This is a genomic window from Candidatus Protochlamydia sp. W-9 (genome assembly GCF_001950615.1).
GTDB lineage: Bacteria > Chlamydiota > Chlamydiia > Chlamydiales > Parachlamydiaceae > Protochlamydia > Protochlamydia amoebophila.
Genome location: NZ_BCPZ01000389.1, coordinates 1 through 48,215 on the forward strand (window position 1 = coordinate 1; position 48,215 = coordinate 48,215).

Consider the following 48,215-nt stretch of genomic DNA (forward strand, 5'->3'; position numbering starts at 1 on the left):
GATGAAAGCCACTTTTTTTTCTACTTTTAATTTAACAGTTCCACCTGCTGCAAAGCCAGGTAATTGGTAGGTGTCATGCTTACATCGATCTTCACATAATGTGGCTTTGTTACGTCTGACTTCTTTTAGAATTTGATGCTTTTTTTTATAAATTTTCTTCCAATTTGAATTTAAGGTAGGGCGAGTCGAGGCTGTCAGATTTTTCCATTGGCGACAAAACTGGGCTTTCCATAGGGAAGGATCCTCTGCTAGCTGTTGCCAGGCTTTACTGACTAAAGAAGCCATCGCAAGGTCTTTTGGGCTCTTAAGATGATTAAAAATGGCAACCTTCGTTTCTTCAGGTAAAGCTTCCATAGGGGATTTTAAAGAAATCTGCATAAGGCCTCTATCTTTATTAAGAGAAGATGATTAGTTAAATAATAGCGATTATATTTAATAAGATTATTTTGTTCTAGGATAAATTGATTCAAAATGGCAACTAAATATTTTATTAAATAGAATAAATAAAATGGTTTATAAAATAAAAAACCGTTTTCTTAAGCAGTTCATGCTTGTTTGTCGGTTGTAACTGTAAATAAAGTATGTATCATTCCAATTAATTTCCTGGCATATTGCGAAGTTCTTTCTTGAATGCAATATTAGTCTGTATAGCTTTTTAACTCCTTAAACTAAATTTCTTTTGAGGATCGAAGGGACTTGTTGAAATTTCAACAAGAATGCCTTGCAAGCACATCTTTTTTAATCTCGAGCTTGTTGTTCTTGAACTAACATTCCAAATTGTTTGGACTTTCTTAGGTAGTATTTCTTTATGGAGTTTTAAATACTCAATAATTTGTCTTTGCCAATGTTCAACTTTGGTAAAGTTACTAACACTGTGGTATAAAGTTGTGCGAAAAAAATTTCCTAACTCTTCAAATTTGGGAACAGGTATTCCTTGTTTTTCACAAATATTAATCATTCTTCCTAGCCCAGAACCCCCTTGTTCGATTAAATTTAACTTTCTAAAAACACGGCCAATCACACAATTGCGTAATTGAAAAATTCCTGATAGGGCTGCCCCAAAGCTTAATCCAAATGGTAAACAACTCGGATTTGTGATCTCAATGCGATCACCAAAAATCGCTATTTGAATTGATGACCCTTTAATTGAATAATCTGTATGTAATAAAGCGTTTACCACAGCTTCTCTAATTACAGCAGGGAGATATTGCGGAATGTCTTTACGTCTCGTCGCGCCAATTTCTGCAGCCGTAGAAGTGTGTCTACGAATAAATGCAATAATAGGTTTTAAAGCAATTGAGATAGGGACCGCAAGGACTTGTTGGTCCATAATTTGTGATTTATCTTTTCCTAAAAAATGGCCTAGACGAATGATTGCATCTGGGAAAAAAACTTTATAATGGTCAGCAAATAATAATATTACTCCATTTGAGGGTTGATCTTTAGCATGATATTAAACAATAAGTTCCAACGATTTAGGGGTGCGATCAGTAAATTTTTTTTATTAGCAAATAAATCTTTGCTAAAGAAAAATTAATTTCGCTTAGTGGACAAGCAAAATTGGCTGCTCATCGAAATATTTATGCTCCTTTAGCCTTTTTATTTCTAAAATGGTTGTAGCATCTGCTAAACGATTAGTTGAACCAAATCTAATATATGTTTCTTCTTCTATTCCTTTTGAACTGATATAATATAGGCCGAAGCTATGCGGGACTGAAATAAGAAGCACGTCTCTTCCTCTCCAGGTATGAAGTTGTAAGGAGGGAATTAACAAAGGAGCGACTGAATCTGCATTTGCATTGGCAATACGCTCTTCTTCTTCGTGCACATTGGTTAACCCAATAATCTCTTTTGTCTTATCTTTAATTCCAATGACTAAATATCCTCCTGCTGTATTTGCAAAAGCTATAATAGTTTGAATAATTTTTTACAAAGACTTAGTATTTTCTTTAAACTCAAGTGTTTTTCCCTCTTCTTTAATCAGTAATTCCTCAATCATGATCAACTTTTTATTTTAAAACCCAGAAAATAACCCAGCAAGTCTAAGAAGTCAAATTTTCTGGGTTGCTTTCTAGCCTAAGATTGTAGATTGTAAAGCTTTTTTTGAAAGCAGATGGATATGACCAATCAAATTGTTTTAAATCTATTTTAAGATCAGTGGCAAAGGATTTCAAATGCGTCAATCCAATATCAGTGAGATTATTGCAATTATTCAGACTATTTTCTATGAAAATTAAGAAAGTAGAAGAATTGTTACTATTAACCTAAATTTTGGGTTTTTAGTCAGTCATGAACAACATTGACTATTGCTAATGTCTGTGTAAAAATTAAAAATTTAGGTTACTCATTTTTATTTATCTATTCTTTTTTCAGTTTTAGCTTATGAAATTTTAAGAAGGGTTTTCATAAAAAAAAGAGATCGGATCAGTAATGCGAAGCAGAAAATTTTGCTTCTTTCTTTGTCATTGTCATTTTACCTAGGTCTTTTTTAAAAATTTGATTTTTATTCATTCAATTGTTTTCACTTGGAAAATGAGAGAGCATCATTTTTTGCTTATTTTTGTCGTAAAAAGTATCGTAAAAAAACTAAGTAACAAGATAGCAGTGAATTTTTGATGACATAACAAGCATTCTGTAGCTGGAATATCACAAATAAGAGCTTCTTGTAGGCCATGTGCTCCTTCATTTGGGACAGCCCCAAAAATAATTAATAACCATACACAATAAATGATAAATTTTAGACTCGTTCCTCTAATAATAGCGATTCGAATTGCCTTCACATTTCTACAGGTCATAAATTCCCTTAAGATATACTAAGAAATCTTCTGCCTCTGTTACTTTTATAAAAAATCAAAAATTATAAAATTTTTAGAATATTTATTTTTTAATAATTCAAAAAAATCGTTAAAATTTAAGAAGACAACTTACACCCCATTATCTAACACCCCATTATCTAATTTTAGTTTGATAGATTCTTCTTATTTAAATAGCTTAAATGTCGTTAAGAATTAAAAATTTATTTTGTCTTATTTATACAAAGAGGAGGTCTCATGTATACAGGCAACTTAATATCCCCTTCTGCCATCATCAATACAACGTCTAATTCTTCAATTGATGAAGCAAAACAAATACAGGCGGATATCTTTGGTCAAAAAACAAAAATAGAAGCCATTAAGAATTATGCTTTAAATTTTTTAGGGCATGGATATAGCCGTTTGGCTAAAAATAGTGGGAGCAAGCTATTACAAAGAACCTTAGTAAAATTTCCAACCGACTTAGTCAATGTTCAATCTGCTAATTCTTGCGATGAATATACAATAGGGGCAACAAATGAGGAAGCTTCCGAAAAAATTAAAAACAAATATGGTGGGAAATTTAATTTGTCTTGTCCCATAGCAACTATCGGTACTGGAGTTGACTATAAAAGCTCTAAAAATGCGGGAGAAAGAGTAGATAAAATTGTCTTTGCCGCTTGTCATATTGATTACAGTAAATGCACACTTAACAAATTTCCCGAGCTAAGAAAAAAGCTTCTTACAGTTGGTTGTGAAGTTAAAGGTGATTCCTTTGTCAGCTCCGTTTGGGTCTATACAGGATATAAAATTTTTTTTGAAATTGATATTCAGTCGCAAAAAGAGGAATCTCAAAAAAACTTTCAAATAGAAGGAGGTGTTAAAAAAGGCTCTGTTGGTTTGAAAGCTCATGCGGATGGATTAAATAAATCGCTAGCAAACAGGGAAATTAAGGGCATTACGATGCATGCTAAAGGCTTTGGCGGCTATTCTATTCCTACGAATCAATTTTCTCTACCTCAGAATGGGGAAGAAATTAACCAGGTTATTCAAACTATTAACAATGACTATCTGGCAAAGGTTAATCAATTAATGACTCGAAAATGTTTCATTAATGAAAAATGTCTGACCTCATATAATTCTGTGCCCATCCCTTGCTTCCCTAAAACTTATCCTAAACATCTTCCTGTGGTTGAAACTCCTCATGAACCAATTACTGTAGATTTTTTTAAACTTGCCGAACAAATTGACACATATAATAGTCACAAGCTCAAGTTTGAGTTAGGAACAATTAAATTAAATGAACTCTTTACATCCATGGTAACAATTTTTTCAGACATTGAAACCAAGTTTAGAGGGTGTTCATCAGAAGATTATACACTGGTTATAGGCAGAAGTGGCGCCGGTAAGAGCACACTTATTGGTTATCTACAGGGAGCGAAAATTATTTATGATAAAATTCCAATAACGGATTCGCCAGGAAATTTTTCAGCTATTGATAAATCTAAAATAGAGGAAAATCTCTATGTCCCAAAAAAGTTAGTAGCTGTTTATAAAAATAAACAAGGTACTCTTTACCCAGAAATGGGGCATGACATTGCAAAGACAAAAGCGTTTGCAGTTTATGAAAACTATATTGATACAGCGGGAATTTTTGATACTGGTGGCCCTGCAAATGACATCTGCAATGCGGAAGCCATACGTATGGCAACAAAAGCCTACTCTCCAAGAAAAATGATTGTTTTAATAAATTCGGCATCTTTTGAAGACAGAGCTTATGTTTTTTTAGAAATGATTGATCGATTGAAACGAGTTGTAAGAAATCCAACAGATAAAAGCGTCATGTCTTCTATACTATTTGTGGTTAATGACAAACTAAGTAAAGCACGACATGAAAGAAAAAGTAAGAAGGGAGTTACTAAAGATATTTTAAGGGCTATCCGTAATTTAGAATTGGAAAGAAATCGATTATTACCGCAGGAGCAAACCTGGTGGAATTGGTTTTGGGGGCAAAAATCCAAAGATCAAAAACTCGCAATTAAAGAACATATTAACGATCCTCGAATAGTTGATTACCAAGAAAAAATAAAAATATTAAAAAAACTATTGAAATTAGATAATATTATCGTTGCGGACATTTTTGCTAAAGATACAAGGCAAAAAATTAAAGCTTGGAAGGACAAAAAGATTTCCCTTGAATTATCTTCTAACCCCTTATCTTTCACGATGGAAAACTTTGTTGAAGGAGGGCACAATAAATTTAAATCCACTTTGCGGGAAACGACTGGCTATTTTCTTTATCTCCTTTCAAAAATAAAACAACGTAACCGAAAACTTAATGATTTCAAAATTGAAATTGCCGAAATCGAGTCTCAAATAAGTTCTTTAAATTATTCGGAAAAAACTGATATTGAGACAAAAATTAGTAAGAAAAGGGAAGCTATTGAAACAAATACAAAAATAATTGCTGATTCAAAAACTGAATTAAAAGAGATTAAAGAAAAAATAGCCGAAAAAGAGCTGCGAAAAAATAAATTGCAAACGGATAGAAGGATATTTTGGAAGAAGATGAGCCCAGACAGACCCATCAATCCTCGCTCTTTCTTCGCAGCCGGATTTCTAGCAACCAAATATGTATTTAGTATCGATGATAAAAATACACCTATCAATCATGTAGAATTAATTTCCGGCAAAAGGCAAGAAGAAACAACAGGGTCTTTTTGCAATGAGGATCGATCAAAACTTAACGAAGGAAAATATATAGTTTCTTATAAACCTGGTTGGTATGGATACCAAGAAGACTGCAAAGCAGAAGTAAAACTTTATGTTAAAACAAAAGATCATCCCTCTTCAAAAACAGAACTCATCCAAATTGATCAAGATTTAGCCGGTTTAACAGCTCGACAAATAAGGCTAACAACTCGAATCAGCGGATTCGAGGGATTTAACTCAGTCCTCTCTGTTGAGATAGAACAACTTAAAAGTCAAGGCGAATTAATAGAAAGCAACAAACAACAAAGTATTCGTGACTATTCTGATAAGCTAAATCGCTTGAAACTCTCCCAAGCAGCAATCGATCGTAAACTACAACCGCTTAAATCAATGCTGGATGCGTACAAAGATTTTTGTCAACTAATCGGCAAAATCATAAAGAATTTAAAGCTTGATGAATCAGAAAATAGTTCCGATCGAAACATTTTTAATCAATTTCTTGATGAATATTGTAGAGAAAATGGTACTGAAGGGGATGTCGAAACCTTGCTTTGATAAATATAAAAAATTCGATGCGATCGTCTCATCGAGGGCTTGTGCTTACAAGCCCTCAGCAGCCTACTACATATCGTTTTTCCTAATCGTATGAAATTCAATTCTAGCTTGCTTGCTTTCTGATTATGCGTGACCTTTTTATTAAAAAGAGGAAAATTCTAGTTTCATTACATCATGGAAAATTTTGTCTTATAAATGGTATGAAGTCTATGACTATTGTAGAGTTTTCTCTGTATTTCTAACTTAGAAGATGAGTTATAATGTTCCGCTATTTACCAGGTTCATAGGATATAGAGATTTGGATTCCATTCAATTGCTCTTTAATTCTTCTTTCGACCTCCAGCTTACAACAAAACAACACATGAAAAATTTGGTAAATCTCCTATTATGTATGCAAAAGAAATCGATCCTAAGATAGTGCAAATGATTTACAGACTAACTTTGAATAAATCAAATAGGAATGGAAATTATTCGAATTAGGAAATTGCCATAGCTTGTTGATTTAAACTCATCCATCTCAAATGTCATCGACACGCTATAAGAGAGCTTTTTTGGGTCTTCCTTTTGAACTCTTTCTCGAATCAAAAACGACTGTATTGATCGCCTTGAAAGAAATTTTTTTTAGCAATTTTCAGGAAAAATTAAGACTTAGCAATCACTTTACAAGCATTCCTTTTAAATTTTTTCGCGAAACGTGGATATCGCTCAAAGAGGTTTTAGATACGGTGCGCTTTATCAAATGAAAATTTATCAACACCGTTTAAAAAAACCATAAATCTTTATTATTAAATTTTGTCTTAAAAAGTTTTCAAACGATGGAAATAAACCAACGATTTAAAATCGAAAGATTAAGAAAATACAAAAATTATTTATTTTTAATAAAATGCATTTTTACCTTTGAAGCGCTGGAGAGGAATAGCGACCCGTTATGTAAAGAACACAGCCCCATTCTTGGTTGCAGTTCATATTAGATGTATTGCTATATGGGCAGAAGTCTCGTGACTACATTATCTAGGCTCCTAGAATATTTTTGAGAATTTCTTACGTTAAACTAAGAGTGGTATTGGGAGCAAGAGCCTGAACAATTGCTTTTGCCCCCTTATCGCTTATTCTATTTTTAAGTTTCTGTTAGGCCAAATTTCTGAAAACAAGAGCCTGAGCAATATCTTTTGCCAAGTTATCGCTTATTTGGTTATTGTTAAGCCATAGAATCTTAAGGGTTGTATTAGAAGCAAGAACCTTAGCAAATGCTTTTGCTCCTCTATCGCTTATTTGGTTATTGTTAAGCCATAGAATCTTAAGGGTTGTATTAGAAGCAAGAACCTTAGCAAATGCTTTTGCTCCCCTATCACTTATTTGATTACGACTAAGGTTGAGCTCTTTAAGAGTAGTATTAAATGCAAGAGCCTGAGCAAAAAATTCTACTCCCTGATCGCTTATATTGTTATTTGAAAGGTCAAGTCCGATAAGAGCAGTATTGGAAGCAAGAGCCCGAGCAAGCGCTTCTGCTCCCTTATCATTTATTAGGTTAATGTAAAAACTGATATGCTCAACCGTAGTATTGGAAACAAGTCCATTAGCGATAACTTCCGCTTCCCTATCGCTTATTCCGCTGCCAGAAAGGTTAAGTGAGATGAGGTTTGAATCGTTCGCATAAAGTTGAAATAATTGTATACGGTGAATTTCTGAAATTTTTATTCCTCTTAAATCTTTATTTAGTACTTTCTTTTTGATTGTCTCTAAATCTAACGCTGGGCATTCTATGAAACTTCCTTTGACATAGAGAGCCATTGTTTTGAAAAAAAGCATTTTTAAATGGGAATTTTTATCGGCTTTTAGGATACGTAAAAGAGGGGCGTCTAAGTGAATTGAGGTAAGTGCTGCACATCTCTTAAGTTGCAATTCTTCTAATTTAGCAAACTGCAAATAGGTTGGTGTGAGGGGAAAGCGTGATTTTTCAAATGCACGCAGCTGGGCACAACGGTTTAAATAAAGCTGTTTAAGGTTAGGAGAGCATTTTTCCATTTCTTGAATGGCTTCTTCTTTGATAAGCGGGCAGCCGCTTACATTTAAATAGTCAAGTTCAACATGCAAAAAAGGTTTTAATGTAATATGATCTAAAACAGCGCAATTCATCAGCGTCACTTTGCGTGGTTGAAGACCTTTATTTTTCATTAAAAAGTTTAAGGCATGTAAAACGAGGCGTTGCCGCTCCCGATCAGGTGTGTTTCCTTTGACCATCTTCCCAAAATCTGCTTCAACCCATTCTCCCTCTTTGTTTGTTCCGAATGCAACATGCGAAGTACATCGACTTAAAGCAAATGCAAAAAGTTCACTTTGGGCTTTTTCAGGAGAATACTCTTCACGCTGTTGAATTTCTTCAAACGTCGGAGGTTTGCCAAAACTGGCTGCGTCGGCTTGGGCAGAAGTGAGAGAAATTTCTATCTGGCGGTTGATCGCTTTTTGTAGTCTTTGTTTGGGATCTAAGCTGCTCGCGGCAGCTTGTTTGTACTTAGCGTACACCCAGCGGTCCAAGGGTTGCATTTGACTGTCGTGCAAATTGACGAGATAAGGTAAAAGATCAAGAGGGGTAAGATTCTTTTTTTCTTTTAAGGTTTGTTGCAAGCAGTCTTGCAAATGGTAAAATTGCACGAGTACATTTGTCACCGTCCCGCTGCGCAAGAGAAGCGTTCCTTTAAAGCGATCTTCTGGGTTTTCTTCATATAACTGTTTTTCCTCTTTAGAAGTAAAAAGGCAAAGAGTGCGGTAAATTTCATCTTTTTGGATTAAGTCGTCGAGCCAACTATTGAGGATAAGGTTAGACTCTAAACGGAGGAAAGCTTGCAATACTTCAGAATCTAGATGGTATTTAGCATCTAGGCAAAAAAGAGCAGAGGAAAAATGCACTCTATGTCCGACGACATAGTGAATCACAGGTTCAACAAAAGAAATATCGTTATCCACGCAGAAAATCCGTTGCGTCTCTTCTTCGACAACATAGTTGGGGAACCGCCCATCTCCTGGACGTGTCAATAAGGCACATAGGCAAGCCCAGGTCAGTTGCTTGGCGTCTAGCTTTTCTGCGTTTTCTAACGTTTGCCCTTGTATTGTTTTGGAAATTAAAACGGGATAGATCCATGTTTTTCCTTTGATGTCGACTTCAAAGCGGGCTAGTTCAGTTGGAGGGCTCAGATGACCTGCAATGCGTGCCGTCAGCGCATGGATGGCATATTCGAGCAGCGGATGCGTCGGTTTTTGTTTAAAATGTAGATGGTAGCCTTCATAGGAGGCACTCGCCACGGGGTGAGCGCTATTTTTGTATTGCCGTTTGAGATTGCCCGTTCCTTCTAAGATTTGCTCGCTTACTTCTTGTCTGAGATACCGGGTATCAGGCACTGCCGGACAGCGGATCTTGACTTGAAAGGGATCAGCTGGATTCGGTTGATCGGTCGTAATCGCGAGAATCGCTTGTTGAAATTGCTCTTCTTCTAAACGTTGGCTTTGCCTAAATCCACTTGGATTAGGGATAGAGGCAAGATGGACGCTTAAGGCAGCCAAATTTTCCTCCGAGGCATAACTGTCCAAAACCTTAAGATAAATTTCTCTTAGAGGTTCCGTAAAGGTCGTATGTGATAGTCTTTGATAATGAGCTTCATGCCAAAGCCAAGCCTGATCCGGATCAAATGCCTTAGCTTGTTGTCTGGAAGCAAGATGACGCACGAAATGAGCCATCCAGGGCTTGAGATTTTCTATATTATCAGGGTGCAGCTCCTCTCCATAATAAGTCTCTTGAAGAAGATCAATTTTTTGAAAATGAATGTTGAACTTAGAAATGCAAGGCTTCAATTGATGAAAGTTTAGGTTAGAGAGGCAAAACTTCAATTTACGGTAAAGAGGGCGTAGAATAAGCCAGTAAATCTTTTCCAAAATTTCTTTTTCAATATGAGAATCTTCTAGGCTAATGTTTTCTTTTTGTTCTTTATACTTAAAATGAATGTCGACTCTTATTAAATAAATGGCTGCCACCGCTTCTTGCAACAAAAAGCCACTTTCGGTTGTGAAAATTTCCTTTTTTACGAATGCATCGATGAGATTGAGGGTATTGGATTCTTTCATGCCAAAATAAAGAGATAAATCATTTAAAAGATGGTGGAGCAGTTCCGTGTAACTTTTTTTTAAATCGATAATTTTCTCTTGAAAAGAATTGGACCAAATCTCTTCATAAGTCTGCAAGCGATCTATTAGTAGTTGCAACGCCTGACTCTTGCGTCTGGCTTCCCCTGTTTGCGGCAGCTTTTCATCGAGATAGGCGTGCATTTGTGTTTGATAAAGATCAAAGAGTGCTGGGGTCGTTTGATGAAAGGAAATAGTTTTACGCAGCGTATTACTAGGCGAATTAGAAGAATATTCCTCCATTTTTTGCATCTGAGCCAACCCATCGGATGTGTTGATAAGATCATCTTTATTACGAACAGGATTGCCTCCGGAATCGATATGGAAACCAGAGCGATGTTTAGTCGCTAAACTAGTAAAAACAGGTAGATTCTGCGCTGGATCCTCTCCTAAGCTTATTATCTGTAGCTCTAACAGTTGGGCTAATTTCACAAAGTAAGGTCGATGCTCAATTTTTTCAATGAGAATGCACCATTCCAAGTCTGAATAGGGGCAAACCTCTTCTTTTGCTAAAGACCCCATTGCTCGTAAATCATAGAAGCAAGGAGGATCTCCTAAAATGGCAATGGCATCTTTGACTAAAGCGTGCAGAAATGTGATCAAATGCTCAGAAACTACTTTTTGAAAAGCATACACTTCTTCAATTGTAAAATTTTGCAGATCAATCGCCTGATAACGCTTGTAGAAATTTTTGCGATAATTATCTAATTCTGTTCGATATTTAGTCGTGATAAAACAATCAGTAGGAAGAGAGTCATTTGTTAAGTAATGGCGCATTTTTTTATCTAGATTACGTAGCCCGCTTGCCTCTATCCGTTCTAGCCCCCGTATTTTTAATGTATGCGAAACAACTTCCTGCACTTGCTTATAAAATAATTTAACTAAAGCATGCTTTTCACCCACGCAACAGATAGGTTTAAAGCGTGTTTTAAGATCGGTACCGATTTGTATAACTTTTTGGCTATCGTTTTTCCCTACCGCTAGTTCTAAGCGCCGCTTAAAAAAGCTAAGAGAGGTCGAAGCCGCTTTAAAAAGGCGCGAAGCCAAACACTGAAGATCTGAGGAAGCCTTCGAGATAATCTGAGCTTTTCCTACATAGTGAATGGAATCAGTGAAATAGATTAGTTTTTTATCCTCTTGCTTTTCTTGTTTGCCTTTATTGTAGTGCCACTTGGCAAGTTCGATAGCTATTCGCTGTTGCTCTTCTACAAAACAAGAGCCTGCTGTCAAATTAAACAATAAACGTACACTCTCATTTATCTCTTGGGGAGTCTCTATCACAGGAATAAGTGTTAAGAGGCAGACAAAAATCTTGTCAAGCACCTTTTTTTCAACCTGTAATGGCAAAGAGGCCATGAAAACATTAAACTTTTCGATGGCTTTGGAATGCTTCTGTTTTGCGATAGCGTCTAAAACCATATCAAGGCTATCTAAATCTTCTAATTTCGATGGTTGTTCACTGAAAAATTGGGGATAAATAGAATGAGTGCTTTGCATAATTTGGCTATCCTTTAATTTAACAAGAATTCACGTTGAAATAATGTTATTAAAAACAACCATCCAAATCAATTTAAAATTTGAAAGATTATTATTTAGATTTAACCAAAGGGTGGTAGTGCTAAATAGGTAAGGCTCTCAATTGTCTATTGTGATCACAAATAAAATATTTTATTAACTAAATGGGATTAGTTAGCTTTTTAGAAAATGAAAGTGTTTTCCTTACAAATCTTGCACACCTTTGTCTTAAGAGTAAAATTAAATTTTTCAATGTAGCTTGTCTGGCCAGATAGCTTGCTAACTGCTTGATGTTTGCTCCAAAGAATGGTTTCATAATAGACATTAAATTTATCCGTGAAATAGAGGGCTTTTTTTAAGGATTCAGGCAGTTTTACAAAAAGAAGCCCAGCGGTTTTTTTATCTCGAGGATCTAATTGCCTAGCCAACACTTGGCAACTTTTTTTATGAAAAACGAGCCATAGCCACAGATCATTTTTCCTATTTCCTGCTAAACTCTATCGCTCATCTCCTTCAAGTTTAGCCAATTCTAGCTCATCGTTCTCATGACAAGTGACTTGTACATTTAAATCCCCAGGTAAATCATTGATAATAAAATTAATTCTTTGTCTGTTAATAATTTTAGCCCCATTATTTACCACACTTTGAATTAAGACATTAGTTTATCCAATTAGAGTAGTTTATTGGAATAGCCTTACTTATTTAGTACTACCTGATAGGGGATATAAAAAAATTAATTGAAAATTTAGAAGATCATTTCAAAGATAAAGGTTTTAATAATATTGATTTGTTTAAAATTGCATTTTAGGCAACTAAATTTTATAAAAATATGAATTTAAGGTGGAATTTGTGAGAATAAATAAAGAAGCCCTAAAATATTTAAAACATTTTTATAAAACATTTTGAGAATGAATTGCAAACGCAAGGTATTCTGAATCTGAGTAGCTGACGCATTATCCCATTTATTAAAAGTAATTTTGCATAATTCTGTCTCAATTACTGAACAAAAAAAAGCTTTTTCAAATTTTGATTTGGAGCAAATCTTTCCAAGAAGTCGTATAGTGTGGTGTACAGAGGCTTCTTTTCATTTTCCATGTTTGTTGAATCCCTTGAGCAGGAAATTTGAGCGCCCCTTTGCCCAATTTTGCATTCATTTTATCCATCAATTGCATGAGAATGCGTTGCTTGGGGAGGTTTGATTTTGGCTCTGCAAATAGGTCTAATTGTTTTCCTTGATTAGAAACAATTCCACCAAGCATCACGCCCACTTTTTTATAAGCAAAACCTTCTTTGTAAATTTTATGCAGTCCTTCTTTTGCATAATGAGTGAGCTGAGGAGTATAATCCGATGGCACAGGTAAAGTAACATGAATAGAGGGATGATAAGATTGACCTTCTTTAAATCGGCTGGTATGTAAAAAAACTTCTAAACAAGAAGTTAGGCTTTTTTGGTTTCTAAGGCGCTCTGCAGCTGAAGCGACATAAGTAGAGAGCGCTTCTACCAGCTCTACTTCTGCATATACATCTGCTCCAAATGACTTTGAGCATACAATAGATTTTCTTGCTGGTGTAGCCTCTTCCAGTGGCAAACAAGAGATGCCTCGTAGTTCCCATACCGTTCGAAGACCCACAACCGAAAGATTTTTTTGAATCCAATCGTCATTTTTATTAATGAGTTCCCGACCTGTTCTGATGTTGTTGCGATGGAGTAATGCGCTAATTTGATGACCAATTCCCCAAATATCTTTGACCTCAAAGTCTTTCAGGATTTTTTCTCGCATTGCTTCTTTGTTTAAGATAAAGAATCCCTCGGTTATTTGTTTCTTTTTAACGTAGCGGTTAACCACCTTGGCTAATGTTTTCGTGGGAGCAATCCCTATAGAAACTGGGATTCCTGTCCATTGATAAACGGTGTGTTTGATTTGCTGGGCACAAGAGAGAAGAGAAGGGTCATCCACAAGCCGTAAAAATGCTTCATCAATGGAATAAATTTCAAGATCGGGAGTCCATTGAGCTAAGGTTTTCATCACCCGTTGAGACATCTCTCCATAGAGAGTGTAGTTGGAAGAAAACATGTGGACAGCGTTTCTCTTTATTAAATCGGCATATTGAAAAAGAGGGGCTCCCATGGGAATGCCTAAGGCCTTGGCCTCGTTTGAGCGGGCAATGACGCATCCATCATTATTAGACAAAATAATAACAGGTTTCCCAACCAAATGAGGTTGAAAGACACGTTCACAAGACGCATAGAAATTGTTACAATCTACTAGTGCAAAAAGAGATTTATCGCAACTTGTGGATGACATAAGTAACAACTCCCCATACCTCAAACTGCGATTCTGGATTTAATTTAAGCGGGGGATAAGCGCTATTTTCTGCTAAAAGATAAGTTCTTTCTGTTTCTACTGATAATCTTTTAACCGTAAATTCTCCGTCTAAGACAGCAACGATGATGCTTTTATGATATGCGGTTAAAGAGCGATCAACGACTAAAATATCGCCAGAAAAAATTCCCACATCTTGCATCGAATCCCCTTGGACTTTCACATAAAAAGTGGCGGCAGGGCGCTGAATAACAAGTTCATTCAAATCAAGAGCTTTTTCAATATAATCATCCGCAGGGGAAGGAAAACCTGCTTGGATAAAGCTGTTGAATAAAGGCAGCGGTCGATTATATCTATTTGAAGCTTGATGAATATCAAGAATTGTTAAAGGGGGAAGCTCTTTTTTTAAAAATATGTTTAGCATATTACCTGAAGGGGAATTAAACAACCTATCGTATTCTTAAAGATAACTTTTTGGCTATAAAAATGATTATTTGAAATCTATGTGTATTAGCGTTTGATTCAAATTAGCAGAAGGGACGAAAACAAAATGACAGGGGAAATGTGGTTTGTATTCAAAAAAACAAATCGTAAGTGGAACCGGAATATTTCAACAAATTTAAAAAATATTTTACTTATTTTATTTTTGTGCTAGGTTGCCAGAAATAGGACCTTCTGTGAAATGAAATTTGCTTATTAGAAACAAGCCAATATTGTTTAGTTAATCTAAAGACAGATAAAAGTAGTTTGCGTTTTAGTTTCTAGATTTCAAGGCGGGGCGTGGTGAGTTGTGGTGAGGCAAGGTCTGGCATGGTAAGGCAAGGTTTTTATCGGGTATAGAAAATATTGCTTGATTAAAACAAAATACAGCAGCTTAGTATAAATTAAGCTATTATGATATAGAAAAAACTCTGAATTTAATATGGGTTTTTCTTAACTTTTCTAGAGTTAACTCACTTTGTTTTACAAAATTTGGCTAGTAAATAAATCGAACTATTATATGGCGAGGCTTGGCACGGTGTGGTGAGGTGTAGTTCGGCAAGGCATGGCATGGTTTTTTGTTAGGTTTTAATTTTAGCGGGATGAAAGATTTGAATCTAAAAGTTCGGATGAATTCTAATGAATTCTTTATGCAGAAGAAAGGCTAAAAAATTTTTTTATTGTCAGTTGGAAATTTGGATAGGAATCCAACAGACTGGTTGTCTGGCTTCTCATTTTTTCTAGATTTATATTTGCCTTAATACTCCGTAAGAAGCCATCTTTTCAAGTAGTTGATAGAGATGTCACGTTTCATATCCTCAGCCTAAACTAATTTTAGGTAAAAAGGCAATGATTAGTTCTTAAAACGTGGATAGTTTTCCGTTTTTTCATTAGAAAAACGTGTTTATTTATCAATCAACTAGTTGATCTAGTTGATCGATGACCTTTCCTGTATTCTTTCGTTAATTTTATTATCTTGCCACAGCTTCTCAAACTCACTAGTTACAATAGCATTAAATTCATATAATAAATTTTGGTCAGCTCAAATAAAACCTTAAAGTGCGTTCGTCGCTTTAACATATTTATTGAATAGAATACGTATCATGATTTAGCACGTCAATATACTACCCGGAGGAACATTTTGCATATTTGGGCTACCATGATGAATATTAATAGTAAATAGCTGAAGATGAAGATGAAAATCAACACCTAGCAATTTAGCTTTTATTGAAATAAGCCCATTCGCTAATAAACAAGCGTAATAACTGATACATTCGAACACTTGACATATAAATCTAAAGATTGACTGAGTAGCTAATTTTATTCGTAATATAATATGTTCATCGTAAGAAGCCTTTTGGCCTACATAATGAAAGTCTTCACAAGGAGAGACAAATTCTGTTAACTTTTCTGGCAAATTTTTTTCTGGATAATAAGTATTAGAATTACCCAGATTGATGTTGTTCATACACTTCTACCCTTTTTTTTTGAATTTGAAAAAAACTAGATATATCTACATATTCATCGACGGTATCTCTTTCAAGTTTAGTAACAAAATGTTGATGAAGTAATTCTTTGATGTCACTCATGGCACGATGATGAACTTTCACGTAAATTTCAGCAGGTATTATTGTTTTTGTAAGCTGTTCACAATCAATGAAAGACCAAGAATCAGGTGGTAATTTAAGATATTTTACTTTTTGAGCAAATAAACGAAAATTTTCCAATTTATCTTCAGAAAATTGATCCATTAAATAAACAGCGTAGTCAAGGGGTGGAGCAAGTAAATCTGATTCGATGATTTTTGTTATTTTTACAAATTTTTGGTCACAAAAACAATCTAATATAAAAGTTGGGATAAAACTAATTGCTTCTCGAGCAATGCCATTGGTCATTAATTGCATACAAGCTTGATATTCTTGAATGGCTTTATCAGCAATCTGTTTAGTTTTATCAAGTCGTAGTGATAAAGCAGCTGAATCGGTGAAATCAGAAATATCTTTAATTTGATAGAAATAAAATCTATAAAGGCCAAAATTGAAAAAAGCAGCCATCTGAATGCCCAAATCGGCTAAAAATCTTGACTTAGAATATAAAGAAGGCGCACCAATTTCTCTAAAAAAATTTTTCGCAGCAGCCTGAGCAGCAGAAGGGGGAGAAGAAGAATAGCCTGTTTCATCGTTGATTTGGGTTTCATTTTGAAACTGAATACAAGAATTAAGAACATTAAAAGAGTTAATAATAATTTCACCAGGATTTTCAATACGAAGATTAATTGTCATGATTACCTCCAGTTTATCCTATATATATTTGTTAAAAATTCAACATTTTTTTTAAATTTTTCATGGTTCATTTCAAAATAGTGCTTTAATGCCTTTTAAACATATTATTCCTCCTCATTTAATAGCATTTTGCTTTTAAACATAATAAAAACAAAACCTGCACAAAACACATTAAAACAATCAAATATTTTTTAATAAGAAAATTTAATGCGCATTTTTTTGTTTAAATCTTTATTTTTTTATAAGAAATGCTTTTAGATATATTTTAAGACATTTTTAATATAGCAATTTACATCGCAAAAAATTGCAACGAATTAACCCTATTTAGATAAAACACAAAAAATTAAAAGATAAAAATGGATTTTTAAACAGAAGAAATAAACTTAAAAAATTTAGTTTGATAAATATAAATAAGTTTATGAAATGGGAATTGAGGAACAAAGTTGAAAGCTTCAAAAATATATTTAGGAATTGCATCTTACATTTTAGATGATTACATTTGAAGGTAGCTTACACAATCAAATAATAGCTCTTGTTTTCGAATAGACTTTTTTTCATTGTCATAGAATTTTGTCGAATTAAAAGCTTTTTGGAACAAAAAACTCTTTAAATGAAGTTGAGCTATTAGCTCAGATAGGTAATTTATGCACTTTGCGAAAGATGTAAAATATGTGCGTGCCTATCAGTTGGCTATTACATTTGAAGACAATAAGACTAAACTTATCGATTTAAATGGACATTTAGAAAAAGGAATTTTCAAATTATTAAAGGGATTTTCTTATTTTAAAACTGTATAATTGGATAAGGATGTATGGGACAATGGAGCTGATATTTCTCCAGATTTTCTATATGAAATTGGAAACGATTTAGCAGATAAAGGCTAAGATAACTTATAAATGAAGGTCATCTCTCAAACTATTAACAATAACCCAAATAAGGCATTGTTTTTTTGAAATTGTCACCTAGCCTGAGCGAAGCATGGGCTTAAAGGAAATTCAAAATGCTTATAGCCAGCTGAAATTATTCTGCGCGATTGTATTGTCTAGCAAAGTATTCTGTAGACTAGTTATTGTTCGTATATTTATTCAACAGCCAAAAAGCCATATAAAAAAACACCGCAATTGCAATAATATTGTAATCGCCTTGATAAACAAAGTAAATTAATATTAGCAGTCCAATTGATACACTTATCCAGCCTTTCCAACCGTCTTTTTTCATAATTAATCCCAATAAGGATCGCAAGGTTCTTCCATATAGTCTACAATATACCCAAAAGGTTCTATGCATCTTTTGTAAAATCCTTGGCCATCACAACACCAGTGACAACCTTTTTGAATAGCATATACTGCTAATGCACAACCTGCTTGACATTGGGGAGCTTTAAAACTTTTGAACACCAAGCCAGGGCTGTAATTGCATTGGCATCACACCATCCCTTGCATCCTTCAACACCACATATTTTATTTTCAATTTTGGAGTAAATAACAATATAATAGGTAATTCCAACCTCAGGAAAATCTAAATAGTCTACTCGAAATCCACCGCTTTTCGCCTTAGCAAAAGTTTTAATACGTGCCTTCCTTAATTCTCTCATTCCAGGAATTAAATTACCTTGTTCGAAATCTTTGATAAATTTGCTTCAAATTTATCAAAATCTTCAAGTAAAAGCTTTCTTTCCGCGATTAGCTTGTCAAGAATTCGATTAAAGATAGCAGATCAATAAAAATTTTTCTCATAAATTGAACTTATGACAAAGTCGTAAATATAGGAATGTCTTGATTGTGATGCCAAAAAATGATATCATGAAATTATGAATAAGAAATACCAGACTACACTACAAGCGATATTTGCCAAGCCAGTTCAAGCAAGCGTTAAATGGAAGGACGTTGAATCCCTATTCGCTGCTCTTGGTGCAGATACTCAAGAAGGGAAAGGCTCAAGAATCAGAATTCTATTAAACGGCCAAGAGGCCGTTTTTCATCGTCCGCATCCTCAAAAAGAAACGGATAAAGGCGCGCTTATTTCCGTACGTAGGTTTTTAGAAAATGCAGGAGTAAAGCCATGTTAAAATATAAAAATTATTCTGGTTTTGTTCTCTATGATGATGCAGCTCGTATTTTTCATGGAGAAGTAACAGGACTAAGAGCTGTTATTACTTTTCAAGGAACAACTGTTGACGAAATCGAGCAAGCTTTTAGGGATTCTATTGATGACTATATTGATTGGTGTAAGGAAAGAGGAGTAGAGCCAGAAAAGTCGTACTCAGGAAAGTTCAGCTTAAGAATGCCTTCAGATCTTTATGTTAAAATTGCGACACAGGCAGCTCAAAATGGAATGAGTATTAACACTTACATAGTCAATAAGCTTTCTGCAGCTTGATGACTTTTAAAGTCCTAAAACGAAGATTGAATTAATGAATAAAAAAAGAAAATTTCAAGTGACTATAATCATTTTCAAACTCTCCCTAGTAAACTCATTTACAATATTGAGTCATCTGGTTTTCTTTCTATTTGCAAGCTGATCCGACATAAAATTAAGGATGCAAACTTCATCGACTTGTGTTTTTCAAGAGGTAAATATTATGGGACCACTTCCATCTAACAAGTTAACATTAGAATCTTTACGTGATTTGATTGAAGCAAAAAGACAAACAGCAAAACAGGAACAAGATGAATTAAACACACAATTAAACACAAGGATTAAGGAGCTTTCTGATGAGCTTTCGAAAGCTCAAGAACAAGCAAATCAATTTTCTAATGAATTTCATGCCCTTAGAGACAGAATTACAATCCTTAGCGATGAAAATAATACTCTTCGAAGACAAATTAAAGAAAAAAATCAGGAAATATTTTTGCTTAAAACTGAAAATAAAGAACTTAATAATAAGGTTGCAATGTCTAGTAACAAAAATCTGCAAAACCCCGAGCAAATTAAAAATTTGGAATCAGGCCTCACTGGTATGGAGATGTTGAGAGCTATTATATTATCCAATCCAAAATAGCTTACAAATAAGCGATTAAGCAAACCGAGAGTCAGAGTGCAATTTTGTAGACGTCTTGAGCTTTTTTGCAAGATATTGTTAGGGCCACCACTAATGAGGGGTGGTGCGCCCTTGACAAAGTCTGTTTCATAAGCATTTAAGACTTTCAATTGAATTTCTCTAATAACATTTAATTCTCGGTCTTGGCATATTCTGCAATGGCTTCCAATATCATTCCTCCCATAATGTAATAAATTTTCATAGTTGAATTAATTTCTCATGGATTAGTTTGGAATCGGCTCAAAAACATTAGATTCCTCTATTGCCTGTGTAATCCAAATACCCATTCAACTTAACTGGGTGTTTGGGTTACACTAAGAGTATGAAAAAGAATTAAAGTACTTAGAGGTTTTTCAAGAGCTCTCCAAAAAATACCTTTAGCACTATTATTTTACGTTTATTTAATACTTTTTATGAAATAAAAATTACCGAATTATCACACTTACATTTCAAGTTGTAGAGTTCTGCAGTTTAGAATTCTTAAATAAATAATTTCCTAACTTAAGAAGTTGAGAAAGTTTCTTTTAAAATATGTCTCAATTCTAACCGGCTATCGAGTGTTATGTTTTTCTTGAAATGCCAAAGTTTTAGTTTTTAAGCTTAGGTTTTAATCGTGTAATTTGTATCTTTGAAGTCTACTATTGGGTTTTTCGGGTATTGTTTGAACAATTTTCTCTTGTTTCAGCAGTTGATTGAGTGCTTTCTTTAACCCTCCAGAAATATGTTTATGCCCTATATGTTTAGAAATTTCTGATTTAGATAGAGGTCCTTCTTTAAGCAAATTGAGTACTTCAATTTCTAAAGACTCGGACCTTGACTTGGGCCTCAAATGACCAATGAACTTTTCTTGCTCATCAGATTTTTTCCAGTAGAAAAAAAAGTGGAAGGAAAAAAGTTGTGATAACGGATTGGGATCGACCTTCCCATATTGGGTTTTGGTTTCTATTTTCTTTGCACCATTTTATAATATTTAGTGTTCCCATGCCCCATTTTTCAATAATTCCTGCACGATAAAATACATTTGCAATAATAGGATTCCAGGGTTTTGATTCGTGTGGCCGAATTAATTTCTCGGGCGTGATATCAAAATAAAGGATTTCTGGATTGATGATCTCAAGTTTATCATCGTACATCCCAATCGCAACAGATCCTCCCGGAGTTGTATAATCTCTGTGACATATTGCATTAGCTACTGCTTCTCTCAGTGCTAAAGGGGGATAAAGAGGATAATCTTCTCGAACAGTCTTTCCCGGTACTATCCTTCCAGCTATAGGGATATGGTCTAGCAAAAAAGTTTCACTTCGTTTTATAAGTCAAAAGCGTTACCCCAATAATCTCGGTTATCCATAAACTTCTTTAATCGATCAGAGCCTCTAAATCTGGCGAGTCTGATGGATCATTGAGGATAACTTGAAAAAAGCCTTTTACTCTTCCCATATAATGCAATAGCTGCATTAATCAGATACCCACCATCAAAAAGTCCCAAACCTCTTAAAATTGATTCTGAATCTGTATGAGAGGGTTGTCTCATACGTCCTAGCTTGACAGCATTTTCCAGTGTTAACTGAATTTCTTCTTCATCAAGATCTTGCATTGTCACCCAATCAAGCGCAAGTTCATTTTCCCATCTGCGGTGAGCATGAAATTTATTTAAAATACGCTTTTCATACTCTATTCGAGGCATGATTTGCGTCGTTGGGCCATGCTGGATATAGGGACGCCCATCATAGCAATAAGTCCCCAGTTTTCCTTCTATTCTTATGACAATCACCGCCTTATTATTTCCAACGGCAACAGTTTCAATGTCAGGAAAAGCTGGCGGTTCAATTCTACGAAGTTCAAGAGAGACATCCTCAATCGTTTTTGCGTTTACATCTTGACCAATAATTTCTCCTTTATCTGAAATACCAAAAAAGACAAAACCTCCTTAGCCATTCAATAAAGCACAAACTGTTTTAGAAGCTTCTCCTCGTTGTCCAGTTGTTTTTTTTAACTCTAAGTTTTCTGATTCGCCCTTTGCGATCAATTTTTCCAATTCTTCCAAATACATGTAATCTTGGCCCTTTTTATAAATCAGTGAAATCTTTTTAAAAAGTAAGTTTATGTTTTAAAGATAATGAGTTTTAAACTCGAGATATTATCAAAAAGTATGTATTTAAAGATAAGGTGAGCGCAAGTTTAATTAAGTTTTAACGCCTATATTTTCTTAACCAACAGCCCGCTATTCGTATTCTTTGGGAAACCATATAGTGGATTAAATTGAAAATGACAATCTTTGCTATGCACATGATTTTTAGAAAAAAAATTTAGATAAAATGATAAAGAAATAGAGATTTTAAATTACTTTTTACACATATTTTCCCCTATTGATCCCAAAAATGAAAAAAAATTTATACAAGTTTCAAATTCATCATCTAATCAATTTTTAGAAGAAATTAAGCTTATTAATCACTCGACAAGCATTTCTATTAATCTTTTCATAAACCATACATATCAATATTTTGAATCCGAACTGCTCTCCTGACTTGATTCTTTTTGCCTAACATTGTAAGGTTTGAAATAAATTTTTTTTATTAAAAGCTACCTAGGGGTAAAGATGATTCAGAAAACAACTGGCTTTCAAGTTCAGAATACTATAGCAGCAGCTAGCGAGATATCTGATAACCTTTGTTTAGTATCAATGCCAGTTGAAATTGTTACTCATGTTTTTACTTTTTTAACGGAGAATTCAAAAAATCTGCTTAATCTAAGGTTAGTTTGTTCGCGATTCAAAGCTATCATCGAAACAGATGGCAATTGCAGACGGCTTTTCGACATGAGCAGCTCAAGAGATCCGCTATTCCAAAACAGTTCAAAAATTTCAAACTATATCAGCAAATTCCTCTTACATCTGACCCCATACCTAATCTCTAAAGCAGGTGTTAATAAATTATTAGTCAGCCCATCTTTTAAAGATCGTTTTGCTATAACAATCCTTAACATATTTTTGCAAAAAGTTTTAAGAAATTCTATTAGTCCAGCTGATAAACAAGCTTTAATAGAAAAGATTGAACACTTAAAAACCCGCCTTCATATCACCATAGAACCCAACACAATTTCCTCAAGTTTTGAATTGCAAGAAAATCAAAACCAGGAAAACTGCAACCCTCTTTTAGAATTATTTATCAATTTTGGAATTGATCCAACGGCAGTTAATAGTCAAACTGATGATTCTTTATTAGGAGAAGCGGCAGCCCTACAAAACGCAGAAGGCATAAGGATCATTTTGGAAGCTCTTAAAAATAAGGGAATAATTGGGGAAGAGTTAATCAAAAAGCTAAATACACAAAATGGTTATAGAGAAACTGCTCTTCATCATGCAACAAAGAACGATGTTATGCCTTATCATAATCGAAAAAAAATGAAAGAAACCGTGAACTTATTGCTTGAACATGGTGCTGACTTTCACATTGAAAATGACGACGAAGTCACGCCTTTTGATAATTTTGAAATTTCAACAGATGTCAAAAAATTTGTAAAAAAAAGTTATATTAAATTATGGACTAAAAAAAATTCAGAAAAAGACTCTATTCAAACTAAAGAATTGTATGCAGCGATAAAACAAAAGAACCCAAATAAAGTCAAAAAACTCCTTGAAACTGAGGAAAACCTTATTAATCACCCAAATCTAAAACGAGGCGGAATAACACCTTTAATATATGCTTTATATTATGGAAATTTAGAAATTGTTGAACTTATCCTTTCTTATAATCCTAACCTTACGCATTTAGATGATACTAGATACTCTGTATTTCATTGTTGCGTAAGTGGTAAACTTAATGCAAAAGCTAAAGTTAATATTTTAAAAAAGTTAATTCAGAATGCAGTAAGTAGTGGACAAGCTGGTATGATTGCAAAAGCGGACGTTTGGGGAAATTCTACCCCTTTCAGTATCGCAATCAACTATAATAAAGATTCTTTAGAGCTCGTGCAACTGCTTTTGCCCTATTATCGGGATGAAATAAATCAAAAACCCTATTTATCCATGGCAGTTAAGATGAACCAGGTTGAAGTTGCTCGTTTATTACTTGAAGCAGGAGCTAAAATTAATTTTCAACCGCACTATTACGATACCGACCATCCTTTATATTCAGCTGTCTCTGATGAAAATGTAGTAATGACAAGGTCACTTCTTGAATTTAACGCAGACCATCCTTTATATTCATCTGTCTCTGATGAAAATGTAGAGATGACAAAGCTGCTTCTTGAATTTAACACAGATCCCCATGAAGTGAATGCAAGGCATGAGGATCTGGATGGGAATGAAATGACTATCTTGCATATTGCCACCAAAAATCTGAATCTGGAAATAATGAAACTTTTACTTTCTCAGGAAAAAATTGATCTTTATGTCCAAGATGATGAATGTCATACACCTTTGGATATCGCTATGGAATCGGGATATTATGAGGGCGCCAAGCTCTTGATTCATTCTGGAGCTCAAATAAAGTTGACTGAGAACTCAAAGATTTTAAGTGAAGAGGGACCTCATTTCGATAAACTTAGGAATCATTTATTATATTTATTCATAAAGAATAAAGATTTGGATTCCCTTCAATTACTTCTTAATAGCCCTTTCGACCTTCAGCTCACGACAATAAATGAAGAATTTGGTAAATCTCCCATTATGTATGCAAAAGAAATTGATCCTAAGATAATGCAAATGATTTACAGACTAAATTTGAATAAATCAAATAGGAATGGAAATTATTCGAATTAGGAAATTGCCATAGCTTGTTGATTTAAACTCATCCATCTCAAATGTCATTGGCGCTATAAGAGAGCTTTTTTGGATCTTCCTTTTGAACTCTTTCTCGAATCAAAAACGACTGTATTGATCGCCTTTAGACAAATTTTTTTAGCAATTTTCAGGAAAAATTAAGCTTATTAATCACCCTAGAAGCATTTTACTTAATCTTTTCGTGAATCATACATATCATTAATTTGAATCTGAAATGCCCTAATTTGATTTTTTTTATCTAACATAATAGAGTTTAGGGTAAAATTTTTTTTATTAAAAGCTATCTAGGGAGTAAAAATGATCCAGAGCAAACCAATTGGCTTTCAAGCTCAGAATAATCTAGCAGAAGCTAGTGACATATCTGATAACCCCTTTGAGGTATCAGTCCCAGTTGAAATCGTTGCTCATATTTTTACTTTTTTGACGGAAAATTCAAAAAACTTGCTTAATCTAAGGTCAGTTTGTTCGCGGTTTAAAGCAATCATCGAAACAGAGGGCAATTGTAAACGATTCTTCAAAATGAGCACTTCTAAAGATCCCCTTTTCCAAAATAGTTCAAAAATTTCAAACTATCTCAGCAAATTCCTTTTGCACCTGACCCCATGTCTAACCTCTAGAGAAGGCGTTTATAAATTATTAATCAGTCCATCTTTTAAAGATCGTTTTGCTATAACTATTCTTAATATATTCTTGCAAAAAGTTTTAAGAAATCCTATTAGTCCAACTGATAAACAAGCTTTACTAGAAAAGGTTGATCACCTAAAAACCCATCTTTATATCTCTATAATATCCCCCTTATCTTCCCCAAGTTTTGAATTGCAAGAAAAGCAAAATCAGGAAATCATCAATCCTCTTTTAAAATTATTTATCAAACTCGGAGTTGATCCAACGGTAATTAATCGCCAAGGATTTCGATCTTTATTTAAAGAGGCGTTAGACTTACAAAATACAGAAGGTATGAGGATTATTTTGAAAGCTCTTAAAAACCAGGGAGTCACTGAAGAAGAGCTACCAAAAAAACTAAATGAAAATGATAATAAAAATTATTTGGAAATAGTTGCTTATTTTTTTATACGAAATGCCGTTAGTAAGCCTTATTATAATCGAAATAAAGTGAAAGAAGCCTCAAAGCTGTTATTTCAATGTGGTGCTGACTTATCCTTCGTTCAAAATAAATTCAACTCTAGTTTAAGGGAAATGTATTTTACAGATTCTCGATCCGAAATTGAAATTAAAAAAATTCTTAAACAGATTTTTTCTAATACTGAAGAAAATTTAAAAAACCTTTCTAACCAAAGTGAAAAATTGCATGCAGCGATAAAAGATGGCAACAAAGGTGAAATCGAGAAATTCCTTCAAGATGATAAAAACCTTATTAATCATCCAGATACAAGACAAGAAATGACACCTTTAATGCATGCTTTATATTGTGGAGATTTAGAAATTGTTAAATTCATTCTTTCTTATAATCCTGATATCACGCTTTTAGATAAGATAAGATACTCCGTTTTTCATCATTGCGTAAGTGGTGGACTTGAAGCAGAAGCTAAAATTGATATTTTAAAAAATTTAATCCAAAGAGCTGAAAGTATAGAATGTCAAGATATGATTGCAAAAGCGGTCAGCAGGGTAAGACCGACTCCTTTTGATCTAGCGATTATTTCTAATAGGTTTTGTTTAGAGATCGTAAAATTGCTTTTGCCCTATTGTCTTGAAGACATAAATCAAAAGCCCTATTTACACAAGGCAATTGGTGCAGATAAGATTGAGGTTGTTCGTTTATTACTTAAAGCAGGAGCTAAAATTAATTCTCATCAACCGGATCATGATATCACAAACACTTTAAGTTATGCTGTTTTTAAAGGAAATGTAGAAATAACAAAGCTGCTTCTTAAGTTTGATACAGATTCTCGTGAAATAAATGCGAAGTATAAAACATATTCTCCTCATAAAAGGAATATGTATAATCATCCGTATAAAATGCCACCCTTGTGTGTGGCGACCAAAAATTTGAATCTGGAAATGATGAAACTTCTACTTTCCCAAGAAAAAATTGATCTTCACATCCAAGATGATCAAGATCATACACCTTTGGATATCGCTATGGAATCTGGATATCATGAGGGTGCCAAGCTCTTGATTCAGCGTGGAGCGCAAACAAAGTTGTCCGAGACAACAAAGATTTTAAGTGCAGAGGGGCCTCATTTCGATAAGCTTAGACAGCACTTATTATATGTATTTATCGAGAATAAAGATTTGGATTCTCTTCAATTACTTCTTAATAGCCCTTTCGATCTTCAGCTCACAACAATAAATAAAGATTTTGGTAAATCTCCTATTATGTACGCAAAAGAAATCGATCCTAAGATAGTGCAAATGATACATAGAATAATTTGTAATAAATCAAATAGAAGTGGAAATTATTCGAATTAGTAAACTGTCATTGCATGAGATGAATTCGCTTATTTTGCTTGAGCATTGCTTTAGTTATTAGAAGAAATCTTTAATGGTGGTTTTTCCTCCTTATTAGTAGAGAAAATCTTAACTCAAAAACGACAATAATGATTGCATCGCTTTTCTGCGCTGCTTTTGGCAAAAAATTAGATCCTGCACAAGCTAGCCAAACTGTAGCTCGCTATGCTTTGAATCAAGCTATTAATTTAGAAATAGAAAAGAGATCTAGCCATGTGATTTCCACTTTTCCTTTTATTCAATATTTAAAAGAATACTTGGAAGTGACATCTTGCAACTTTAAACTTTTTACAACAGTGGCAGATGTAAAAAATTTAGCTCCATACCTACAAAAACGTCTTTTATGCTGTAATTTTACTTAAAGGCAAAAGTTGAGATTAGATCTATGAGAGTTTTAGTCTTCAAGTTCGAATTATGTCTAAATATGCATTGAGATGGGTTGTAAATAAACTCTGCAAAAAATTAAGTTTTTACTTAAACATTAATATCATCTAATAAGTAATTTTGTATGGTGCATAGAAGGCAGATTATGCCTTCTATATTAAAATTAAATATTAAACAGTTATATTATCTTTGAATAATGATAAAATAAAAATTTTAATGACTTAAATTTCTTTTTCTTTTCCTTTATCTCCATCTAGGGTCTGCCTCAATGACTCCTCAAATTCGGTAACCAATTCCGTAATAAGATCGGTATCAAGCTTTGGCATATCCAATCCATAGCTTTGTTCTATCCGAGATAACTTTTCTCTTAAATAAGGTATTTTATAATATATATTAAAAATAAAATGCCTAAGTTCTTTACTTTTACTTTTATTGTTTGTCTTCCCAACACTTTCGGCAAGCAAAAGTAATTTTCGTTTATATGTTGCTATCTTTTCAGCTACTTCTTGATATTTTTTTATTCCTTCAGATTCTGAAGTAACGCATTCTTTTAATTCTGCGATTTTTTGTCTAACAGCTTTTAATTTAATCTCAGCAGCTTGGCTATCACTGGTATCAAAAAAAGTTATATATCGTGACTGTAAACTATCAAGCTTAATCTGTGTTCTTTTATATTCCTCTTCATGAGGGGGTTGTAATTCCTTTAAAAAAATTTTTGAAATTGCATTAGTTAAAATACGTTTTGAAATTTCGGGTTGAGTAAGTTGTTTATATGTTCTGCATAACCTTTCAGTAAGTAAATAAATATGCTCTAATACCTCTTCTGTAATAGATACTTCAGGAAAATGTAGTCTCATCATTTCCCTTAATAATAACTTGACTTGTTTTTTAGTTAATGAGTTAATGTAAATTGGTTTAAAGCGCCGAGCTCTGCTGGCATCAGACGCAATATACTTTAAGTAGTCTTCTTGAGTAGTTGCGGCAACCACATAAGGCAGTCCCTCTGTGCTAGTATCTAAAATTGATTTTAGCATTTCTCCGTAACGTGCTCCATGCTCTTCGTTCATTAAAACATGGATTTCATCTAAAGCAATAATAATATCATTTTTAAAGGGAGCGACAGTATGTAAAAATTTTCCTATTTTATCTTCTGTTTCAAACATTTGATTAGTAGGTAAAAGAAGAGCTGCTGAACCACCAAATATATTCTTTTTTTCTAAAACATTTTTAACAGCTTGTGGAACATCACCTAAAGCTATACGACGTGCTAATTCCATTAAAATAACAGTTTTACCTACTCCTGCCTTACCAATCAGTAAAGGATGCTGACGAACCGAATTATTAGTAGATTTCCAGCATAATAAGACTCTTTCTATAATATCTTCCCGACACAATAAAGGTTCAATATTTCCTTCAATAGCATCTTTTGTACAATTACGTAATGGTGGAATTTGGGCTGGTATTGGGCGTAAATATTTATAGGTTTTAAAAGATGCAACTGTTAATAATACTATGCAGACCATTATGCCAAAAATTACTGTTTTGTCTATATAGTCAGGTGTGTGTTCTGCTATTAACTCATTAACGGCAACAGAAGCAAAAAATGGTATAACTAATAACATAACAAGTGATTGAATAAGTTGGGTTGCTTCCCACAAACTATTTGGTCCTTTACTGTCATTAATTAAATCAACTGCTAAAATAAGTCTGTCAGCTAAATTTGGATTTTTAGTTGTATATGATGCAGTAGAAGGGCGTGTTGACTGCGCTAAATGTTTACAAGCTTGCATGTTTATGAGCACTTCACTTATTTTTGCCCTTACGTCTGCTGAAAGTGAAGCCTCTAAAAAATTAAGAGGGATATTTTCTAGAAATTTATCAATAGATGCTTGATCAAGTTGACATACATGCGAACAAATTTTTTTTAATTGGTCTTCGCTTAAGTCTGATAAAAAATTTTTTAAACGAGAATTTCTCTTAAAGAACCATTGGTTTTGTAATAGCTTTTGTATTGCTAATTGTTCGGTTTTATCTAATTCAGCTGCTATTCGCTCTCCTTTTTCTATACTTGGATCCGAATTTATACCTCCAATATGGTCATATGTCCCATAAGAAATCAATGGCTGCTTTAGAGAATTAAATGTCTGCATAATATGCCTTGTAATTTAAAGCTGATAATAGTAACTAATCAATAAAATTTTAGATAGAACGTTAAAAATAGCTAAATCAAATGCTGTTGTCAATATTATTTAAAAAAATATTAGGAGGTATTGTCAAAATAAAAGGAAATAGCTCGCAATTATCCGAAATAGTGTCGGAGAGCAAATTAACCTTATAATTAAAGATAAGGCTTTAGATTTTTAGTTTACAATCGAAAAAGGATATTCACAGGATAAACAAATAAAAGAATAGACTGATTTGAAAGATAGAAGGCAAAATTTTTTCTCTAGATACCCAAGTTTTGGATTTGTATATATTAATTTTTTTGATTATAGTTCTTATAAGGTCAAATCTTGATTTGGAAAGTTTAGCTATGCTAAGAAATTTAAATCGCTTTATTGCAAAATTAAATAGGATTTAAAAAAATTGAATGAAACCATAAATTTAATCTACCTTATAAAAAAATATTTTTTCTTCATCAGTTGTAAAAAAAGTAAATTTAATTTGATTGTGAGATTCAATAAAATTTATATGCATATAATTTTCTCCAAAATACTTAATGAAGAATGTATTTTGGGATGCAGGATACAAATAAAGTGGTGCTGATTTATCTAATTTCAAAATAAGGTGATTATCTTCTCTAACAATTTCAATAAGACAATCTTTTAAATCACCTTTTCCACGATAGCTACCTACAAACTTTTCGAGTGAGGAAGCAGAAAGAGACACGGTTTCAAATAATCTTTGTAAAGGGAATTTTTGATTTAACAAATGGTGGCCTAATTGATCAATAGAATCAGAATTTGTTAATACGATGATCCCTTTCTTTTCATTGGGAGCATATCCCATGAAAGATGTAAAACCTAGGGTTTTTCCTGCAGCCGCATAAAAATGGCTGTTATGCCTATAATCAATAGTTAAACCCGGTGTTGAGATAATTTCCTCTTTATCCCATTTTAGATAGGGATTTATGAGTTCATTTTTCACCGTTAAATCGATTTTATTAGAAAATAAAAATTTTATATACTTTTCTAAGTCTTTGGCTGTCGACTTCAAAGCTCCAAAAGCCGGTAAAGCAATAATTTTCCAATACTGGACTGGTCGACCATTGCTTGTACCCTCTACCATTGATTCTATCAAATCTGCTGGGACATCTTGAAAAGTTCGATTCATCTGAAGCGGACTTAGTATTTTCTCTTTTAAAAGTTCATAATAATTTTTTCCTGTAATATTTTCTAAAATATGTCCTATTAGTCCATATCCAAGATTAGAATATTGAATTTTAGTGCCTGGTTTTTGTTTAAGCTCAGATTGGTTAAGATATCGATAAAGATCATCAATTGTATAATCTGCAGCTGGAGTAGTGTTACCTTGAATAGAAAGATAATTTTCACCCCAAGGCTCAATTAATCCTGAGGTATGCGTCAATAAATGTCGCATAGTGATCTTCACGTCTTGATAACTAGGAATATTAACTGCTAAGGGAAGATACATTTCTACTGGCTCGTCTACAGAAAAATATCCTTCTTTAGCTAATAAAAATGTTAGATGGGCTGTAAATAATTTAGTCAAAGAGCCAATTTCAAAAATTGAAGTTTCTAGCTCTTTTTTACTAAGATGAGAATCCCGAGGGGAGGCAATATAATATTTTGTTTTGTCATCGATCATTTCTACTACTACAATTGCGCTGTTATAACCATATTGCACACGCTTATCAATTTCTTTTTGGATATTTATTTGATGACAAGCAAATAACTCCATAAAAAACGCCCAGAAGAAAAAAGCAATTGTTAGTAACTTACACATAAATCGACTGATTTAAATTACTATATTTTTGCTTATTTATTAATGCATACGTAATAACTCTAGCTTTTCTTTCCATTTCGTGATTTGTTCCCATTAGACGATTACAATGCATATGAATAATACTGTCAAAAATATAATTTTTACTATTCCAAAGAACATTCTCTGCTGCAATTTTTTCTATCTCGTTGTGAAATTTTTTAATAGCCTTATCAATTTCTTGAAATTGTTCATAAAAATGCGCATAGTAGGGAAATAATTTTAGCATTTCTTCCTGATCAGCTTTATTCACCAAAAAAGAACTGAATCTAATAAGCTGTTTAAGTTGTGTACGCGAACCGATTAATAAGTTCATGTGTGTTTTCATTGGTGAGAGAAATTCAACCATAGCATCAATATCTGGGCAAAATCCTTTCATCATATTGACAATAGCTAACGCAGACATATATTCTAAGGAGAAGGGGACTAATTTTTTATCTACTTTTTTAATAAGACTTGCACATAAAACACTATCTGCATAAAAAATATCTTCGACACTGTCCATAGCAGCAGGCCCTCCATATCTTTCGATTTCTTTTTCAAAAGTATGAAGGGAAAAATCACTTAACATTGCTCTTTCTATTAGTTGCGCATTCCATTGTAATAAAAGTGGCAAGACATGAGTCATTAGCTCATCGGGTTTTCCATGCAAGCGAAATCGAATATGCGACTTTTCTTCAATATACCGCAAATAAAACCATTTATCAATCAGTCCATTTTGAATCAAAGAGTCTGCAAAGTTTTTTAAATAAATAGTAATAAAATCCGCCTCCAAATCTATTGGCAGAAAATATTTTATATATAACCAATCACTTCCCCCAGGAAATTTTGATCTTTCCAAAATAGGTATCTGCAAAGTGGTTGGAAAAGCATTAATGGTTTGAGAAATTTGGTTTTTATTCCTTTTTTTAATTAAAGGAATAACTATTTCTGCTACGTGGTAACCTTTATCACTTTCTAATAATTTGCCATCTTGCAAAGGAATATATTCAAACAAGATGATTTCTTTTTTACTCGTTAATTTCTCTACAATTAATTTAAATTCATTTAGCCGTTTCCAATTTACTTTCAAGCGGTTATCAAATTCAGTTAAAAAAATGTAATCAGGCACATTATACTTTTGCAGCGCAATTTGCAATTTTACCTCGATTTCAGAGAATTTAGCTTCTTTTGAAAGTCCTAATTTTTCGAAGGTAAAATACCATCTTGCAGGGCTCAAAACTACATTTTTATAGCGCAGTCTTGGTAGATAAGTCAAATGATGATGTTCTTGAAGAATAAAAGGGTTATAATTATCTAAATGTTTTTCAGAAATGTCTAACATTAATTTTAATAGAGGAGGAGCCAAATCAGAGTTTATAGCTGTACTTAAGCCAACTTGAATTTCTTTGTTTAATTTCTTTGAGTATAAATAAAGTCTTTCTTCATATGCGCCTACATAAATATCATCTAATTCCAAAGAATAATCATTTTCTTCTTGATAATGAAATTGTAGTTGGTATTGACGGGTTTTTTCAAAATAACAGACATTGGCTGTACGGGCTTTTACAGGCGTAAAAGATGCTTCTATACGTACCACATGGGGTTGAAGGGCTTCTTCTTTTTTTAAAAATTGACATAAAGACTCTTTTTTTGATTGATCCCATAAATATAAGAATCTTCCAAAAGTACTTCCAGCTTGAATAGATCCTACAATTGGGTTCATAATAACATTAAAATGACCTTTATCCATTTCTTCCTGAGAATCAGCTGTAATTTCAAGAAACAGTTCCACAGAAAGAGGGGCTTTTTGCTCGGTATCTAATAGATTTACCATATTCTTTTTGACAATTTCTTCAACATTAATTTCTTGAATAACACTAGGCTGTTGTAAAGAAAGAAAATCCTCAAACCAGTTATTTTTATCATTAAATTCTTCTTCTTGTTTCTTTTTAGGAAATCCCAAACCAAAAATAGAGCTAGTCAATTCTTGGATAGGAACTAAACGTGTTACACCATATTTCTCCAAAAATTGTTTATGGTATTCATCAATAGGATTAAATTGTTTAACCTTACGCGTGAGGCAATAAATCACGGTAGCTATTTCTTCCATCAAATCTTTAGTTTTTTTATTTAAATGGAGAGCATCAGAATTAAGATATGTGTCAACTTGAAGAGGGTATTCAACTGTTTTCCAAGGTCCTGCTTTCTCAATAAGAGTTTCTATTAACGAAATCCCCTGTCCAATAGAATTGTTTTCATAAGCTTGTATATATCCTGCCAACTCTTTTAGAAAATTGCCTGTCGCTAGCGTTTCATCATGTGACGTATAATTTAACTTCCTATTTACAGTCTTGGCGAACTCTTCAAAGCTAAAAGATTGATCTATGCGAAAGGATAATTCAGATAAAAAAAATCCTTGTTCAAAAATCTTCCAAAGGCATTCTTTTATTTTATCTTGGGGATATTCTGAAAAAATTTTAAATAATTTATCTTGCAAAGCAGAATAAATAATAGGCTTTTTGGCAAATGTAAAAATTTGTTCTGTAACAATCGTATTTTTAATCGAGATAACATCATATTTCTTCTCATCTGCTTTAAAACGACTCAGTGTAATTTTCCCCCCTTCTTTCATGCTATTTGGATTGATCATCACTTTAAGCATTTTAACAAATTCATAGTCCTTATGAAGAAGATCAACCAAAGAATTAAGCCATTCCATGTCTAATCTAGCTTTCTTTTGCACTAAGGAAAGTTGAAATCTAAGGTTTGTTTTGTCGGCAAAAGTTCCCCATCCAACAAAAGAAAATGTTCCAAAAGGCGTTGCCCTAGAAGTCATCCTCAAAAAATATTTTAAAACACTGGCGTAAATTTTTTTTAGGTTTTCCTCACTAGTTTGAGACCATATTTGAATAGCTTTGTATAAATTAGGGCTTGCTAAAGCAATAGCCTCTAAAAATGCTTTTGAACCGCAAGCAAATTTAAGAAGATCTTCATAAGAATGATCATCCTGAATATCCTCGTTGACAACTGGTAATAAAGCTACTCGTGCCATAAAAAAATCGGCACATTCATATAGTCGATTATAAGTGTCCATAAAACCTAAATATTTACAAATGCACGATCCCAAGGAAAAATTTCCTCTTTGTGCAACATCAATAAAGAGAGAGCAATACCGGCGGCACCGCTGTATAAGCCTGGGTCATCTACCCACATATAGTCGTTAGAATCGTTAAATCCAACAGATCGAAAACCGAAAGGAGCATTAGGGTCATAAAATCTTTTAAGGCTTTCTTCTAGTTCTAGTAATTTATTTTTTAGAAAAACACTGCCTGTATCTTTAGCCATACGATAAGTAACTGCTAGGTGCCCTGCTCGTCCGTAGCAAAATGAAGTCCCTAATAAATTCCATTCTTTTTCGGGCTTTGACCACATAGAAATAAAAGCGTCTTCAGCATAACTTTCTAACGAGCAATCTCTCAACGCCTTAGAGGTTAAATAAAGAGCTCTTGTCACAGCAGGAATACCTGTGCACCATGTATCTCGATTTAGTTCTGGCTCGCGAATTTGTTGTGTACTTTCTTCTTCAATGGAAAGGGTATGATTCCAAAATTTACCATAAGTATATAGTCCTTGTTTCTGTTTAAGCCATATAGAAATTTGTCGCATTAATTCATATCCTTCGTCAGGGCAAAAACCTTCTAAAGCTGCAATAGCCAGAGCTGACAAATAACCAGTTATACCGTATTGAGAGTTTAGTAAAAAACAACCATTAGGATACGTTTGTTTTTCTTCATTAGCTATATAGTGATCTGAGGAGACAAACCATCCTGGAACTGAAGAAGAAAGATTTAATTCGCATTTTTTCTGTAAATCAAGCGCCAATTTTTTAATGTAAGCAGAGCCTACAGACTGAAGATGAGTATTATCTTTTCTCATAGAAATATATGTCAAAATTCCCCCTAGGCCATCTGCTAAATTATATTTTTCTGGGGAAATAAAGCTATTCTCTGAAAAATTTTTATTAAAAAGATGATACTGTATTTCTTGAATTAATAATAAATCTAATCTTTCTGTCAGTTTTTTATAGCGAATGCCTAATTTAGAACAAAGAAGAACAGCTACGCATAAACCTGTAATACCAGTAAATAAAGAAATAGTAGTATATCTGTTTTTTTCTAAAGCTTCCACAGCTAGTTTTAGATACTCATGCGCATTTATATCGTAATTTTGTCCTGGAAAAGACGCATCCATAATTGCAAAGAAGGCTGCGATACCAGCAAAGCCATAAGTAAATGAATGCCTTTCCCAGCTATCAGCATAATATTTTTTATTTTTAATCGCATTTTCAATTGCATCCATCAATTGATTGGGTTCACTAAGCTTATGGGCAACGCTCTGACAAATATCTAATGCATGATACATAAATTAAGGCCTAACTAAAAAAATAAAATAATTAAATTCTTGTAGATTGTAATACCTACTACCGAATTTTAGAAATGGGCCTTTGGATGAAAATTACTTTTCATCCAAAGATATAAATCAAGAAGGCATTAACAGCAGAAGCTATTACCTGTTCCTGTTTTTCCACATCCCGGTGTGCATAAAGATTTGCTTGTAATGTTTTGATTATGATTTACGCCTTCTTTGATGTTGATAACTTTAACATCAATATCAAATGGATCATTATCATGTTCCGCACCTACTTGTTTTACGATAGCACTAACATCAATATTGTTTGTGATTTTCATAAAAAATCTCCTTTATGAGTTTTAAAATGTTTTAAGCTTTAATCGAGAAAAATATTAAAATTTTATTTTCACAATTTTCAGCTGCTATTTTTTTAAAAAAAATCATACAAATTGTCAAGAAAATTCAAAAAAAAAATTTAAATGGCAAAAAGTATCCATTAGTATGCAAAAGAGGGTAGTGCTAAATAGGTAAGGCTATTTCAATAAACTGATCTAATTTGATAGATTAATTATTCTAATTCAAGCGGAGAAGAGCAATGAGATGTACGCACTGCGGCTCAGATTTGGTAAAGAAGAATGGTTATACAAGACATGAAAAGCAAAATTTTTGCTGTTTAGAGTATGGCAAACAGTGGAGCGAAAACAATGAAGCTAAAATCATTAACGAACAAACAAAGGAACTTGTCAGTAAAGCTCTTCTAGAAAGGTTGTCTCTTAATGGAATTTGTAGAATTTTTGATTTAAAGATGCCATGGCTGCTAGATTTATTAATTTCATTATCAATGATTTGCCTGAGGATTTAAATTCACAAGTCATTTGTCGTGAGAAAGATGAATGGGAAGTGGCTAAACTTAAAGTAGATGAGCTATGGAGTTTTGTAGGAAATAAGAAAAATGATCAGTGTTTATGGCTCATCTTGCATAAAAAAAGTCGCCAAGTGCTTGCTATGCAAGTGGGTCCTCGAGATAAAAAACCGCTGAGCTTCTTTTTGCAAAACTACCCGAATCATTAGAGTTCTTCTGAAACCTAATTTTTAAGTTCATAATTGTATAATCCTGCTAAAAGATTAAAGCGTAATCCAAATCTTTTTCTCCTATTGCGATAACGATCTGAGATAATTTTGAACCGCTTTAACATTCCTATCACGTTCTCTACAAAAACACGTTCTTTAGCCAGAACAGTATTTCTCTTTTTATCTTCTTTTTTCAGAGGTTTTTTCTTACTTTTCTTTTTGGGTAAAACCGTTTGAGTATGTACCTTTTGCAAGCCTTGATAACCCGTGTCTACTGGCACCATTATTTCGGGATGAATTCCTGTCTTTGATTTTTTTAAGAGGCGATAGTCATGGCATTTTCCATTCGCATAGCTCGTGCAGATGATTTCTGTCGTCGCTCTATTGACAATTATCTGAGTCTTCAGAGTGAGTCGTTTATTCTTGCCTGAATAGTAGTGTTTTTGCTTTTTTTTGGCCTTTCAACAGGGCTCTCAGTAGCGTCTACTAAAATCACTTCATATTCGACATCGCTTTTTAGTAACGCTTTACGGCCAGGTCAATTGAAATGTCCGCTTTTAATCAATGTGTTCTCAACAAAACGAATGTTGTAATAACAATTACTTTCACTTACACCATAATTGGTAGAAATGTGAAAATAGGTTCGATATTCTCTTAAATATTCCAGAGTTATCAAGATCATATCAGCTGGATAAAGTTTATTTGGGCGACCTCCTTTAGACTTCTTTTCTCGGAGAGCTCCTTCTATCATCTCCACCATTTTTTTAAAAGTCTCTAATTTGACCCCAGTTAGACGGCGGAAATCTTCTGGTTTTAAGTTTTTAATGTTCTCAAATCTCATATCACCTCAGATTTTTGGTGATATAATAGCTTAAACGTCATTAAGATTCAGGTTTCAGAAGAACTCTATTAAAAAAAAGCCCTCTATTTCACGGATAAATTTAATGTCTATGATGAAACCATTCCTTGGAGTCAACATCAACCAGTTAGCAAGCAATCTGGTCAGACAAACTACATGGAAAGATTTAATTGTACTCTCAGACAAAGATTTGCAAGACTTGTAAGGAAAACACTTTCATTTTCTAAAAAACTAACTAATCACATTGGGTAATAAAATACTTTATTTGTGATTACAATAGACAATTGAGAACTTTACCTATTTAACACTACCCCCAAAAGAGAAATAATAATTTTATATTTTCCATAAATTCGCACAAGAAATGTGCTTAGAAATTATCCTGAAAAAATTTTCTTAAGAAAATATACATATTTAAAATCAGGCAAAGCCCGGTATTTTACTTAAATTCAAAAAATATTTGATAAATATAGATTATAATACAAAACAGGATTGCCACTACTGTTAATTTTTAAGCAGTAAACTTATTTATTTTGCTTGTTTTTAATGAATCGGATAAATTTTTTGTTGCTTTTCCCTAATTAATTTAACGTTAAGTTGCAAATAACTAATTTATTAAAAAATTTGTTGAAACTGTACTAGAAATCCTAAATCTTTAATTTTAAACCCATTAGACATCGTTGTATGAATTTTCAAGGCATCAGTCTTGTTATCACGCCAAATACTCCCTTAATAAATTTTCTAATTTGCCTCAAATTTACAAAATCATGTAAATCGATTGAGCGAAGAGAATTAGATTTTGGCTTCACTATGAGCTTAATGTTTTCTATCTTTTCAAGCATGTCTTGATGCTTATAATCTACATAGGCAGAATCTCGATAAATCTCACTACCTGCCGGTAAGTTTCGTTCCATGTATTTAAAAGGAACAGCATCATGCTCTCTGCCTGGACAAAGAATAACTCTAAAAGGGCACCCATCTTGAGAAGCTAAGACTGTGACTTTCAATCCATAAAAATAGTCTCGTTTACTAATATTATACCCTCTAAATTCCTTTCCTCGATAAATTCTACAATTTTGAATTCTTATATTTCTACAAACAGAAACAGGAAATGCATCAACAATATATTCAAAAAGTAATTTTCCAAAGCTTTTTTACTTTTGAATAAACTCAATAATTTTCTCTCACCATTAGAAATTTAAACGTAATTGAGAATAGATTTTTATCGTTTAAAATGAGATCTTCTTTTATGAGTAATATTTATTTTTGAAATTTTGATTACTAGCCAAAGTTTCATTAAAATTAAGCTCTGTTTATTTTCAAATCCATAACTTTAGGTTATCTTTTATGACGGCAATAGCAACTGTTAAAAATATAGCTAATCAAATGAAAAATCCAGAATTAGTTCAAAAGCAAATTTTGTCTTCTGCTATTCAATCTTCCGATCAATCTGCGGTTTGGTCTTCTTTAACACTTTCGCATGGATATCCTGGAATCCTTATGTTTTTTGCAACTCTTGATGAATTCTTTCCTGACGAAAAATGGGATTTAATTGCTCATCAGTATGTGATCAAAATAAAAGAAGCTATTGAGGCTGGAGAAAATTCAGATCTTTCTATGTTTGGTGGGTTAACAGGAAGCTGTTTGGCTATTCAACAAGCATCCAAAGGAAAGACTCGATATCAAAAACTTCTTAATACATTAAATTCTCATTTATTTAATAAAGTTAATGAAGCTTATTTTGACCCTATTCAAGAAAAAATTGATTTAAATCTTCCTATTCACCCTAGTCTCTATGACGCGATATCGGGAATTTGCGGAATAGGGGCTTATGCTTTAAAGAATCTCGATCATCCCCTTGCACTACCTTGTTTAACAAAAATACTGAGGATGTGTACATTATTAACAAGAGATATAAAAATTGGCTCTTACCTAGTACCAGGATGGTATATTCCTGCTCATTATCAGTTTACCGAAGCTGATAAGAAAGCTTATCCAAAAGGCAATTTTAATTTAGGTGTTGCACACGGCATTCCTGGAGTTTTAGCTTTTTTATCAATTTCTGCTATGCAAGGAATTTTGGTAGAAGGACAAATGGAAGCTATAGAAAAAATTACACACTGGATTTATTCCAAAAAGAAATACAACAAAGAAACACCTTATTGGACATATCGCATAAGTTTTGAAGAAGAAATACTCAATATGCAGGAAGATTTTTCTGAAATATCTATGGAAGCATGGTGCTATGGCAGTGCTGGTATTGTCAGAACTTTATACCTTGCAGGGAAAGCTCTTCAAAACCAAGAACTACAACAAACTGCCATAGAAAATTATCTTCCCATAAATAGTCGCATTAACATCAACGATCATTCTACACCTACTTTTTGCCATGGCCTTGCAGGCGTATTAACGTTAACCCGATTGATGGCGAAAGACTCAAAATCTGCTGATTTGGAAAAATTTGGAAATCAACTAGAGCAAGAGTTGTTAAATCGCTATAACCCAGCAAATATTTTTGGTTTTAAAGATAAAGAAATTACTTTTTTAAATAATAGTGTCATGAAAGAGCGGCGAATTGTAGAAGTTGATAAAGTAGGTCTTTTAGAAGGAGTATCGGGAATTTTGTTAGCTCTTATGACCAAACATACAAATTGCTTTTCATGGACTTACCCATTTTTGATAGAAGGAAATTAAATATGACAAAATTATTAGTTGGAATGACAGGGTCTATGGGTATGTTATCTATGCCTCCATATTTATTAATGTTAAGAGAGTATTTCTCTGAAATAAAAATTATTATGTCTCATAGTGCTACGCATTTTCTTCCCACTGCCACACTGTCGATGTTTTCTAATGGCATCTATACTAATGAATTTCCTATTAGCAACGAAAATATGATGCATATAGAACTTGCGCGTTGGGCAGAACTTTTTGTTGTAATACCTGCTACAGCAAATGTTTTATCAGAAGCTGCACAGGGTATGGCGGGAACGCTTTTAACAACTACTATCTTAGCTTATGAAAAAAAAATCATTTTCATTCCTAATATGAATTCAGCCATGTGGAGGAATAAAGCACTTCAAAGGAATATCCTTTTGTTGGAGCAAGACAATCACATGATTGTACCACCTTTAGAAAGGCCTTCTTTCGAATATGCTTCTAGATCAATCGAAGTTAATCACGTGATGCCAACACCTGAAACAATATTGTCAATTTTACAACTTGAAATAGAATTGGGAAGATCAACAAAAAAATTAAGTGATCGTTCTTAATATAGATAGGGGTAAATAGTCCGAGAATAAGCACTTTAGTTAGGGACAACATGTCAAGTGCTCTCAATTTTTAGCCTACAGGAAATTAATTTATTTTTTTTCAGTATATATTTTAAAGCTATAGCACCATATAAAATTTAACGTTTTTTAAAGGATAATTCAACAGGAAGAATAAAAATGAAAATAATAAATTTAGTTAAATAAGTGTTTGGTAATAAGTAAGAAATCGCTTACAAAAGCGGATCTTTCTTGCAAATAAATTGAGGAAATCTATACGTAACAGAGGCCAATTTCTTTTATATTTCCCAGCTGGCTATTATCTTTTGTGCAATTTGCTGAACTCTTGAATCAGGGTCTCCTGTAAAAGGTAAAATAAAGCAGGTAAAACGAATACCTGATAAACTGAGAATAATTTCTTTGGCTTGTTTTTTTTCTTGAAGAGATAGCGATAACTTATACTTTTTTAGATATTGACAAGCCTCCATTCTTATATAAGGGTGCTCAGAAGAAAATTTGACTAGGCAATCAGCAAAGTTTAACTTTTTAAAAGAGTGTGTTTTTTTGAAACGTAAGTAAGGATAAGAGGAAAAAAGAGAACAACATTTTTCTCGAATTCTTTGATTTCCTGATAAGCGAGCAGCTTCAGCAAAACACGCATAAGCCTGTTCAAATTTTCCACTGTCTTCCAAAGCCCTCCCCTTCCAAATTCTAGCGGAAATGGAACTAGGATTGAGTTTTAATGCTTTTTCGAAATATGCTAATGCAGGATTTGTCATTATTCGTGAAGTATGTGTGACCTTTTTTTGTGTTAAATTATAAGTTCTCTTTTTAGCAAAAGCTGTGTAGTATGTCGTATTTATCACTGTTTTATTAAGGTAACATCTTCCTAACCAAATATTGATAATAGATAATTCTGTCTTAGTTTTTGTATTATTGGCTAGCAAAGAAGAAAATTGAATAATAGCTTCGTCATATTGATGTTTGTTGAAATAGTAAATACCTTTTGTTAAATAATCCGCATTCATAATTACCTCATTAAAGTTAGTGCTTTTTATAGCATTAAACTTACATATATTTTCTAGTCAAGCTATAATTTATTGAAAGCTAACCAACAGTAGCCATAATATTTTCCTTTGGATATCTGAAATTGTCCCATGGTTAGGTCCACTTTAAAATAGGAAATCTCACTATTATACGTTGATTGTTCTTGGCTCATAAGTCTTTCTAAATTCTCCCAGGTAAAATTTATCTAGCGTGCTATGAGGACGCCATTTATGATAGTCTTCTCTCCATATTATCAATATTTGAAAAAAGATCATTCTCCTAATAGTTTTTTTAAAACATTAAAAACATAATTTATATCTATTTCTTCAATATCGAAAGGAAAAATAAGAATGAGTCGATATTTATCAGGAAAACGACAATGTATTTTATTCTTATATAAATCTCGAAATAAGCGGATTAATTTTGATAAACTCATTTCATATTGAGAAAAATTTATACTTACGCAAGATCCCTGAACTGTAATTGATTTCACAGCTTTTAAATTTTCTAATTTTAAAAAATATTCTAAAATTAATTCTTGACTTTTATGATAGACTTTAGAAAAAATAGGACTTTTTAAATAGCCAAGTATACGTAAAGCTAGATTGAGCGAAAAAGAATTAAGAGATTGGCTAGTTCTAAAACTTTCTAACTCACGCCAATCAATGTGAGGAAATTTTTCTTTCTTAAAACAAGTCACTGAAATTGGAATTCCCAAAGCCAAGCCTTTTCCAAAGCAAATCACATCAGGTGAGAGACCAAGCTGCTCTGCAAAACTAAATGTTCCTAACCGAAATAGACCTGATCTAATTTCATCAAGAATAAACAAATTACCCTGATTATTAAATTTATCTTGAAGCTTTTGGTAAAAATTCTGATTAAAAATTGTAAAGTAATCAGAAAAAGTAGGTTCTATTAGTACTACAGTACTACTAAGAGTAGACAACTGCTCTAACATACTCGCTTCATCTTCAGAAAAATCGAGCAATTGTATGGGCTGAGATAAAGGTAATAAATCTTTTTCATGATGAAGTAAAAAATTTCCATGATATACGTCTTTAAATTTAGCTATTTTATGATGCTTTCCAGATTTTAGTGACCAAATGCAAGCATATTGAATAGCCTCTGATCCAGTTGTATAGATGACAATTTCGTATGTTCCCAAAGCAGATAGCTGTTTTTTAAAAAAGTTCTGAAGTTCTTGATATTCCTTCAAATCAAATGTTCGATAGTTGTTAAAGTTGTCTTGTATATTTTCAATTATTTCACTAGGAACCTTGTTAAATATTCTGTTATAGTCATCTAAAACGATAGTCATTAATTTAATCTTTTTTTATGATACTTTGCGCAATTTTAAGTGCATTTTTGTTTTTATCAAAGTCTGTGAATCCTTCTTTAGTAAGCTTTAAAAACCTCTTCTGCATTATATCAAATTCAAATTTTTCTAAAGCAACATCAGCAATAATGTGAGACAATTCTTTTAAACCTTCCTCTTTAATTCCAAGATGCGTAATTTCTTGAGTTCCAATTCTAATACCCCAACGGCCCTGGAGACTAGGGATACTTACTGAATTTAGTAAAATGTCGATTTCATAAAGGTTTTTAGTAACCCTATTTACATTATCAAGATCTCCTAAATCTAACCAAATTTGATGTGTTTGCGTGTAGTTATATTTTGCGAATTCAACTTTAATTCCTCTATTTGAAAGAATTTTTCCCATCATCTGAGCATTTTCTATAATTTTTTTACCATATTGTTGAAAAAAATGCCTACCTCTTTCCAAGACGAGTCCTAAACAAGCCACATCTGCAATATGGTGATGAGATGTAAAATGGTAACTGGTTGCATCAATTTTTGTTGCTAAAAGATAATTATTAGTTGCAATAATCCCCTTATGTGGACCTGGTAATGTTTTATGTGTACTTCCTACCAGAACATCTGCTCCTTCTGCTAAGGGATCTTGAAATAATCCTCCAGACAAAAGCCCAAGGACGTGCGAAGCGTCATAAACAATTTTGGCTTTTTTTGGTAAGATTTTTTTTAGTTCAAAAATAGGCTGAGGAAATAAAACCATACATAAATCTAAATATACAAGGCGAACTCTAGGTAGATCAGACAGATTGCGTAAACTTTCTATGTCTAGTTGCCATCGATCAGTATCAAAAGGCAAATGTTTAGATTCAAGCCCTAGCGTTTTAAGAATACCTTTTGTCTCTCCATGCCCCCCATGATGAGGTGCAAGTGACATGACAAGATCTCCCTTTTGAGTCAGAGCTGCAATCGCTGTTAACATACAACTCATACCTGAGATTGGACGAACGTTGACATATTTTGCATTCAAACAAATAGCAGCGATTTCTCTAGTTAATATTTCAATCTCTCTAAGGTTGTATTGAGGAAAATAACCAGTTGTTTCATCATGATTACCTGCAAACGCGTAGCGCGCATACAAATCAAGAATATAAGGAACCCGATCACGAATGTCAGGTAAATTTTCGCTTGCGACAAGCCTAATCGATTTAGCTACTTGTTTTTCGTTTTCAAAAATCAAATCAATTAAATTTTGAGACGGCTTCATAAGGATTAATCACCATTTTAAAGAATACTAAGAATTCTGTATAAATAGGATAATAAGTATCAACAAATTTAATTAATTTTTTATAGTTAAATCAGGAACACTATACAGCTGTATTAGTTTAAACCTCTGAAATATTTGCTGTTTAGCTTTTTCCCATTGTTAATCTGCGGCATCTCGCTAAATATTTTGATTTTCTTTTGTCAAATTTTAAATTTTTCTAAGAAAGCACGTAAATTCTAATAGGAAACAACTTTTGCAAATAAAAAACTTTACGGGAGTAGCTGACAATTTCTATTACTATGCCTTGTTTTATGTATATTTATTAAGTAATTTTTCGCTTGCTAAAGATCAATAAAGCCTAAACTTGTTTTTCCCTTATCAAGGGAAGACGAGTCTATATCCTCTTGTTTCAGGCATTTTAGATTTTAAAAAGCAGAACATTAAAAAATGAAGTATAAATTGTTTGCCATTTTTGAATAATTTTTTGACAATATTAACCAATTAAATCTGTTATTTTTGCCTTTCAGAATTATATGACACGTATTTCAATCTGATTGCTTCTGCAATCATAGAAGCAACCGATATGATTTTTATAGATTTAGGAAATAGATAACGAGGTTCTATGGTGTCTGTAACAAGAAGACATTCTAATGGACTCAACTCAATCTTTTTTAATGCATCATTAACGAAACAGCCATGTGTTACAGCCGCAATGATTTTTTTTGCTCCTTGTTGCTGACATAAATTTGCAGCTCCAATAAGAGTATTAGCTGTTGAACAAAGGTCGTCAGCAATCAAAACATTTTTATTATTTACATTTCCGATTAAAGACATACTAACCTCAAAGGAAGTTAAGCGTTTTTTTTTGATTATAGCTAGTTCTGTCTTTAGCAATTTTGCCATGTTTTCTGCAATTTTAATACTTCCTATATCAGGTGCAACTACGATACAATCATCTCCGGCCAAATCTTGGGCTATATCACAAAACAAATTTTGACAATGTAAATGATCAACAGGAATTTCAAAAAAACCTTCTATCTGATCTGCATGTAAATCAAGCGTGATAAGACTTGTAAGTCCAGCTGTACCAAGCAAATTAGCTATAAGCTTTGCTGTAATAGGAACTCCGGAGTTGTTTTTTCTATCTTGTCGGCAGTAACCAAGATATGGAATAATAGCATTAATGCTTTTTGCAGCAGCCCTTTTTAGAGCATCAACAATGATAAGTAGTTCAAATAAGTAATGATTTGGTTTTCCAGCAATTGATTGCAATATAAAAACATCACAACCACGTACACATTCTAAAATTTGCACCTTAGTTTCACCATCAGGGAACTGGTCGAGATCAATGCATCCAAGATTTAGATTCAATTCATTGCAAATTTTTTTAGCAAGTTCCAAATGCGAAGATCCGGCAAAAAGTTTAGGTTGTTTATTCATAAAAGAACATCCTCAGCAAGTATTAATAAATCTTTCTGCATTAAATACTCCCCATTTACTTTTTGGATTTGAAAGCTAATTTTTTGAATAATTAACACTTAACTTGGAAATAATATATTTTTTGAAGCTATAGGTAATTTCCCTTTTTTTACCAAATCATTAAAGGTTTCAATATAATGATTTTGTTTGGATGAATTTGAAGAATGAAAAATATGTAAACAAGCTAAATCAAGATGATTTTTTAAAGAAATTTTTTTTCCTAATTGCTGTATTCTGTATGCAAATTCTAAATCTTCAAACCCCATTTTTGTGAATTCAAAAAAAGGAAATTGAAGGACAAGATCTTTTCTAACAACTATATTACGTCCCACAGCTCCTAGCCAATTGGCTTCCCCTAATTTATCATGTACAAGGATTTCAGATTCATATCGACCAATTCTACGAGTATAATAGTCACGCTTACCCAACATACTAATTAAATCTTTCCATGAATTGGTTTGAAATAGCTCAAGGACTTCCTTAGGCCTTCTAAAAACTTGAAAAGTTAGCCCTGCGATTACAGCCGATTTTTCTTTTTGTATCATTGATATTAATATCTTTAAATAGTGAGGACCTATCAACACATCATCATCTAGATAAATAATATATTCTCCTTGTGCTACCTGGGCGATTAAATTTCTTACAGATCCAATATTAAAAGGCCTCTTATAGTAATAATGTTTTATGACAAATTGCTTCGCTAATTCTTTTGGATATAAAGGCTTAAATTTCTCTTCAGAAAAAATTAAAATTTCAAATTTTTGATTAAATGAAATTTTTTGCTTAATTAATGAGTAAAAAAGAGTTTGTATATATTCTGCTTTAGATTGCTGAGTCATGATTCCGATAGACACATATTGCATAATAAACCATAATCTTTATATTATTTAGAGGTAATAATAATACTTAGGCAAAGCATATGCAGGTATAATATCTTTAATTTTTTTGAAAGAAATCTGATGCTGTTCTTCGTATTGCTTAGGTAAAGTACAGATAATCACAGGTTGTCCATTAATATTTTTTTCAAATCCAATATGAACAGTTTTAATTTCAAGTATTTGGCTTATTAACGATTCCAACCACTTAATATCAATTTTATTTCCATTTTTGAAAATAATAGAATCTAGTCTATTTTCTACGATCAAACAAGCTTCTTTCAAACATCCCTTATCTCCTGTTGTAACCTCTTTTCCCAAAGAATTTCGAACAATAATTTCTTGGTGATCCTTAGAAATTGAAACAGATAAAGAACGTAAAGGAATTCCACAATCTTTAGGATTTTTTGAATTGATATTTTTATTTACAGAAATTGCTCCTGTTTGCGTTGTCCCATATATTGAGGTTAGAATGATATTGCGCTCTTCAAAAATTTTAATCACATCTGTTGCTAATGCTGCACCTCCATAAATAATTTTTTTGAGATATGGGATGCTTTTATTCTTTCTTTGTATCCATTCTGAAAGTAACCTAATATGCGCTGGAACTGCAAAAACTACTTGGGGTTTGAGGTAAAAAAAATGCTTCAATAACTCAACTGAAATGCTACTACAGCCAAGATAAACTTCGGAAGATAGTCTACGACTTAATAAAAGTGCTGGAATCAATCCAAATGAATGATTAGGGGTTACCATAATCATGATAGTTTTTGATTGAAGATCAGAAAAAATAGAATGTAATTCTATGATTTCTTCAACAATAGAATCTTTGGTTCTTAAATATAGGGTTTGACTTCCTTTTGTTGTTCCGGAAGAAAACATTCCTAATGTTTTTGTTTTTAATAAGCCATCATCAACGCTGTCATAAAAAGATAAAATATTATTAGGATCTCGACCTACGTAAATAAGTTTTTCTTTACTATAAATTATTTTCTTTTTGTTGATTTTTATATCAGAATCATTGAAAAGAAAATTTTCGAGATAAGGGTTTTTTAAAAGATACTCTTCTATATCTACTATTATTTGCATAATTAATTTTTTTTAAGAGATTCTAATTAGCTATATTTAGTTAAATT

34 protein-coding genes and 7 pseudogenes are annotated in these 48,215 nt (G+C 32.9%); 13 read left to right on the top strand and 28 right to left on the bottom strand.

The window, feature by feature from the left end; genetic code table 11:
* From BU804_RS10420 to BU804_RS10430, 4 genes are all read right to left on the bottom strand, one after another.
* Positions 1-378 (bottom strand): F-box protein (locus tag BU804_RS10420; RefSeq protein WP_143298996.1); only part of this gene is annotated, 378 nt, incomplete at its 3' end.
* A gap of 277 nt (positions 379-655) precedes the next feature.
* Positions 656-1,330 (bottom strand): ATP-binding protein, encoded by a 675-nt coding sequence (locus BU804_RS11665; RefSeq protein WP_079988706.1) that lies wholly within the window; start codon positions 1,328-1,330, stop codon positions 656-658.
* Positions 1,331-1,543: 213 nt separating this feature from the next.
* Positions 1,544-1,924, bottom strand: coding sequence for an RNA-binding domain-containing protein (locus BU804_RS11670; protein ID WP_079988707.1), 381 nt, complete (start codon positions 1,922-1,924; stop codon positions 1,544-1,546).
* Between the two features lie 619 nt (positions 1,925-2,543).
* Entirely contained in the window at positions 2,544-2,795 is a 252-nt protein-coding gene (locus BU804_RS10430; RefSeq protein WP_075884012.1) for an aromatic amino acid transport family protein, read from the bottom strand.
* A 255-nt stretch (positions 2,796-3,050) separates the two neighbouring features.
* Here BU804_RS10430 and BU804_RS10435 point away from each other — a divergent pair, with 255 nt between their 5' ends.
* Positions 3,051-6,059, top strand: a complete 3,009-nt coding sequence (locus tag BU804_RS10435) for a hypothetical protein (RefSeq protein WP_075884013.1) — start codon at positions 3,051-3,053, stop codon at positions 6,057-6,059.
* An 882-nt stretch (positions 6,060-6,941) separates the two neighbouring features.
* Positions 6,942-7,061 (top strand): annotated as a pseudogene (locus BU804_RS12405) (IS5/IS1182 family transposase); the annotation flags it as partial.
* A 126-nt stretch (positions 7,062-7,187) separates the two neighbouring features.
* Here BU804_RS12405 and BU804_RS10450 read toward each other — a convergent pair.
* The 6 genes and pseudogenes from BU804_RS10450 to BU804_RS10475 form a co-directional block, all read right to left on the bottom strand.
* Entirely contained in the window at positions 7,188-11,729 is a 4,542-nt protein-coding gene (locus BU804_RS10450; RefSeq protein ID WP_226996191.1) for a hypothetical protein, read from the bottom strand.
* 178 nt (positions 11,730-11,907) lie between these two features.
* Positions 11,908-12,349: pseudogene (locus BU804_RS10455) on the bottom strand (IS1 family transposase); the annotation flags it as partial.
* Between the two features lie 417 nt (positions 12,350-12,766).
* Positions 12,767-14,053 (bottom strand): Y-family DNA polymerase, encoded by a 1,287-nt coding sequence (locus tag BU804_RS10460; RefSeq protein WP_075884015.1) that lies wholly within the window; start codon positions 14,051-14,053, stop codon positions 12,767-12,769.
* Complete coding sequence (locus tag BU804_RS10465) at positions 14,031-14,495, bottom strand: LexA family protein (RefSeq protein ID WP_079988708.1); 465 nt, start codon at positions 14,493-14,495, stop codon at positions 14,031-14,033. The genes BU804_RS10460 and BU804_RS10465 overlap by 23 nt, the downstream gene beginning before the upstream one ends.
* A 1,164-nt stretch (positions 14,496-15,659) precedes the next feature.
* Positions 15,660-16,019, bottom strand: coding sequence for a hypothetical protein (locus BU804_RS10470; RefSeq protein WP_075884016.1), 360 nt, complete (start codon positions 16,017-16,019; stop codon positions 15,660-15,662).
* Complete coding sequence (locus BU804_RS10475; protein ID WP_075884017.1) at positions 15,997-16,833, bottom strand: hypothetical protein; 837 nt, start codon at positions 16,831-16,833, stop codon at positions 15,997-15,999. The genes BU804_RS10470 and BU804_RS10475 overlap by 23 nt, the downstream gene beginning before the upstream one ends.
* Before the next feature lie 644 nt (positions 16,834-17,477).
* Between BU804_RS10475 and BU804_RS10480 the strand changes: the two genes are divergently transcribed.
* Positions 17,478-17,630, top strand: a complete 153-nt coding sequence (locus tag BU804_RS10480; RefSeq protein ID WP_079988709.1) for a DUF2442 domain-containing protein — start codon at positions 17,478-17,480, stop codon at positions 17,628-17,630.
* Between the two features lie 551 nt (positions 17,631-18,181).
* On the opposite strand, the gene BU804_RS10490 is transcribed toward BU804_RS10480, so the two are convergent.
* The gene (locus BU804_RS10490) at positions 18,182-18,427 is read right to left on the bottom strand and encodes a hypothetical protein (protein WP_075884019.1); all 246 of its coding nucleotides are present in this window, start codon (positions 18,425-18,427) and stop codon (positions 18,182-18,184) included.
* 216 nt (positions 18,428-18,643) lie between these two features.
* On the opposite strand from BU804_RS10490, the gene BU804_RS10495 reads away from it, so the two are divergent.
* The 3 genes from BU804_RS10495 to BU804_RS10505 all read left to right on the top strand — a co-directional run bounded on the left by BU804_RS10495 (position 18,644) and on the right by BU804_RS10505 (position 19,834).
* Positions 18,644-18,901 carry a type II toxin-antitoxin system HicA family toxin gene (locus BU804_RS10495; RefSeq protein ID WP_075884020.1) on the top strand — a complete coding sequence of 86 codons (258 nt, stop codon included), beginning with the start codon at positions 18,644-18,646 and terminating at the stop codon, positions 18,899-18,901.
* Positions 18,895-19,212, top strand: coding sequence for a type II toxin-antitoxin system HicB family antitoxin (locus BU804_RS10500; protein WP_039360821.1), 318 nt, complete (start codon positions 18,895-18,897; stop codon positions 19,210-19,212). The genes BU804_RS10495 and BU804_RS10500 overlap by 7 nt, the downstream gene beginning before the upstream one ends.
* Before the next feature lie 202 nt (positions 19,213-19,414).
* Complete coding sequence (locus BU804_RS10505; RefSeq protein ID WP_075884021.1) at positions 19,415-19,834, top strand: hypothetical protein; 420 nt, start codon at positions 19,415-19,417, stop codon at positions 19,832-19,834.
* A gap of 646 nt (positions 19,835-20,480) precedes the next feature.
* Here BU804_RS10505 and BU804_RS12410 read toward each other — a convergent pair.
* From BU804_RS12410 to BU804_RS15610, 4 genes and pseudogenes are all read right to left on the bottom strand, one after another.
* A complete protein-coding gene (locus tag BU804_RS12410) occupies positions 20,481-20,702 on the bottom strand; it encodes a Fic family protein (protein ID WP_143298998.1) in 222 nt (73 codons plus the stop codon).
* Between the two features lie 25 nt (positions 20,703-20,727).
* On the bottom strand, positions 20,728-21,162 hold the full coding sequence (locus tag BU804_RS10510) for an ATP-binding protein (protein WP_075884022.1): 435 nt from the start codon (positions 21,160-21,162) through the stop codon (positions 20,728-20,730).
* A gap of 107 nt (positions 21,163-21,269) precedes the next feature.
* A pseudogene (locus tag BU804_RS10515) lies at positions 21,270-21,788 on the bottom strand (AlbA family DNA-binding domain-containing protein); the annotation flags it as partial.
* 12 nt (positions 21,789-21,800) lie between these two features.
* Complete coding sequence (locus BU804_RS15610; RefSeq protein WP_255371581.1) at positions 21,801-21,923, bottom strand: AlbA family DNA-binding domain-containing protein; 123 nt, start codon at positions 21,921-21,923, stop codon at positions 21,801-21,803.
* Positions 21,924-22,469: 546 nt separating this feature from the next.
* Between BU804_RS15610 and BU804_RS10520 the strand changes: the two genes are divergently transcribed.
* The 3 genes from BU804_RS10520 to BU804_RS10530 all read left to right on the top strand — a co-directional run bounded on the left by BU804_RS10520 (position 22,470) and on the right by BU804_RS10530 (position 27,487).
* Entirely contained in the window at positions 22,470-24,632 is a 2,163-nt protein-coding gene (locus BU804_RS10520; protein WP_075884024.1) for an ankyrin repeat domain-containing protein, read from the top strand.
* A gap of 318 nt (positions 24,633-24,950) precedes the next feature.
* Entirely contained in the window at positions 24,951-27,086 is a 2,136-nt protein-coding gene (locus BU804_RS10525) for an ankyrin repeat domain-containing F-box protein (RefSeq protein ID WP_075884025.1), read from the top strand.
* 128 nt (positions 27,087-27,214) lie between these two features.
* Positions 27,215-27,487 (top strand): hypothetical protein, encoded by a 273-nt coding sequence (locus BU804_RS10530; RefSeq protein ID WP_075884026.1) that lies wholly within the window; start codon positions 27,215-27,217, stop codon positions 27,485-27,487.
* Positions 27,488-27,730: 243 nt separating this feature from the next.
* On the opposite strand, the gene BU804_RS10535 is transcribed toward BU804_RS10530, so the two are convergent.
* The 5 genes from BU804_RS10535 to BU804_RS10555 all read right to left on the bottom strand — a co-directional run bounded on the left by BU804_RS10535 (position 27,731) and on the right by BU804_RS10555 (position 36,241).
* Positions 27,731-29,659 carry an AAA family ATPase gene (locus BU804_RS10535; RefSeq protein WP_075884027.1) on the bottom strand — a complete coding sequence of 643 codons (1,929 nt, stop codon included), beginning with the start codon at positions 29,657-29,659 and terminating at the stop codon, positions 27,731-27,733.
* A gap of 454 nt (positions 29,660-30,113) precedes the next feature.
* Positions 30,114-31,430 (bottom strand): serine hydrolase domain-containing protein, encoded by a 1,317-nt coding sequence (locus tag BU804_RS10540; RefSeq protein ID WP_075884028.1) that lies wholly within the window; start codon positions 31,428-31,430, stop codon positions 30,114-30,116.
* Between the two features lie 37 nt (positions 31,431-31,467).
* Positions 31,468-34,620: a lantibiotic dehydratase gene (locus BU804_RS10545; RefSeq protein ID WP_075884029.1), complete on the bottom strand. Its 3,153-nt coding sequence runs from the start codon at positions 34,618-34,620 to the stop codon at positions 31,468-31,470.
* Positions 34,593-35,915 (bottom strand): lanthionine synthetase C family protein, encoded by a 1,323-nt coding sequence (locus BU804_RS10550; protein WP_075884030.1) that lies wholly within the window; start codon positions 35,913-35,915, stop codon positions 34,593-34,595. The genes BU804_RS10545 and BU804_RS10550 overlap by 28 nt, the downstream gene beginning before the upstream one ends.
* A 128-nt stretch (positions 35,916-36,043) precedes the next feature.
* Positions 36,044-36,241 carry a gallidermin family lantibiotic gene (locus tag BU804_RS10555; protein WP_079988711.1) on the bottom strand — a complete coding sequence of 66 codons (198 nt, stop codon included), beginning with the start codon at positions 36,239-36,241 and terminating at the stop codon, positions 36,044-36,046.
* 257 nt (positions 36,242-36,498) lie between these two features.
* Between BU804_RS10555 and BU804_RS10560 the strand changes: the two are divergent.
* Positions 36,499-36,976: pseudogene (locus tag BU804_RS10560) on the top strand (IS1 family transposase); the annotation flags it as partial.
* A gap of 12 nt (positions 36,977-36,988) precedes the next feature.
* Here BU804_RS10560 and BU804_RS11675 read toward each other — a convergent pair.
* Positions 36,989-37,815, bottom strand: a pseudogene (locus tag BU804_RS11675) (IS5 family transposase).
* 72 nt (positions 37,816-37,887) lie between these two features.
* On the opposite strand from BU804_RS11675, the pseudogene BU804_RS12415 reads away from it, so the two are divergent.
* Positions 37,888-38,138: pseudogene (locus BU804_RS12415) on the top strand (IS1 family transposase); the annotation flags it as partial.
* Positions 38,139-38,437: 299 nt separating this feature from the next.
* Here the strand turns inward: BU804_RS12415 and BU804_RS11680 are convergent.
* Positions 38,438-39,014, bottom strand: a pseudogene (locus BU804_RS11680) (IS982 family transposase); the annotation flags it as partial.
* A gap of 163 nt (positions 39,015-39,177) precedes the next feature.
* On the opposite strand from BU804_RS11680, the gene BU804_RS10585 reads away from it, so the two are divergent.
* Positions 39,178-40,524 (top strand): lanthionine synthetase C family protein, encoded by a 1,347-nt coding sequence (locus BU804_RS10585; protein ID WP_075884033.1) that lies wholly within the window; start codon positions 39,178-39,180, stop codon positions 40,522-40,524.
* A 2-nt stretch (positions 40,525-40,526) separates the two neighbouring features.
* Positions 40,527-41,102: a flavoprotein gene (locus tag BU804_RS10590; RefSeq protein WP_075884034.1), complete on the top strand. Its 576-nt coding sequence runs from the start codon at positions 40,527-40,529 to the stop codon at positions 41,100-41,102.
* 296 nt (positions 41,103-41,398) lie between these two features.
* On the opposite strand, the gene BU804_RS10595 is transcribed toward BU804_RS10590, so the two are convergent.
* From BU804_RS10595 to BU804_RS10620, 6 genes are all read right to left on the bottom strand, one after another.
* Positions 41,399-42,127 carry a tetratricopeptide repeat protein gene (locus BU804_RS10595; protein ID WP_075884035.1) on the bottom strand — a complete coding sequence of 243 codons (729 nt, stop codon included), beginning with the start codon at positions 42,125-42,127 and terminating at the stop codon, positions 41,399-41,401.
* 290 nt (positions 42,128-42,417) lie between these two features.
* Positions 42,418-43,464, bottom strand: coding sequence for an aminotransferase class III-fold pyridoxal phosphate-dependent enzyme (locus BU804_RS10600; RefSeq protein ID WP_075884036.1), 1,047 nt, complete (start codon positions 43,462-43,464; stop codon positions 42,418-42,420).
* Between the two features lie 4 nt (positions 43,465-43,468).
* A complete protein-coding gene (locus tag BU804_RS10605) occupies positions 43,469-44,725 on the bottom strand; it encodes a hypothetical protein (RefSeq protein ID WP_075884037.1) in 1,257 nt (418 codons plus the stop codon).
* A 510-nt stretch (positions 44,726-45,235) separates the two neighbouring features.
* Positions 45,236-46,165 (bottom strand): ribose-phosphate diphosphokinase, encoded by a 930-nt coding sequence (locus BU804_RS10610; protein ID WP_075884038.1) that lies wholly within the window; start codon positions 46,163-46,165, stop codon positions 45,236-45,238.
* Positions 46,166-46,263: 98 nt separating this feature from the next.
* The gene (locus BU804_RS10615) at positions 46,264-47,043 is read right to left on the bottom strand and encodes a glycosyltransferase family A protein (protein WP_158025060.1); all 780 of its coding nucleotides are present in this window, start codon (positions 47,041-47,043) and stop codon (positions 46,264-46,266) included.
* A 48-nt stretch (positions 47,044-47,091) separates the two neighbouring features.
* Entirely contained in the window at positions 47,092-48,168 is a 1,077-nt protein-coding gene (locus BU804_RS10620) for an AMP-binding protein (RefSeq protein ID WP_075884040.1), read from the bottom strand.
* Between the last annotated feature and the right edge of the window lie 47 nt (positions 48,169-48,215).

Excerpts from the sequence above, each read along its gene's own strand:
- BU804_RS11665 (WP_079988706.1), bottom strand. The coding sequence starts at position 1,330 with ATGGACCAACAAGTCCTTGCGGTCCCTATCTCAATTGCTTTAAAACCT.
- BU804_RS10430 (WP_075884012.1), bottom strand. The coding sequence starts at position 2,795 with ATGACCTGTAGAAATGTGAAGGCAATTCGAATCGCTATTATTAGAGGA.
- BU804_RS10435 (WP_075884013.1), top strand. The coding sequence starts at position 3,051 with ATGTATACAGGCAACTTAATATCCCCTTCTGCCATCATCAATACAACG.
- BU804_RS10450 (WP_226996191.1), bottom strand. The coding sequence starts at position 11,729 with ATGCAAAGCACTCATTCTATTTATCCCCAATTTTTCAGTGAACAACCA.
- BU804_RS10460 (WP_075884015.1), bottom strand. The coding sequence starts at position 14,053 with ATGTCATCCACAAGTTGCGATAAATCTCTTTTTGCACTAGTAGATTGT.
- BU804_RS10465 (WP_079988708.1), bottom strand. The coding sequence starts at position 14,495 with ATGCTAAACATATTTTTAAAAAAAGAGCTTCCCCCTTTAACAATTCTT.
- BU804_RS10470 (WP_075884016.1), bottom strand. The coding sequence starts at position 16,019 with ATGAACAACATCAATCTGGGTAATTCTAATACTTATTATCCAGAAAAA.
- BU804_RS10475 (WP_075884017.1), bottom strand. The coding sequence starts at position 16,833 with ATGACAATTAATCTTCGTATTGAAAATCCTGGTGAAATTATTATTAAC.
- BU804_RS10480 (WP_079988709.1), top strand. The coding sequence starts at position 17,478 with ATGCACTTTGCGAAAGATGTAAAATATGTGCGTGCCTATCAGTTGGCT.
- BU804_RS10490 (WP_075884019.1), bottom strand. The coding sequence starts at position 18,427 with ATGAGAGAATTAAGGAAGGCACGTATTAAAACTTTTGCTAAGGCGAAA.
- BU804_RS10495 (WP_075884020.1), top strand. The coding sequence starts at position 18,644 with ATGAATAAGAAATACCAGACTACACTACAAGCGATATTTGCCAAGCCA.
- BU804_RS10500 (WP_039360821.1), top strand. The coding sequence starts at position 18,895 with ATGTTAAAATATAAAAATTATTCTGGTTTTGTTCTCTATGATGATGCA.
- BU804_RS10505 (WP_075884021.1), top strand. The coding sequence starts at position 19,415 with ATGGGACCACTTCCATCTAACAAGTTAACATTAGAATCTTTACGTGAT.
- BU804_RS15610 (WP_255371581.1), bottom strand. The coding sequence starts at position 21,923 with ATGTATTTGGAAGAATTGGAAAAATTGATCGCAAAGGGCGAATCAGAA.
- BU804_RS10520 (WP_075884024.1), top strand. The coding sequence starts at position 22,470 with ATGATTCAGAAAACAACTGGCTTTCAAGTTCAGAATACTATAGCAGCA.
- BU804_RS10525 (WP_075884025.1), top strand. The coding sequence starts at position 24,951 with ATGATCCAGAGCAAACCAATTGGCTTTCAAGCTCAGAATAATCTAGCA.
- BU804_RS10530 (WP_075884026.1), top strand. The coding sequence starts at position 27,215 with ATGATTGCATCGCTTTTCTGCGCTGCTTTTGGCAAAAAATTAGATCCT.
- BU804_RS10535 (WP_075884027.1), bottom strand. The coding sequence starts at position 29,659 with ATGCAGACATTTAATTCTCTAAAGCAGCCATTGATTTCTTATGGGACA.
- BU804_RS10540 (WP_075884028.1), bottom strand. The coding sequence starts at position 31,430 with ATGGAGTTATTTGCTTGTCATCAAATAAATATCCAAAAAGAAATTGAT.
- BU804_RS10550 (WP_075884030.1), bottom strand. The coding sequence starts at position 35,915 with ATGTATCATGCATTAGATATTTGTCAGAGCGTTGCCCATAAGCTTAGT.
- BU804_RS10555 (WP_079988711.1), bottom strand. The coding sequence starts at position 36,241 with ATGAAAATCACAAACAATATTGATGTTAGTGCTATCGTAAAACAAGTA.
- BU804_RS10585 (WP_075884033.1), top strand. The coding sequence starts at position 39,178 with ATGACGGCAATAGCAACTGTTAAAAATATAGCTAATCAAATGAAAAAT.
- BU804_RS10590 (WP_075884034.1), top strand. The coding sequence starts at position 40,527 with ATGACAAAATTATTAGTTGGAATGACAGGGTCTATGGGTATGTTATCT.
- BU804_RS10595 (WP_075884035.1), bottom strand. The coding sequence starts at position 42,127 with ATGAATGCGGATTATTTAACAAAAGGTATTTACTATTTCAACAAACAT.
- BU804_RS10600 (WP_075884036.1), bottom strand. The coding sequence starts at position 43,464 with ATGACTATCGTTTTAGATGACTATAACAGAATATTTAACAAGGTTCCT.
- BU804_RS10605 (WP_075884037.1), bottom strand. The coding sequence starts at position 44,725 with ATGAAGCCGTCTCAAAATTTAATTGATTTGATTTTTGAAAACGAAAAA.
- BU804_RS10610 (WP_075884038.1), bottom strand. The coding sequence starts at position 46,165 with ATGAATAAACAACCTAAACTTTTTGCCGGATCTTCGCATTTGGAACTT.
- BU804_RS10615 (WP_158025060.1), bottom strand. The coding sequence starts at position 47,043 with ATGACTCAGCAATCTAAAGCAGAATATATACAAACTCTTTTTTACTCA.
- BU804_RS10620 (WP_075884040.1), bottom strand. The coding sequence starts at position 48,168 with ATGCAAATAATAGTAGATATAGAAGAGTATCTTTTAAAAAACCCTTAT.